52 protein-coding genes and 1 pseudogene are annotated in these 56,182 nt (G+C 38.3%); 19 read left to right on the top strand and 34 right to left on the bottom strand.

Annotated elements, in window-relative coordinates:
- From REI64_RS14590 to REI64_RS14535, 12 genes and pseudogenes are all read left to right on the top strand, one after another.
- A pseudogene (locus tag REI64_RS14590) lies at positions 1-2,855 on the top strand (hypothetical protein); the annotation flags it as partial.
- A 255-nt stretch (positions 2,856-3,110) separates the two neighbouring features.
- A complete protein-coding gene (locus REI64_RS14585; protein WP_308850874.1) occupies positions 3,111-3,611 on the top strand; it encodes an OmpH family outer membrane protein in 501 nt (166 codons plus the stop codon).
- A 56-nt stretch (positions 3,612-3,667) separates the two neighbouring features.
- Complete coding sequence (locus tag REI64_RS14580) at positions 3,668-6,028, top strand: hypothetical protein (RefSeq protein ID WP_308850873.1); 2,361 nt, start codon at positions 3,668-3,670, stop codon at positions 6,026-6,028.
- 46 nt (positions 6,029-6,074) lie between these two features.
- Positions 6,075-10,346, top strand: coding sequence for a hypothetical protein (locus tag REI64_RS14575; RefSeq protein ID WP_308850872.1), 4,272 nt, complete (start codon positions 6,075-6,077; stop codon positions 10,344-10,346).
- Positions 10,347-10,368: 22 nt separating this feature from the next.
- On the top strand, positions 10,369-12,720 hold the full coding sequence (locus REI64_RS14570) for a gliding motility-associated C-terminal domain-containing protein (protein WP_308850871.1): 2,352 nt from the start codon (positions 10,369-10,371) through the stop codon (positions 12,718-12,720).
- A gap of 28 nt (positions 12,721-12,748) precedes the next feature.
- The gene (locus REI64_RS14565) at positions 12,749-13,729 is read left to right on the top strand and encodes a type IX secretion system membrane protein PorP/SprF (protein WP_308850870.1); all 981 of its coding nucleotides are present in this window, start codon (positions 12,749-12,751) and stop codon (positions 13,727-13,729) included.
- A gap of 28 nt (positions 13,730-13,757) precedes the next feature.
- Entirely contained in the window at positions 13,758-15,719 is a 1,962-nt protein-coding gene (locus REI64_RS14560; protein WP_308850869.1) for an OmpA family protein, read from the top strand.
- A 29-nt stretch (positions 15,720-15,748) separates the two neighbouring features.
- Positions 15,749-16,456: a hypothetical protein gene (locus REI64_RS14555; RefSeq protein WP_308850868.1), complete on the top strand. Its 708-nt coding sequence runs from the start codon at positions 15,749-15,751 to the stop codon at positions 16,454-16,456.
- A 94-nt stretch (positions 16,457-16,550) separates the two neighbouring features.
- Positions 16,551-16,784 carry a VF530 family protein gene (locus REI64_RS14550; protein WP_308850867.1) on the top strand — a complete coding sequence of 78 codons (234 nt, stop codon included), beginning with the start codon at positions 16,551-16,553 and terminating at the stop codon, positions 16,782-16,784.
- Positions 16,771-17,511 carry a ThuA domain-containing protein gene (locus REI64_RS14545; RefSeq protein ID WP_308850866.1) on the top strand — a complete coding sequence of 247 codons (741 nt, stop codon included), beginning with the start codon at positions 16,771-16,773 and terminating at the stop codon, positions 17,509-17,511. Before REI64_RS14550 ends, REI64_RS14545 begins: the two co-directional genes overlap by 14 nt.
- Before the next feature lie 37 nt (positions 17,512-17,548).
- Positions 17,549-18,658: an acyloxyacyl hydrolase gene (locus REI64_RS14540; RefSeq protein WP_308850865.1), complete on the top strand. Its 1,110-nt coding sequence runs from the start codon at positions 17,549-17,551 to the stop codon at positions 18,656-18,658.
- A gap of 2 nt (positions 18,659-18,660) precedes the next feature.
- Positions 18,661-18,843, top strand: a complete 183-nt coding sequence (locus REI64_RS14535; protein WP_308850864.1) for a hypothetical protein — start codon at positions 18,661-18,663, stop codon at positions 18,841-18,843.
- A 21-nt stretch (positions 18,844-18,864) separates the two neighbouring features.
- Here the strand turns inward: REI64_RS14535 and REI64_RS14530 are convergent, their stop codons facing one another.
- The 19 genes from REI64_RS14530 to REI64_RS14440 form a co-directional block, all read right to left on the bottom strand.
- Positions 18,865-20,085, bottom strand: a complete 1,221-nt coding sequence (locus tag REI64_RS14530; protein ID WP_308850863.1) for a YARHG domain-containing protein — start codon at positions 20,083-20,085, stop codon at positions 18,865-18,867.
- A 5-nt stretch (positions 20,086-20,090) separates the two neighbouring features.
- The gene (locus tag REI64_RS14525) at positions 20,091-20,609 is read right to left on the bottom strand and encodes a hypothetical protein (protein WP_308850862.1); all 519 of its coding nucleotides are present in this window, start codon (positions 20,607-20,609) and stop codon (positions 20,091-20,093) included.
- Between the two features lie 126 nt (positions 20,610-20,735).
- Positions 20,736-22,139 (bottom strand): hypothetical protein, encoded by a 1,404-nt coding sequence (locus tag REI64_RS14520; protein ID WP_308850861.1) that lies wholly within the window; start codon positions 22,137-22,139, stop codon positions 20,736-20,738.
- Positions 22,140-22,160: 21 nt separating this feature from the next.
- A complete protein-coding gene (locus REI64_RS14515) occupies positions 22,161-23,168 on the bottom strand; it encodes a hypothetical protein (RefSeq protein WP_308850860.1) in 1,008 nt (335 codons plus the stop codon).
- A gap of 258 nt (positions 23,169-23,426) precedes the next feature.
- On the bottom strand, positions 23,427-23,915 hold the full coding sequence (locus REI64_RS14510; protein WP_308850859.1) for a hypothetical protein: 489 nt from the start codon (positions 23,913-23,915) through the stop codon (positions 23,427-23,429).
- A gap of 6 nt (positions 23,916-23,921) precedes the next feature.
- Entirely contained in the window at positions 23,922-25,889 is a 1,968-nt protein-coding gene (locus tag REI64_RS14505) for a WG repeat-containing protein (protein ID WP_308850858.1), read from the bottom strand.
- 19 nt (positions 25,890-25,908) lie between these two features.
- Entirely contained in the window at positions 25,909-26,655 is a 747-nt protein-coding gene (locus REI64_RS14500) for a VanW family protein (protein ID WP_308850857.1), read from the bottom strand.
- Positions 26,656-26,732: 77 nt separating this feature from the next.
- On the bottom strand, positions 26,733-27,059 hold the full coding sequence (locus tag REI64_RS14495) for a DKNYY domain-containing protein (RefSeq protein WP_308850856.1): 327 nt from the start codon (positions 27,057-27,059) through the stop codon (positions 26,733-26,735).
- A 23-nt stretch (positions 27,060-27,082) separates the two neighbouring features.
- Complete coding sequence (locus REI64_RS14490) at positions 27,083-27,526, bottom strand: hypothetical protein (protein ID WP_308850855.1); 444 nt, start codon at positions 27,524-27,526, stop codon at positions 27,083-27,085.
- 47 nt (positions 27,527-27,573) lie between these two features.
- On the bottom strand, positions 27,574-28,119 hold the full coding sequence (locus REI64_RS14485) for a hypothetical protein (RefSeq protein ID WP_308850854.1): 546 nt from the start codon (positions 28,117-28,119) through the stop codon (positions 27,574-27,576).
- Positions 28,120-28,146: 27 nt separating this feature from the next.
- The gene (locus REI64_RS14480) at positions 28,147-28,896 is read right to left on the bottom strand and encodes an energy transducer TonB (protein ID WP_308850853.1); all 750 of its coding nucleotides are present in this window, start codon (positions 28,894-28,896) and stop codon (positions 28,147-28,149) included.
- 279 nt (positions 28,897-29,175) lie between these two features.
- Positions 29,176-29,811 (bottom strand): hypothetical protein, encoded by a 636-nt coding sequence (locus REI64_RS14475; RefSeq protein ID WP_308850852.1) that lies wholly within the window; start codon positions 29,809-29,811, stop codon positions 29,176-29,178.
- 358 nt (positions 29,812-30,169) lie between these two features.
- Positions 30,170-31,324, bottom strand: coding sequence for a hypothetical protein (locus REI64_RS14470; protein ID WP_308850851.1), 1,155 nt, complete (start codon positions 31,322-31,324; stop codon positions 30,170-30,172).
- 26 nt (positions 31,325-31,350) lie between these two features.
- A complete protein-coding gene (locus tag REI64_RS14465) occupies positions 31,351-32,169 on the bottom strand; it encodes a hypothetical protein (RefSeq protein WP_308850850.1) in 819 nt (272 codons plus the stop codon).
- A 24-nt stretch (positions 32,170-32,193) separates the two neighbouring features.
- Positions 32,194-32,775 carry a YcxB family protein gene (locus REI64_RS14460; protein WP_308850849.1) on the bottom strand — a complete coding sequence of 194 codons (582 nt, stop codon included), beginning with the start codon at positions 32,773-32,775 and terminating at the stop codon, positions 32,194-32,196.
- A gap of 135 nt (positions 32,776-32,910) precedes the next feature.
- A complete protein-coding gene (locus REI64_RS14455) occupies positions 32,911-33,549 on the bottom strand; it encodes a hypothetical protein (RefSeq protein ID WP_308850848.1) in 639 nt (212 codons plus the stop codon).
- Positions 33,550-33,638: 89 nt separating this feature from the next.
- Positions 33,639-34,709 carry a DUF6688 family protein gene (locus REI64_RS14450; protein ID WP_308850847.1) on the bottom strand — a complete coding sequence of 357 codons (1,071 nt, stop codon included), beginning with the start codon at positions 34,707-34,709 and terminating at the stop codon, positions 33,639-33,641.
- A 30-nt stretch (positions 34,710-34,739) separates the two neighbouring features.
- A complete protein-coding gene (locus REI64_RS14445; RefSeq protein WP_308850846.1) occupies positions 34,740-35,759 on the bottom strand; it encodes a hypothetical protein in 1,020 nt (339 codons plus the stop codon).
- A gap of 86 nt (positions 35,760-35,845) precedes the next feature.
- On the bottom strand, positions 35,846-36,208 hold the full coding sequence (locus tag REI64_RS14440; RefSeq protein ID WP_308850845.1) for a hypothetical protein: 363 nt from the start codon (positions 36,206-36,208) through the stop codon (positions 35,846-35,848).
- Between the two features lie 479 nt (positions 36,209-36,687).
- Between REI64_RS14440 and REI64_RS14435 the strand changes: the two genes are divergently transcribed.
- Entirely contained in the window at positions 36,688-39,282 is a 2,595-nt protein-coding gene (locus tag REI64_RS14435; RefSeq protein ID WP_308850844.1) for an AsmA-like C-terminal region-containing protein, read from the top strand.
- Positions 39,283-39,416: 134 nt separating this feature from the next.
- Here REI64_RS14435 and REI64_RS14430 read toward each other — a convergent pair whose 3' ends face one another.
- The 6 genes from REI64_RS14430 to REI64_RS14405 all read right to left on the bottom strand — a co-directional run bounded on the left by REI64_RS14430 (position 39,417) and on the right by REI64_RS14405 (position 43,532).
- Positions 39,417-39,833 (bottom strand): arsenate reductase ArsC, encoded by a 417-nt coding sequence (locus REI64_RS14430; protein WP_308850843.1) that lies wholly within the window; start codon positions 39,831-39,833, stop codon positions 39,417-39,419.
- Between the two features lie 131 nt (positions 39,834-39,964).
- A complete protein-coding gene (locus REI64_RS14425) occupies positions 39,965-40,435 on the bottom strand; it encodes a DUF6428 family protein (protein ID WP_308850842.1) in 471 nt (156 codons plus the stop codon).
- 56 nt (positions 40,436-40,491) lie between these two features.
- Positions 40,492-40,818 carry a metalloregulator ArsR/SmtB family transcription factor gene (locus REI64_RS14420; protein ID WP_308850841.1) on the bottom strand — a complete coding sequence of 109 codons (327 nt, stop codon included), beginning with the start codon at positions 40,816-40,818 and terminating at the stop codon, positions 40,492-40,494.
- Positions 40,819-41,147: 329 nt separating this feature from the next.
- Positions 41,148-41,600: a hypothetical protein gene (locus REI64_RS14415; protein WP_308850840.1), complete on the bottom strand. Its 453-nt coding sequence runs from the start codon at positions 41,598-41,600 to the stop codon at positions 41,148-41,150.
- Between the two features lie 235 nt (positions 41,601-41,835).
- Complete coding sequence (locus REI64_RS14410; RefSeq protein ID WP_308850839.1) at positions 41,836-42,522, bottom strand: hypothetical protein; 687 nt, start codon at positions 42,520-42,522, stop codon at positions 41,836-41,838.
- Between the two features lie 137 nt (positions 42,523-42,659).
- Entirely contained in the window at positions 42,660-43,532 is an 873-nt protein-coding gene (locus tag REI64_RS14405; protein WP_308850838.1) for an NAD(P)H-binding protein, read from the bottom strand.
- 385 nt (positions 43,533-43,917) lie between these two features.
- Here REI64_RS14405 and REI64_RS14400 point away from each other — a divergent pair, with 385 nt between their 5' ends.
- Positions 43,918-44,946, top strand: coding sequence for a quinone-dependent dihydroorotate dehydrogenase (locus tag REI64_RS14400; protein WP_308850837.1), 1,029 nt, complete (start codon positions 43,918-43,920; stop codon positions 44,944-44,946).
- Here the strand turns inward: REI64_RS14400 and REI64_RS14395 are convergent.
- Positions 44,943-45,380: an SRPBCC domain-containing protein gene (locus REI64_RS14395; RefSeq protein ID WP_308850836.1), complete on the bottom strand. Its 438-nt coding sequence runs from the start codon at positions 45,378-45,380 to the stop codon at positions 44,943-44,945. The two genes, REI64_RS14400 and REI64_RS14395, sit on opposite strands and share 4 nt — an antisense overlap.
- Before the next feature lie 252 nt (positions 45,381-45,632).
- Between REI64_RS14395 and REI64_RS14390 the strand changes: the two genes are divergently transcribed.
- Positions 45,633-45,953 carry a hypothetical protein gene (locus REI64_RS14390; RefSeq protein ID WP_308850835.1) on the top strand — a complete coding sequence of 107 codons (321 nt, stop codon included), beginning with the start codon at positions 45,633-45,635 and terminating at the stop codon, positions 45,951-45,953.
- 89 nt (positions 45,954-46,042) lie between these two features.
- On the opposite strand, the gene REI64_RS14385 is transcribed toward REI64_RS14390, so the two are convergent.
- A complete protein-coding gene (locus REI64_RS14385; protein WP_308850834.1) occupies positions 46,043-46,597 on the bottom strand; it encodes a hypothetical protein in 555 nt (184 codons plus the stop codon).
- Positions 46,598-46,876: 279 nt separating this feature from the next.
- On the opposite strand from REI64_RS14385, the gene REI64_RS14380 reads away from it, so the two are divergent.
- A complete protein-coding gene (locus REI64_RS14380; protein ID WP_308850833.1) occupies positions 46,877-48,358 on the top strand; it encodes a hypothetical protein in 1,482 nt (493 codons plus the stop codon).
- Positions 48,359-48,428: 70 nt separating this feature from the next.
- Here REI64_RS14380 and REI64_RS14375 read toward each other — a convergent pair whose 3' ends face one another.
- Positions 48,429-49,103 (bottom strand): DUF4397 domain-containing protein, encoded by a 675-nt coding sequence (locus REI64_RS14375; protein ID WP_308850832.1) that lies wholly within the window; start codon positions 49,101-49,103, stop codon positions 48,429-48,431.
- A 575-nt stretch (positions 49,104-49,678) separates the two neighbouring features.
- Here REI64_RS14375 and REI64_RS14370 point away from each other — a divergent pair.
- A complete protein-coding gene (locus tag REI64_RS14370; protein WP_308850831.1) occupies positions 49,679-51,064 on the top strand; it encodes an exonuclease domain-containing protein in 1,386 nt (461 codons plus the stop codon).
- Between the two features lie 480 nt (positions 51,065-51,544).
- Here the strand turns inward: REI64_RS14370 and REI64_RS14365 are convergent, their stop codons facing one another.
- The 6 genes from REI64_RS14365 to REI64_RS14340 all read right to left on the bottom strand — a co-directional run bounded on the left by REI64_RS14365 (position 51,545) and on the right by REI64_RS14340 (position 54,920).
- Positions 51,545-51,754 (bottom strand): hypothetical protein, encoded by a 210-nt coding sequence (locus tag REI64_RS14365; RefSeq protein WP_308850830.1) that lies wholly within the window; start codon positions 51,752-51,754, stop codon positions 51,545-51,547.
- A 32-nt stretch (positions 51,755-51,786) separates the two neighbouring features.
- On the bottom strand, positions 51,787-51,972 hold the full coding sequence (locus REI64_RS14360; protein WP_308850829.1) for a YtxH domain-containing protein: 186 nt from the start codon (positions 51,970-51,972) through the stop codon (positions 51,787-51,789).
- Between the two features lie 237 nt (positions 51,973-52,209).
- On the bottom strand, positions 52,210-52,551 hold the full coding sequence (locus REI64_RS14355) for a hypothetical protein (RefSeq protein ID WP_308850828.1): 342 nt from the start codon (positions 52,549-52,551) through the stop codon (positions 52,210-52,212).
- Positions 52,552-52,652: 101 nt separating this feature from the next.
- Positions 52,653-53,510 (bottom strand): AraC family transcriptional regulator, encoded by an 858-nt coding sequence (locus REI64_RS14350; RefSeq protein ID WP_308850827.1) that lies wholly within the window; start codon positions 53,508-53,510, stop codon positions 52,653-52,655.
- Positions 53,497-54,501, bottom strand: a complete 1,005-nt coding sequence (locus REI64_RS14345; protein WP_308850826.1) for an SDR family NAD(P)-dependent oxidoreductase — start codon at positions 54,499-54,501, stop codon at positions 53,497-53,499. Before REI64_RS14345 ends, REI64_RS14350 begins: the two co-directional genes overlap by 14 nt.
- A 230-nt stretch (positions 54,502-54,731) precedes the next feature.
- Positions 54,732-54,920 carry a hypothetical protein gene (locus tag REI64_RS14340; protein ID WP_308850825.1) on the bottom strand — a complete coding sequence of 63 codons (189 nt, stop codon included), beginning with the start codon at positions 54,918-54,920 and terminating at the stop codon, positions 54,732-54,734.
- A 403-nt stretch (positions 54,921-55,323) separates the two neighbouring features.
- Here REI64_RS14340 and rpsL point away from each other — a divergent pair, with 403 nt between their 5' ends.
- Both rpsL and rpsG read left to right on the top strand, forming a co-directional pair.
- Positions 55,324-55,737: a 30S ribosomal protein S12 gene (gene rpsL, locus REI64_RS14335; RefSeq protein WP_010599925.1), complete on the top strand. Its 414-nt coding sequence runs from the start codon at positions 55,324-55,326 to the stop codon at positions 55,735-55,737.
- Positions 55,738-55,754: 17 nt separating this feature from the next.
- On the top strand, positions 55,755-56,182 hold a 428-nt coding region (gene rpsG, locus REI64_RS14330; protein ID WP_308850824.1), incomplete at its 3' end, for a 30S ribosomal protein S7.

Below are 56,182 nucleotides of genomic sequence, written 5' to 3'. Positions count from 1 at the left end.
GGGCTACGGGTGCCACTGGCCCACAGGGCGCCACAGGTGCACAAGGTGAAATAGGCCTAACCGGAGCTACAGGAGCCACTGGTCCGCAGGGTATCCAAGGTATTCAGGGTGCAACGGGAGCTGATGGTGCGGTTGGGGCTACGGGTGCCACTGGCCCACAGGGCGCCACAGGTGCACAAGGTGAAATAGGCCTAACCGGAGCTACAGGAGCCACTGGTCCGCAGGGTATCCAAGGTATTCAGGGTGCAACGGGAGCTGATGGTGCGGTTGGTGCGACGGGTGCCACTGGCCCACAGGGCGCAACCGGTGTACAAGGTGAAACAGGCTTAGCCGGAGCTACAGGAGCCACTGGTCCACAGGGTATCCAAGGAATTCAGGGTGCAGTTGGAGCTACTGGTGCCACTGGCCCGCAGGGTATCCAAGGAATTCAGGGTGCAACAGGTGCTGATGGTGCAACGGGTGCCACTGGCCCACAGGGCGCCACAGGTGCGCAAGGTGAAATGGGTCTAACCGGAGCTACAGGAGCCGAAGGGCCTCAGGGAGCTACTGGTGCAACCGGCGCAACAGGAACAACTGACCCAGTTACGGCAAATAACGGTTTAACTAAAACTGGAGATAATATTCAGTTAGGTGGGCCATTAACTAAACCAACAACTATTACGGCAGATGTCACAAATACATTAGCCATTGCAGGCTTACAAACAGGGGCTGCTACTGATGTTTTAGTGGTGGCAGATCCAACGACGGGATTATTGAAATCGGTAGATCCAGCGATATTGACGATGGAGCCTTGGAATGTGAGATTAACTACGGATAAGGCAACACTAAATACACAGAATATTTACCAACATGGAAATGTAGCTATAGGTACACAAAATGGAATTGGTGTTTTCAATGTAGATGCTACTAAAAACAATGCAACAACCGGTACTCCTACATCAACACAGGTTTTAGACGATATCATTGTAACTCCAGCAGGTAGAGTAGGTTTTGGTTACAATCCATCTGATGGTAATTTATTAGGTCGTCAGAATGACGATAAGGTAACTTTTCAAGCTAATGAAGATTTGGATGTAAACTACAGCTTAGCAACCACAAGTGCAGCACAGGCAATTGTACACCGTAATATTATTTCTGGTGGAGCAATAGGTGCTAGAACGGCAAGAGGTATGGGGCAATCTATAGCGGCCTTTGAAGGGCACACAAGTACATCGTCAGCAAATTACGGATGGGGAAGTCTATCAACCCAACAACGTGCAGGCATGGTACTTAGAACAGGTAAATTAAATGATTTTGGTGGAGAGATTTGGTTTGGTGTATCTGGAGCTTCGGAAGGCGATGGAGGTAAAACATTGGTAAATACCGCAGGTGTTAAATATCGTGCTGTAATAGATCAAAAAGGAAACTGGGCCTTTGGTTCAGATCCAAACTTTGATGCTTTTTGGAGAACCCCAACTGAGCGTCTAGATTTAATTTTAGGTGGCGTACGAATTGGAGCATTAGGTTACGGTCCATTGGCCGCTTGGAGAACTGTAGAAGCCGCTGAAAGACCAAACTATATCAGTACCGATGCGAATGATAGGTTGGTAGTTGCTGATGTGAACGGTGTGTTAAAGGTAAAAGAGGTTTCTACAATTTTGCCTGCAACAGTAACAGCAGATAATGGTTTAACAAAAACAGTAAATAACATTCAATTAGGGGGTGCATTAACTAAGCCTACTACTATTACGACAGATGTCACAAATACATTAGCCATTGCAGGCTTACAAACAGGTGCTGCTACTGATGTTTTAGTGGTGGCAGATCCAACAACGGGATTATTGAAATCAGTAAATCCGTCTACGTTAGCTATTGAACCTTGGTTTAACGTAGCCACTAATGCAGGTGCAACTGCAAATACACAAAATATTTACCAAATGGGAAGTGTGGCCATAGGTAAAAACGCATTGCAAACAGGTGCGGCACTTGATGTAGAAGGTGCAGTGCGTGGTGGAACTAGCCATATAGGTACTGCAGGGGTAAATTCTGCTGCGTTTGGACAACAGAATGAAGCTTCAGATATAAATGCTTTTGCTGCAGGACAAGGTAACAAGGCAAATGGAAATAATTCAGCTACTTTCGGTGCCTTTAATACAATTCCTACTGGAACAACAGAAGCCTTTGCTACAGGTACGATGAATAAAGCAGTGGGAGTTAACTCATTTACTTCTGGTGCTGAAAATGAAGCGAATGGACGTAATTCTGCAGTCTTTGGAAATGGAAGCATTTCTTCAGGAACAAATGAGCTTGTATTAGGTAGATATAATGCTATTACAACGGCAAGTACAGCACTTTTACAAGTAGGTAATGGAGGTATTGGTGTACGTAGAAATGCGTTAACTATTTTAAATAATGGCAATATTGGTACAGATATAGCAATTGCCCCAACAGAACGTTTGGATATTGGTTCTGGTAACGTTCGCATTCGTGATATAAATACTATTGCAGGCCTTGCTACAGACAACCTTGTAGTAGCAGATGCAAATGGAGTTTTGAAAACCATTGCAGCAAGTACAAGTACAGCCATTGAAACCAAATCAGCAGATTACACAATGCTAGCAACAGACGAAACCATATTGGTTCAAACTGGTGTAGCTACAACGGTTAAAATTACACTGCCAGCTGCTGCGGCTACTAATAAAGGTAAACGATATACAGTTAAGATGATTGAAGGAACAGGTGCAGTCAATGTAGTTTCTGCTGGCGGTACCATAGATGGAAATGCTGCAGCTACTGGAATAACCGGTGCATCAATATGGCAAGGTTGGGTAATACAGTCTGACGGCACAAACTGGTTCGTTGTAAGTCGTATTTAAAATAAAAGGTTGAGTGGAGAAAGGTTAAGAAAACTTCCTCAATCTAAAAAAATACATATAACAACTCCCTCTCCTTTGGAGAGGGAGGGCTGAGGTAAAAGAGTAGAGGGAAGTAGCATGTTTAGGGATGATGATTGCACATAATGGAGATTTCTATAATCTCGCCCTCTATTTTAAACTCAAATACACATCAAGTAATAATTTATATCAAAATATTAAAGCCTTAATTAATTCGCTTTCTCAATAAATAAACAAATGAAAAAAAATATCCCAATTCTTGTTACGCTATTATTTTTTGCCTTTCAAAGTAAGGCTCAACTGGCCATTGTTAATGGGCAAAAAGTGATAGCAAGTATGAGTGAATTTGCAAAAATTGACACCTTAGTAGCTAAAGAAACGGCTGGTTATGCTGCCGAATACAATAAGAAACAAGCCGCTCTAAATAAATTGGTAACGCAAGCAGATAGCTTGTATAAACTAGATGCTAAAGCACCTAATGCTATTAAGGCCATAGGCGATGCCCAAACTGCAGATAAAGATTTGAAAGCATACGGCGAAATGGCAAATAAAAAAATTGCTGAATATAAAGAGCTACTAACAAAGCCTTATACAGAAAAAGTAATGGCAGCCATAAAAACTGTGGCTTTAAGGGGGAAATACATGCAGGTTTTAGATAGCTCAACAACCAGCGTGTTGTATCTAAATCCGTTGGCAGATATCACTGATCAAGTAATTAAAGAAATCAAACAGAAATAAGACAGAAACGCATGATAGGCTTTGCCTAATTGAAGCGTAAACGAAATATCCTACCTATGAAAAACTATACTAATTTAAGCCTGTCACTTATTGTACTTGTAGCATTAGCAGGTTCTGCAAATGCACAACAAGGTTTTGGAACCAGCAACCCAGCACCATCATCTGTAATAGATATGGTTGCTACCAACAAAGGTGCTTTGCTACCACGAGTAGCATTGACAAGCACTACAGTTGCTGCACCGATAAACGCCCCTGCAAACTCCTTAACAGTTTTCAATACAGCCACTGATGGTGTTGCGCCTAATAATGTAACTCCGGGTTATTATTATTGGAGTGTTCCACAGGCAAAATGGATCAGGTTAATTGACGCAAATACACCCCTAGGCGGTAATAACTGGAGGGTAGAATTAACAACAAACCCTGCTACGCTTAACACTCAAAATATCTACCAGAGTGGAAATGTAGGTATAGACCCACTAGGTATTTTCGCAACAAAAGCTCCAGTCGCTCCTCTAGATGTTCGCGGAGCAGTAAGAGGTGGTGAAGTAGCCGATTTTGGAAGTGGCCCTCTGCCTGTAGGGATAAATTCTGTAGCTTTTGGATACATGAATAGAGCAATAGGCGAAAATTCAACCTCGCTTGGAAGTAGCAGCAGGTCTGAAGCTAAAAATGCATTTTCAGTAGGTAATAGTACATCTGCATTAGGAGAAAACTCAGCAGCTTTTGGTAATTCAACCCATGCAAGAGGCGAACGCTCTGTAGCCTTTGGTAATAGTACAAGTGCTGATGGTCGCATGTCGGCATCATTTGGTAACGCTACACACGCTATTGGAGAAGAGAGTTTTGCTTCGGGAGATGGAAGTTATGCTACTGGAGAACATTCTTTTGCTGCCGTTAGATCGAATGCTGTAGGTAAAAATACCTTCACAGCAGGAACAAATACTTACGCTCCTTCGTTCACAGAAACTGTTTTTGGTATAAAGAATGCCATCCGTCAAACTGGAGATCCATTAAATATGGTTCCTACAGATGCCCTATTTCAAATAGGTAATGGTAGTGTAGAAGATGAAAAAAGTCAAAATGCCTTAACTATTCTTAAAAATGGAAAGACAGGTATTGGTATACCAGGATATTTCTTTGAAGATCCTGCTTCATTAATCACTAATGAAAATAGTGTAAAACCAACGGAACTGTTAGATCTAGGTGGTGCAGCAACAGCTGGCAATGGCGGCTTAAAAATAAGAAACATTAATAGTGCTGCTTACGCAGGTAATGCCGCTACAGATAAAGTGGTTGTTGCAGATGCGACAGGAGTTTTAAAAACCATAACTGCTGGGGCATTGACTGCTCCAGAGCCTTGGAGAATACAAACCACAACCAACAGTGCAACTGCTAATACCGATGCTATTTACCAAATTGGAAATGTAGCTGTAGGCGATTTTAGCGGTGCTACGCCTTCAGGTAAAAGATTAGAGGTAAAAGGAAATTTTAAAGCTGAAGTAATTAGCGGGAATGCTCTTTATGGAACAGAAATAGACAACCCGCTGAACCCAAATGCAGCTATGCACTACTGGTACGACGGCGCAACAAGCAATTATCGTGCAGCTTCTGCAAGCCCTATCTCTGCAGCATTGGAGGCTGTGACAGGAACCACAAAAAATACTGTTAGTGTAAACAATACTCAAGCGGCAATGGCTTCACAAAATGGAACTAATTCTGTATCTACCATTAGAAATACCAATACTGGCGAGTTCTTTATGGAAAGCTACAATGTAACAGATAATTTTGGTTCTACCATTTCTTTGCAAAACAATGGTCTTCGTTTGGTGCATACCACAACAAATGGTTCGGGCCCTGGCGGTTCTTTCCCTAACAACCATAGGACCGAATTGTTAGTGCAAAAAACAAATGGTATTGGGGTTGATTTACGTGACGGCTCAGGTGTAGTGAAAGCCAATTACTTTTTGCCTATCACTAGCGGTACTGCAGGGCAGGTGCTAACTAAGAGTAGCGGAAATAGCACTGTTTGGGCAAACCCAGTAGCTGCACCCAAATTTTTCTACGCTCCGTCTATGGTGATGCCAACTACCAACACAGATTTGCCTGCCCACGTAACCTACGATGCCGGAACACAAACCTTCACAGTAGATATGTATGCCATTTATAGCGCACAATTTGGTATGACGGGTGCAACAGGTCCTGTTGCTGGCCGCACAGCTATAAAAAGTACAGGAGCAGGTAATTTAGATGTTTTAGCAGCAAACGCATTAGGCTATTTTGTAACCTATTTCGATAATACAGTTTTCGATCCTGCAAGTGTTTCGCTAACTCCTGATGGCAAATTAAGCTATAGAATTTTAGCCACTGCTACCGTAACTGCAAAAACTTACATGAACGTAGTTTTTAAACAGTTGTAAGCTTTAGCTTATTCAATTTGATATCAAAAGAATAAAAAAGCATTACATGAAAAACATTTATAAGATATTAGCCGTATTAATAATGGTTGCGCTATTTGGCAGTAAAACCTATGCAGTAGATTTTTACTGGAAAAGTACTGGCCGTGCCGACCAAAACTATACCAATGCCGCCAATTGGGAAAGTGCACCGGGTTCTGGTATACCCGCCAATGGTTCTTTGGCACCGCAATCTACAGATGATGTGTATTTTCCAGCGGGAAATGGAACGCAAACAATTGTGGTAGCTAGCGGTGCTGCTGCTGCAAATTTTAATGTGCTCTCTACTGGAGTAATTACTTTTTCTGGTGGAACGATAAATATCTATGGAAGCTTCTCTTCAAACGGAAAGCACATGTTGTCTAGTTTTACAGCTTCTTTTTTAGGTACGGGTAATCATACTGTAAATATGGGTGATAATTCTGTTCATAGTGCAGGTGGAACTATTGCATTTGCAGGAACAGGTACTTATACTTTATTAAGTGATTTAAATTTGCCTGGTGTAGAAATTGGTATTAGCAACACTACATTTATTGCCAACGGTAATTGGATACAAGTTGGCAGGTTTATAATTGCTCCAACTATTATAGGAACTAAAACGGTTAATCTAGCTAACAGTAAATTAAGTGTAAATAGGGGGGCAGCAAATAGTGGTGCGCTTAATTTTGGTGCTAGTCCGTCAACAACCAATTACGATTGGACTAATGCAGAAATTTACATTAACCAAAGTACTGGAAATACATTTATCAACACAGGTAACTCAGTTACAAATGGTACAGTAATTAACGGTATAAAATCCATCACTTTTACAGAAACTACGCCAGGTATTTGTTCAGAGCACATTAGAAACAATTCAAATTTTATTTTTGGGGTTACAGATTTTAATATCAATACTTCGGCATTTAATACAAGCGGCAATGGGGTAAGTCTTAACGTTACAAATTTAAATCTGCTAAAACCAGTAGATATTACTTCAACTGGAGCTTTAAAGTTAACCGTAAATACCATTAACGAAACTGCTAGTTGCGTAGGACAATCGAGCATACGCTCAGAAGGTGCAACACCAATAGCATTAAATGCTACATCAGCTATAACCACCTTAAACATTGGTTTTAAATCTATTGCTTTTTCGGGCAGTACCCTTACCATGCCTGTAAATAACGATTTAGGCTTGAATACCGGAACTTATACTACAAGCACAACTACAATTTCACGTTCATTTTACTGGGTAGGTGGCACAGGTAATTGGAACGATCCAACTAAATGGTCTCTTTTAGGTAGTGGTGGATCTGCACAAGCGCCTACAGGCTGTTTGCCAAATTATAATGATGATGTATATTTTGATACCAATTCGTTTATCACAACAGGACAAACGGTTACTATTGGCACTGGTGCTAGTACTACCAACATGGCGTACGCCCGCAATGTTTATTGGACAGACCCCAATAATAGAGGTAGGCTTACGGGTGGTTTGTTAAATGTTAACGGCAGCGCCGATTTTTCGGGTAGTACCGGTGTAGCTTCTAATTTGGTATATGTAGGTAGTGGCAACCATACGGTGAAATCTGGAAGTACAAATTATACTACAGGTGCCATACAATTTTTTGGTACAGGTACTTATACTTTAACCGATGATTTAATTATTCCTTCGGCATTGTTGCAGATTAGTGCAGGTACATTTAGCAGTAACGGTAAAAATATTACGGCGGTTAGGTTTGCCAGTTCATCTATACCAGCTTTGGCTAGTAATGTTCGTCACCTTAATTTTTCAAATTCAGTATTAACGTTTACTCATGGAGATGCTAGTGGGCTTAATGCTTTTGTATTGACGACACCTTTTTTGGGTTCTTTTAATGCAGCCCTTTCTACAATTAATTTAACAGGGGTAAACGCAGAGTTTATAATCAATGGTTATGTAGGCGATGGCACAGTACTGCTCTCAGAACTATCTTTTAATGATATTAATTTCAAAGCAAATACAGGTACCGCTAAGTTAAGAAATGAAGGTGTTTTGAACTTCGAAGCTAATAATATAACATCCACTGGTAATGCAAACTTTGTAAATATAAACAGTTCAGCTGCTAGTCACAAGGTAGGTAACTATAATTTGTCGGCTGGTAAAACCTACACCTTTAATGCTACCTCCAACACTAGTATTATGGTTTATACAGTTGTAAACTCCATAAATACCAACAGTATCGGTAGTTGCTCGCCAAAGGTAACTATCCAATCTGCATCTGCTGGCGTGAGAGTAAAACTGTTTAAGGCCAGCCTACCATTTGTAGTAAACAATGCTGTATTAAAAGACATTAATTCTACAGGCGTAACCATGTCGGTTCCTGGCGGCGAAGATTTGGGTAATAACCTGAATGTAAATATCACCGCTAATCCTTCTCAAAATTTTTATTGGGTAGGTGGTACAGGTAATTGGAACGATGCCTCGCATTGGAGCATTGGTGTTTCGGGGGGTAATCCTGCTGTTACAAATGTAAATAACTGTATTCCTTCTATTACAGACGATGTGTTTTTTGATGGTAATTCATTTACAGCAAATAACCAAACCGTAACCATTGATATTGATGCCAATTGTCGTAATATGACATGGGATAATGACGTAAGCAGTCGCACACCAATTTTTGCAGGTATTTCGGGACTTAATTTAAACACCTACGGCTTAGTAAGGCTGGCACCAAGCATGACCTTTCCTTTTGCTGGAAATTGGAACATGAGAGGAAATTCGTTGGTAACTAATGCCAATGCCATTACTACCAACGGTGTGGCAGTACGTAGTTTATTAACATTTAATGGCGGTGGTAGATATGATTTCTTGGATAACTTCAGTTCTAATCATAACATCAGATTTGCATCTGGTCAATTTTACACCAACAGCAATAACATTATAGCTGCATCTTTGAACTTACAGGTTATAGGTGCAAATATTGCAGATATATCAAATTCTGTAATTACTTTAAATGGTACAGATGGTACAAATACTTATATAGCAGCACATAGTGCTAATTTAGCTAATTGGAATGCAACGGGTAGTACTATCAATGTAAATGTGAGGGGTATCCCTATTACTACCCCAGCAGGCGTTACTATTGAATATGGTACAATGAATGTAAATCAAAGTATTTCAGCTACTTTAGGTAGTGGCAGCGGTACTTTGAGATTTACAAATCTTAATTTCCTAAGGCCTACGAGTAGTATGACGGGTAGATTTATTGTTGATAATCTACGCTATACCAATTCTTCCGATAATAGTATAGGTTCAGGCAGTACAATAACAGTTACAAATAGCTTAACAGCAAATGGCACACCTTGTAACCCAATCAGATTTCGTGCAACTACTCCAGGTACACCGGCAACATTTATATCCACCCTGTGTAATTTTGATATTAAATTTGCCCGCTTAACAGACATCGCTGCAGGCGGTTCTTGTACCACTGCCCAAAACAAAGTAGTAGGTGACGATGCCGGTGGCAACAGCAACTGGACTTTTGCTACCCAAGATAGCTTTCAATACTTAGGTGAAGATAAGATACTTGGCTGTAATCAATATCCTTATACCTTAAGTACCGCAAGTTTTAATGCCGATGCTACTTCTATTTTATGGAGCAATGGGGCAACTACGCCAGATATTACGGTAACTGGTCCGGGAACTTACAGTGTAACGGTAACTTATGGTCCGGGTTGTACTTTAACAGATGCGATAACTTTAGGCTTAACGCCAAACCCGGTATTAAATGCAACTACCGTAAATGCTTGCGCAATTACATCGGGAGGTAATACTGGTAATTTTACCTTAACAGACGCCAATGCAATGTTAGTGGCTACACCTGCCAATTATACGTTTACTTACCACGCAAGTTCAGCAGATGCCATTGCGGGAATTAATTCGTTAGCAAATACTTACACTGGTGTGGGCAAAACGGTGTATGTAAGGGTGGTAGAAACAGCTACAGGTTGTTTCAGTACTAGAGATGTGGTGTTGGCGGTATTGCAAAAAGTTAGCCCAACAGCTGCTACAAACCAGAAATTTTGTGCAACAGTGCATACTTCATTAGCTCATATCACTATTACAGGTACAAACATTAAATGGTACGCAGATGCTACAAGTACCACGGTGTTGCCATCATCAACTTTGTTGGTAAGCAACACTACTTATTATGCTACCCAAACTGTAGCCGGTGGTTGCGAAAGTGATAGGATACCGGTAACGGTAGTATTAGAGAATTGTGCCATTGCAAACCCAGCGATAAGAAGTAGGGCAGGGAAATAAGGAGAGGTTAAATAAAAAGACAATGAAGAAATTAATCGTAATTATACTATTAGCCTGCGTGTCGGTGGTAGCACAAGGTCAATCATCAACTTATATCAATAATAATTTTGATATCAATGCAGGTGTACCGGTAACTTGGTACGGTGATGTGACTTTTGGACCTGATGCCGTAGTATACATTGAAGATGGTGCAACAGCTATTTTCTATGGAAAAAACATGACGATAGATCCTGCAGCAAGATTTATATCCTTACCAAGTAATGGACAAACAGGTACAGGAGTAATCATTTTTAGGGCAAATAATCCGCTGTATGCAGGTTATCCATTGCAACAAACTTTAAACGGTGGTTATACTTCGGGTATTAACCCATCATTACCAAATATCGAAATAGACAATACTGCTGGAGTTTCTTTAACGGGAAATACACGTGTAACCAATACAGTTAAGTTCACGGCTGGACATATCTTCCTCAACAATTTCAATCTAGTATTAGATGATGATGCTGTTTTCACCGGTTTTGATGTTACCAAGCATGTTGTAACTAATGGTACTGGCGTAGTAGTTAAGGAAAATTTAGCTAACAATGCTTCATTCTTATTTCCGATAAGTATTGCAGGGCTAGATTACACACCAGCAACTGTGGCTAATCAGGCTGCGGCTAGGAACATCAATGTGCAGGTAAAAGATTATAGTTCAAGTTCATCTGTCGAAACGGTCTTTGCAACCAAAGGGATGGATAGAACTTGGCAAATAAGCAGTAATGTAGCTGGTGCTGCCAATGTTTCGTTGCAGCACAATGCGGCAACCAATACCAATGGGGCAGGTACTAACGAAATTGCTTTTAATAATGCTTTGGCCTATGTTAGTCAGCAAACTGCGCTAGGCGTGTGGTCTAAAACTTGCAGTGGCACCAACGGCGGAACCCCAATTAGCATCAATATTGGTAATAATTTGATATTGCCAGCAACAGTAGATGCAACGGCCTTCTTTACCAAAACTACAGTTGATTGCGCTGATTTAATGGTGGCAAAGACAGTGAGTAATGCCGCTCCTATTGTTGGTTCTAACGTTACATTCACTATTTCAGCTAGAAATTTAGGATTGGTAGATGCTACTGGAGTAAGGGTAAATGATTTATTGCCAAGTGGCTACACGTTTGTAAGTTCAACGGTTTCAGTAGGTAATTACGATAGTGTAACTGGAGTTTGGAACATCGGTAATTTAGCTAATAACGCAACTGCAACCCTAACGGTTGTAGCAAGAATAAATGCTAGTGGTAATTACAGTAATACGGCTACCATTACTGGTATAGAAACAGATCCAGATCCTGCTAATAACACTTCAACCGTAACACCAATTCCAGGTGTATTACAAGCTAACTTAGGTATTGTAAAAACGGTAGACAACGCTAGCCCTACCATTGGTAATAATGTGGTGTTTAACATTGTAGTAACCAATGCTGGTCCAGACAATGCTACTGGTGTGGTTGTAAACGATCAATTACTTGCTGGTTATACGTTTGTTAGCTCTAATGAAACAATGGGTACACTTTCAAACCCAGCTGGTATTTGGACTATCGGCAATTTGGCGGTTGGGCAATCGGCTACACTTAGAATTACTGCAAAAGTTAATGCTACAGGTTCTTACACAAATACGGCAACGGTTAGCGGTAATGAACACGATCCGGTTTTGGCAAATAATACTTCTACGGTTACACCAGTTCCTAATGCAGCTTCGGTTGATTTGAGTATTCTTAAATCAGCTTCGTTAGCGAGCACACATATTGGGCAAGAGTTTGATTATATTTTGCAGGTTAAAAACATAGGCGCCAATTTGGCTACTGGCGTAGTGGTTACAGATATTTTGCCAGAGCAATTGTCTTTCATATCTACTACCTCGAGCTACGGAGCAGCAGATTATAGCAATGCCACCAGAACCCTTACTTGGAACGTGGGCAGTATTGCAGTTGGCGCAACAATAGAACTTGTACTAAAAGTGAAGGCTAATTTGGCTGGTATGGTAACCAATACTGCGAAAGTAACCAGTACCGAAACAGATATCGATCTAACCAACAACTCATCAACCCATATAAAACAAATTATGGGCTTGCAAATACCAAACGTAATTACACCAGATGGCGACGGTAAGAACGATACGTTCAAAATACCTGGCTTAGAAGCTTATCCAGAAAACAATTTAATTATCCATAACAGATGGGGCAACGAAGTTTGGAAAAGCACCGGTAAAACCTACAGAAATGAGTGGGACGGTAGAGGGCTAAATGGAGGTACTTATTATTATGTGCTAAAATTAAAAGACTCTACAGGCAGATGGCAGGTGTTTACCGGCTGGGTAACCTTATTGAAAGATTAGATGTAGCACGATATCAAATAAATCTACCATGAAATTAAAAGTATTAATAACAAGCATTCTTATTGGTTTGGCCTTAGTTGGCAAGTCGCAACAAGACGCACAATATAGCCAGTATATGTTTAACGGCATATACATTAATCCCGCTTACGCAGGTTATAAAGAACAACTTAACTTGCACAGCTTTTATCGTAACCAATGGACAGGCATTAAAGGTGCGCCAAAAAGTGCTTCCCTTGCGATAGATGCAATTGCTAACGATGGTAACGTGGGATTGGCTTTTCAGTTGGCCTCAGATAAGTTGGGACCGCAAAGTACCATCGCTGCGTATGGAAGTTATGCCTATCGGATAAGGATGAGCAGTAGCGACGAAAGTGCAAGATTAGCACTTGGGTTAGGTGTAGGTGTTGTACAAAATACACTCAATGGCAATATGTTGGAGGCGATAGATCCTAATGATCCTAGAGCAACAATGGGAATCGAACGAAACTTACTGCCCGATGCTAGAACCGGGGTTTTTTATTCTGATGACAGATGGTATGCTGGTGTATCTGTAGATAATTTGATAGCGCATTACTTGGATAAAAATAAGGGAAATATGGTGATGTTTCCCATGCAAAAGCCACACTATTATCTTACAGCTGGGATGTTATTGCCAATTAACGAAACCGTGCAGTTAAAACCTTCCTTTTTATTAAAGGATGATAGAGGCGGACCAACCAGTTTAGACGTGAATGCCTTTGTACTATTAGCCGATAGGATATGGTTGGGCGGAAGTTATCGTACGGCAGTTAGTCTTTATGATAAATCTTATCTGCAAAAAGATTTGGTAAAAGCAAACTCAATAGTAGCAATGACTGAATTTTTTGCTACCCCACAGCTTCGTATCGGCTATGCCTACGATTATGCTATGAGTAGTTTGAGGGGCACTACCGGCGGTACCCACGAGATCTCAGTTGGCTTTTACATCAAGCCTAAAAATATACGCATGATGTCGCAGAGATATTTTTAATCGTCATTGATTTCCTATAGTAATACCCATGAAGAAAAAATCAGTCATTTTAATAGTGCTAGCTTTTATTACTTTTCTGGCTATACCCGCCAAAGCACAATATGTATTAAAAGAAGCAGATGTACAATTCGAGCTTTTTAACTACGAAAAGGCAATCCAATTATACACCGAGGCATATCAAAAAAAGAAAACACTATATGCAGCAGAAAAATTAGCTGAATGTTATAGGTTGATGAGAGATTTTAAGCAGGCTGCAAGCTGGTACGCTATTGTTGTTGGTATGGATGGAACAAAAGCCGAATTCTTTAAACACTATGCGGATATGTTAAAGAATAATGGCAAGTATACTGAGGCCAAAGAACAATACGTGAAGTATGGAGAATTATTAAAAGGCGCAGATCCGGCACAGCTAATGCAAATAGCTAACTGGAAAAAGTCATGCGACTCTGCCATAAAATGGATGAAAAATCCGAAGATGGTGACTATTTTGAACGAAAGGCAAGTCAATAGTGCGCAGTCTGACTGGGCGCCGGTAATGTACAACAATGGTTTGGTATTTACTTCGGATAGAACGGGAGTAAGTGCACCAAGAGCCAAAACCGCAAAACCATTTTTAAAATTCGATGGAAGTAAGAAACCCGATAAAAATACTTACGGATGGACAGGTAACGACTATTTAAGGCTATATCAACACCAATCAGGTGCTGATACCGTAACTTTTTTCCCTTTAGAAAACACTTCCGATTTTCACGTTGGTTCTGCTAGCTACAGCGCAGATGAAACTGAAATGTATTTTACAATGACCCGCATTCCACGCAATTTGGCAAAAATAAAAGGCGAACCAAGTACAATCAATATCGAAATTTATAGCAGTAAAAAACGTGATGGAAAATGGTCGGAACCAGAACCTTTCCGTTATAACAACTTACAAAAGTGGTCTGTTGGCGATCCATTTTTAAGTGCCGATGGTAAAATGCTTTTCTTCGTATCTAACATGCCGGGCGGTAAAGGTGGCACCGATATTTATTTTTGCGAACGTACAGATAGCGGTACTTGGGGTAATGCTGTAAATCTGGTAGCTGTGAACACACCGGGCAATGAGCGTTCTCCCGTTATTTACGATGGTTATTTTTACTTTTCTACTGATGACGGTATTGGGATGGGAGGCTTGGATATACACAGAGCTAAGATTACCAATGGTGGTTTAGTGAGTGTAGAAAATTTAGGTTATCCAATTAATTCGGCCCAGGATGATTTCACGTTTCGTCCAACAGGTAAATTGAAGGGCTATTTTGCTTCCAATAGAGAAGGGGGGATGGGGCAAGATGATATTTACAGCTACTTAGAAAAAGAAAAGCTAAAGTTTGTTCTTCAGGGCAAAGTATTTAATAAGGAAACGAATTTGCCGTTGGCGAATACAGTAGTAACGCTTAGGGGTGAAAATGGCTCTCCAATGAAAGTGGAGACAGGTGAAGATGGCAGTTTTAAGTTTAATCTGGATGAAAATACAGACTATAGTTTACTAGCTGATAGAACTGGTTTTAGAAGTGCTACAGAAGACTTAACAACTAAAGGATATGAAGGCACTAAGCCAATTGAAAAATTTCTATATCTGGTGCCAATTGTTATAGATAAACCAATTCGTATCGAGAATATTTACTACGATTTCGATAAATCTAACATCAGGAAAGACGCCGCGGTTGAGCTAGATAAATTGGTAGCGATAATGAAAGAAAATCCGACAATTTGGATAGAATTAGGCTCGCACACAGATAGTAGAGGAAACGATCAGTACAACCAGTGGTTATCTCAAAGTAGGGCTAATTCTGCGGTGCAATATATTATTGATAGAGGTATTGAGAAAAGCCGAATTACCGCCAAAGGTTACGGTGAAAGTGTACCTGTAAATAAATGTACCAATGGCGTTAAATGTAGCGAAGCAGATCATCAGCTTAATAGAAGAACTGAGTTTAAGATTGTAAAGCAGTAAACAGATTTAGAGTTTAAATATTTGCGGATATGCAATACAGGGTAATTATTACTGGAGCCCACGGATTGGTGGGCGATGGCGTTTTGCAAGAATGTCTTGAAAGTAAAGCTATATCTGCTGTATTGTTAGTTAGCAGATGGTCTAAACAAATAAAACATCCTAAATTAAAGGAATTAATTATTCCAGATTTTTTAGAGTTAGATGCTTATGAGCGGCAGTTGAAAGGCTATGATGCGTGTTTCTATTGTACAGAGTGCCCTGCAGCCAGCTTAGATGAAAGAATTTGTTCTCATTTTGCTATAGATATGACTTTGAGCTTGGCTTGTCGTTTGCTAGAACTTAATCCGAATATTGTTTTTAGCTTTTTATCAAGTTCAACTTCAGATACTACAGAATTAGGCACAGTGATGAAGGCTAGAATAATGGGCAAAGCAGAAAATGCGTTAGCTAAATTGATTTTTAAGAAGTTATACTTTTTTAGGGTAGGTTTAGTTGCTTCTTTGTCACAACAAAAGTGTGGGCAGTTTCATGAAAAGATTATTTATAGACTTTTCCCGTTGTTGAAAATTTTTATTCCTAATAGGATAAACACCACTAAAGAGATTGGCTTAGCAATGATTAACGCACTAATAAATAAATATCCCGAGCGGATTGTAGATGTAAAAGCTATAAAATCTTTATCAACTTATCATCAAGGAGCTTCTAATATCTGTAATCCATTGGTATACATTGGCTAATTAACTATATAATACCTATCAAAAACAAGCCAGCACTGTTAAATTAGCAGTTGCTGGTTTTTTGTATTTCTACTAATCCCTGCTAACTTTGTATATGCCCGCTGCAGAACAAAAGAATAATCCATTACATGGTAAAACACTTGAAACAATAATTACCCAACTGAGCCAACATTATGGCTGGGCAGAGTTAGGTTATCTGTTGCGCTTCAATTGTTTCATTAAGGATCCCAGTATAAAATCGAGCTTAAAATTCTTAAGAAAAGAAGAATGGGCCAGAAAGCAGGTAGAACAGTTATATATCGATACTTTTTATAATGAGAAAAATTAAGCTTGTGGGAGCAATCCTTTTAGGTTTGCTACTGATTTTCAACCTAGATGTTTCTGCTCAAAAATCTAAGAAAACAAATAAAATTTTGGTTTTCTCTCTGACGAAAAGCTATAGGCACAAATCTATTAAAGATGGGATTTTGGCTATCAGAAAATTAGGCCTTGAAAATAATTTCGAAATAGATACTTCTGAAAGCGTAAGCAGTTTTACTAAGGAGAACTTAAGCAAATATCGTACACTCATTTTTCTAAATCCTACGGGTTCTAACGTTTTTAGCGACGATCAGAAACAGGCTTTGAAAACTTATATTAACAATGGAGGTGGTTTGGTTGGTATTCATGCAGCAACAGATTTTTGTTTCGAGTGGGAGTGGTATGGCAAAATGATAGGTGCATTTTTCACTAATCACCCCAAAGTGCAGCAAGCTAAGTTAGTGTCGGTTTATCCAAAACACAAACTAATGAAGGGAATGCCCGGAAGCTGGCTACACACCGACGAGTGGTATAACTTCAAATCTTTCAATAAAGATGTGACAGTATTGGTAAAAGTAGATGAAACTTCTTATCAAGGGGGAAAGATGGATAACGACCATCCAATTGTATGGTGTCATAAATTTGATGGTGGCAGGGTTTTCTACACAGGCTTAGGGCATACGCCAGAAGCTTATACCAATGAATTGTTTTTGAAGCAGCTTTTAATGGGCATTAAATGGACAATGCGTAAATAAATTTCATACTTTTGATTTATCTAATCTATTGAGATAAATGTTTAAAATATCCAAACTAACCAAGTGCTTTCTTCTTGGGGCTTTATGTTTGCCTTGGTATAGCCAAGCTCAGCAAAACGCACATACACTCGAATTGAATTTGCAAAAGGCAATCAGTAGTTTTAGTGCCAACCAGAACAAGCTACAAGGCAGTGCCTACGGTGGGGAACTTATTTTCCATTACAATATCAATCGCCAACCTAGGCGTTGGTCTAGCGATTTGGGCATCAAAAGCATCGACGTTGTTTTCAACTACAAACGGATGGATGATGTCACCCGTATTGCTGCCCCTCAAAATGGCGAGTTTGGGGATAGTTATGGCTTGTTGGGCGGATTGACCTTTCCGTTGTTAAATATCAGCAAAGCCGAATTACAATTTACACCAGGTTTTGGAATTTTATATGCAGGCGAGTCTTGGTTCAGCAACCAAAATCCGGTAGTTGGAAGTAAACTAAATTTCGGACTCAAAGCAGGATTAAAGTTAAATGTTCCCATCAATAAAAATACTGATGTTTCTGCAAATTTAGATGTATTGCATTATTCTAACGGCGGTACACGAGTACCTAATAACGGATTGAATGTGGTAAGCGTTGGTTTAAGTGTAGCTAGAGCATTAAACGATCATATCAACGTAGAGAAACCGAGTTTCGAGAAAGAAACATTTAAAAAACACAGTTTCGATTTAGGAGTTAATATGGGCAGAAGGGGCGTTTACCAAAGCAGAGATGGCTTATGGCGAACAAGTTTATATGGTGGATATAACTATCGATTAACGTCTTATTTGGCGTTGGGAGCTGGTATTGATGCGGTATACTACCATACCATTTATGACCCGAATAGAAATTTAGAAACTTATCAGTCAAAAGCTTCGTCATTGGAGAGGTGGCGTGTTGGCGCTGCGGTTGGACCAGATTTGTGGATGGGTAATTTAGCCTTCATGGCAAAGTATGGCTATTATGTTCATTACAACAGCTTATTGCCGGTAAAGACTTATTGGACAGCAGGTGCCAAATATAAATTGAATAATTGGCTAGCTTTACAGTCGAAAATTTACATACACGGAACCGAAGCTGATTATGTTGGCTTTGGACTGATGTTTACCAAGTAATTATGATCAGATTAAATGAAGATACGCCACTAGATGTGCTGAACGAAATTAAAGAAGGTGATTTAGTGACAGACACTTTTAGTAAAACTGGTTTGGTAGAAAGTATCGAAATGACTGATGACGGCTTGTATCGAATTTATGAGTTTACTTTGGTTACGGGTAGGGTGATTACTATAAAGAAATGATTTATCCTTGCGCAGGCAATATTAGTTTTTAAGCATATATTGTATTTTCGGGTATAAGTCAGTATCAGCATAAGCGCTATTCATTTTCCAAACGCCATTTATATTCTCGAAACCAAGGTTGGCGATGTTGTTCGATTTGGTGTGTATCATCTGCTCTGCAAAAGCATCAACTTTGCTAAATGCACTTTTAGAAAGCCATGACACGAGTTTGTTAGCATTGTTCATGTCATAATTTTCTTGTTGCAAAAGCATGGACCAAATTTTGAGAAACTGTTGTTGGCTAACTTTAAGTTTAGGCATTTCATCGTGCTCTCCATTCACTATAAATGGAAATTGAATTAAAGTATACAGTTTTTCTACCTCATTTTCCTGAACTGCTACCTTCAGTTTCTCCCAAAAATCTAAAAAATCGTTTTTAAATTGATTGTCATAATAATCGGCGCTTTCAAAAGCCGTAATGTACTTGATGTTTTCTTTCTCTACATGCGTTAAAAACGGCGTTACATCCTTAAAATAGTTCATGCGGTAATCTGGCTTTTTATTAAAATGCTGATACCATTTTCCGCCCTCCTTAAACTCATAATTATAGCGGGCATAAACGGTATTTCTCATTTCTGCCAGCTGTTGCTTATTGTATTTTTTTACATCTACTTGGGTAAAACTGCGCATTGAAATTTCAGGGTAATCACCCTCAATTTCCCAATATGCTTTGCGGTAATAACGTTGTCTATCTGCATCGTGAATACCAAATTCACTTTTCTTATCACATTTGTAAAGCGTAAAAAAATGACTTTTATCTACACGTAAATAGCTTTCGCCCACAAAAAAACCAGAAGCAACAAATTGTTTGTTGACGGCATTTTTAGGCTCAAAAATGTTGTTGCCAACCCAACCGCCATCGTGTACGTTTGTTGAGGTTTCGCAATTGGTAGCCTGCTTATGTATCACCCTTGCTTTACTAAAACTAAGGTGCTGATAGTACACAAAAGTACCATACGATTTCGGGTCAACTATAATTTTGATTTGGTAAACCGTGTCGCGGTCTTCGGCAATATATATGCCGTTTACGCTGTAAGCAAAATTGTTAAAGATGCTTTTTGGGTCAAATCCCTTTTTTAGTTCTGGCGCCCATGCGCTAATCTCTTTCGAGCCTGTGCAAGGGCAATTTTGGATGGCTTTTTTCTGTTGCGCAAAACCAGTAGAGGCAGTAAAAAAGAGTATAAAAATTAAAATCGTTCTCATAAAAATTACTGTTTAATCATAGGTGGAACTTTCATTTCTGCAGGTTTCAAATGTCTTTCGGTTAAGTTTTCTAACGCAATTCCCTTCATATCGTCGCTTACTTTTTTCAAGCCCCACTTATCGGTAACGTACTTCGTCGTGATGCAGAATGGACCTGTATAATCGTAAAAATTTCCTTTCACAATCAACGTGTCATTAAGCAGTTTATATTCTCCTTCTAAAATAATCTTGCCATTTTTTGTGCCATATCTTACAATTTCCAAATCACTAAATTTCCGCTTGTCTAAAGTAATTTTATATACCTGCAAGGTATCGCTTTTTTGTTGCCTGCGTATTTCATCAGGTTTTTGATAACCCAAGTAAACATTAAATTTTGTGTTTTTAATCGTAAAATCTGCCAAACGTTTATCGGTTTTTAAAATGTCTGATGTGCCTGCAAGTCTTACGGCTACAGGTGGTTTTCCTTTTTGTGCAAAGCTGTTTATGCTGATTAATGTAATGATAATGGTGAGTATTTTTTTCATAGTTTTATCTTTTTTTGAAAAGCATTTTCTGTGTCAATCGGTTCCGAAAGTCCCGCCATTCGCTTTATCCCGATAAAATCGGGATGTTCGCTTCTGTCGGGTTTAAATTTGTAAGGACAATGCAAATCACTTCGTTTTCTTCTTGTAGTATTCAAACAGCGCTTCGGTTAAATTGCTTTCGTACTCATCAGGATTGGCAATTATGGCGTAGGTTTCTACACCTCTCGAAAATTCTCTCGTCACTTTTCCATTCTCATCATATTCAGTAACTAAATACTGTTGTTTATCTTTCACGCCGATTTCCTTGAGGCTCAGCTTTCCGTTTTTGTAAATAAAATGGTCGTCATTTGTCCATTCTTCTTTATAGATTGTCTTTCCGTTGCCATCATATTCTTCCCGCAAGCCAGGTTTTTGGAATTTGGTTAGTTGCCCTTTGCTGTTGTAATGTTCTAGCACCTTTTTCTCGAAATCTTTTTTAATTACCGAAACGCCCAATCTTATGGTAATTTTTGACACAGGTTTACGATTACGAAAAAGTGTAACCACTTCTTTATCGCCATTATTTGGGTCTTTTGTAGTTGTTTTAATGGTAATTGAAAAATCATTTCCTTCTTTAATCACCGAAGGCGTAAAGGTTGTTGAGCCTAAAAGTTTGCTGTTTTTGTAAACAGTTTCTGAAGTTAAAACGCCATGGTCGTAAGTTAATTTACTTTCTTTTGAGGGCGATTTACTGTAATCTTCAGCATAATGATATTCGTAATCGCCGTGAAGCAAACTGTCTTGGTCAAGCGTAAAAACTAAACTTTCAAAAGCTGGTGCCATACTACTTGCCCGATATTTTCCTGGTGCCAACTTTTTGCGATTTTTTGTACGTATGTACGCCAATCCGTCCGTATTTGCAATGCGTTTATCCAAATCTTCAATTGCGATACTTGTGTAATTACCTTTTGGTTCTGGCGGTAGCGGTGGCGGTAAATTGGTTACGTAATTTTCGGTAACGGCAGTTTCTAGGTCTTTTCCTCTATCTTGATACAGTTTTGCACCAAGCTTTTCTTGAAAATACTTTATCATATCTTCGATACGTTCGCCAAAGTTTTTATAGCCGTCGCAATTCACAATAATCAAATAATTTTGGACAGTTAAAAAAGCCCCATCCCGCCCTTTTGGTTTTAGATTAGGAAGTATCTTGTTCAATTCGGCTATCGAAGCAAATTTTGCAACTTCATAACCGCAATCCATCCTTGTTTCTTCAATGTCTTCCCAAACTTCAAAATAAATAGCTTGCACACCAGGTATTTTGCTACTCATAAATAAGCCTTTATTTTTTGCAACATCGGTAATTAAACCTGGGTTCTTTTTAATGCCGTATTTGGTTTGGATATCTTTCGGGATTTCTGCAATCTTCATTCCTTTAAGAAGAGAAAGTGGTGAGTAAAAGCTCTCTGGAAATTTAATTTCTTGCGCTTGTACTTTTATCGCCGTGATGGCAATAAATAAAAATGTAAATATTTTGAATAATTGTTTTTTCATTTAGGTAGTCGGTTTTAATGGTTAATCAAAAGCGGTTTCCAACTTGTGATAATTAATGGTAAAGGCTAATAAATTGCAGGCTAAAATGGCAAGCCAAATGCATAAAATACGTGAGTATTCGAGTTTGATGATGTAAAAAAGGCAGATGAGCGGAAAGCTGAGGAAAAATGCGCTGAAACATGCTCCGGCAAGCACACCAAATACCACCTTTAAAAAACCTTTGTGCTTTTTAGAAAGCACTGCCAAAATAAGCGATAAAATGGCCATTCCGAAAATGGCGAAATAGGGAAAAATTTGACTTTCTTTTATGTGGATTTTAAGCGGTGCAAATAGAAAATAATTTACAGCAACGTACATCAGAATAATATAAGGCAGTAAGATTTTAAATACACGAAAAGATTTTTGTGCTTTGTCTTCAAAATCTGGTGTAGCAATAACTAAGGGTTGTCCGGCATTTTCGCTCAATTCTACCTCGACATAGTTATTTCTTCGGGCGTAGCCCATTACACTAACTAAATCGCCGTTTTTTAAAGCTCTTTCGCTGTACCTGATATCATCTACAGCGTATTTAATGCTGTGCAAAGTATCGGTTTTAGCGGGTAAAAAAGCCAGGTTTAATTTGGTTGCAATTACTTTTATTTTGCCTGTAGCATTGCTCAAATAAAAATCTTGAAACTGCTCTTCAATACGAGTTTTTCTTACATGTTCAGAACCACTTTCGCTGTCGTAGGTAATGTTGCCTTCTTCGTAAATGTAGGCAATGCATTGTTGTTTAAAATAGGGCGTTTCGAAGGTTCTTGGAGCACTAATGTTCCCCGTAATTTTCACCGTACCTTCGGTAATTTCGTAAATTGGCGTTTGCTTTTGACCAATAAGTTTCCGTTGTGTTTTAGTAACTGCCAAAACAACAACGGCTAAAATAACAGGCACAGTAGGAACTATAAATCGGTTGGAAACCAAAAAGGTGACCGCACTAAACACCACCATAATAGCGAGCCAAACGAAAATATGTGCAAAAAAGCTTTTCAATTTATATATATATTATGCTGCCCTTATAGGGCGTTTTCGGTCATTCTTCAGCCCGCCCGATGCGACGCATCGGGTTAGCAGTATTTTAGCCTTACAGGCTAATTGTCGAACTGCAAATCATATCTATGTAATTGATATGCAGTTAGTTTAATATTGTCAAAAGGCTGTAAGCCTTTTGTATTGTAACCTATGGAAACGCCATAGGTTGTTTACGGTATAAAAAACGCCCTGTAAAGGCAACATATTTAAACTACTAGTCTAATAGTTCTTTTTTATCCAAATGGATAAATAACAAACACCAAGCAAAGCGATGAAAACCCAAACAATGAAAGATAAAAACTGGCCTAAATTGCTAAATTCCCAAAGCAAGCCATCCAAATTCTTAGCTAATCGATTTATAAAAATTTCGAAATTATAAGCGCCATTTTGCGCAGTTTTTACATAAAACCTAATGTAATGAGCAATGACATCTATTAAGAAAACTTTACTGATTAAAATAACCACAAACGCACCTAAAGCTATAAGCCAAACATTGCCTCTAACTTTATCATAAACAAGCAACGCTGATACCGGAATATAAAACAATAGCATGCTGAAATCTGCATAGCCATCATAAATGGTGAAGTTCGCCAATCGGGTATTTAAGATGAAATGATTAACGATTAAGCTAGAAAAAAAGCCAACCAAAATGTGTACCGAAAAGCAGATGGCGAGTACAATCCCGAATTTTAGTAATGCCTTTTTCATCAATTTTTATTTTTTATACTTCTGTAAAAACGCTTTAAAATCCATTGCCTCTCTTTTGTCTTTCAAGCAAAATTTTAGCTTGCCATTTTTATCAAATTCTTGGGAAATATTGCAGAAGATAAACGACGTAACTTCCTTGCCTTTGTCGTCTATAATTCCGTACCAATAATTGCTTCCATCTGCAGTCCTAATCCCTGCCATATAATAGTTGTTTATGCCATAAAACGGATTGATAAACTCGTATTTAAAACCCGTCAAAAAGTGTAAATTTTTATCAACCAAAGCTTTTTTCCTATTGCTGTCTTCTGCTACAAAAATTGCCGGGAATTCAATATCAGTAGCGATAAAGTTATCTACTGTACTTATTTTTTGGATGCCTTTATTAGGCAACTTTTTCAGATTTAAATCGTAAATTTCATCTAGGTTATGCGTTTTGCTAGCAACAATGAATTTCTCATGTTTTTCGAAACGATAGTATTCAAAAGGCAAAATTGTTTTACCGCGATTTAGCACCACACCAAGTTTAGTATCATTGCCGACTGTTTTTTCAAAAACATCGTAACCTGGTTTTAAAGTCTGCACAAAACTTACAAATTGCGGTAGCACAACCATCTTTTCATTAGCAACATCTAGCCAATACAACTTTTCATCGCCCCAAAAGTATTCGTTCGAAAGCTGTTTTAGTTCATCGTACTTAGGCTTGACAATGGTTTCGCCATCCCGATTGGAGACACCAAATTTTCTGTCGGTTTTATGGCTATAAAAAACAATATTAGGTTTAGCTTCGTCAAAATATTTTGGGTTTAGGTAGTGGTTGCCGTACTTAACCATCGCTTTGTTTTGAAATGCGACAGATTTGGTAGCTACAAAAACATCAATACTTTTAATATCATCTGGAAATTCTATAAATACAAACTGCGTTTGCACACCGATTACCTTTTTGCCCGAGTTGGCAATTTCGTTGTACAAACCAATATCGCCCAACTCTTCTAACCGCTTTTTATCCTTCGAAAGTTTGTTTAAATAAATATCAAACTCAGTCATATCATTTTTAGCGTTTAAATGATTTTGACCAATTTTATCTAATTTTTCCTTTCCGCTTTTCTCATCGTTTTCTTCCAATACTTCAGCGAAAATATTACGCAGTTCTTTTAAACTTTCGCCTACTTTTTTATCAATGCCCAACATTGGCGTAGCACTTAACGCACTCGTATTCATCCTTAAATTTTTGTTATTAACGGCTTGATAACCGATAATTTCAGCATATAAACCAATCGGAATTTTTAGCTGAGCCTTGTTTTCCTTTAAACTTTCTATCTCAATCGTATCATCTTTATAATTAGCAATCTTATCAGCTTTATCAATCGAAAATTTTTCAAATTCAACCGGAAGTTTTAAGCTCAACTCTGCCTCAATACTGTCAATACGTTTCAGACCGATATCCGTTTTTGATATTTTTTTACCCCTAAAAAAGTAGGCTTTTTCGTTGGTGACCACATTGTTTTTAAAAGGCTTAAACAAGCTGTCTTTTTTCTCTAAAACGTGATTGTCGTCGGTTAGACTAAACCTGCTTTCGTACCTAAATAAACCTTGGCCGTAAAGATTAAAACGCTCTTGATTTGCGTTGTCGCTAAAGTTTTGTTCAAAGAGCAGTTTGTTGCAGTAATCGTTAAAAAGGGCTTTAATTGTAGCTTCATCATGGTTGATATCAAATTCTGGAGCAGATTTATCAACGGTACTTTTCTCTCCCGATGAAAAATGCGAGGTTAATTGCAGGCTAAAAGTTGCCGTTTTTATCAGCTTATTCAGTAGCGCTGTATCTTTTTTTAACTGCGTTTTCAGCTCGTCGTATTTCATTGCTTTTAAATCCGCAATGTACTTTTTAGCTTCGAGGGTTTGTGGCGTTTGCGTTTGACTGCAAGCGTGTAAAAAAGTAGTGGTTAGCAGTAATATTAAGATGTGTTTAAGTCTCATGTTGGTAATGGAAATGTATTTATTCTTTTGTAGTATCTAAAAACTCGGCTGGCGTGTAAGTAACCCTTGCAAAGTTTTTCATTATCAATTCTGAGGCAACAACTCTGCCACCTTCAAATTTTAAAATCTTATCTCTCCAAATCTCATTTTTGCGATAAAATTGCCCATCTACTCTTAAAAACTGATGCTCTTTTTCTACAACGTGATAAGCGTAATCCAGCTCAGTGTCTATGCGTAATTCGCCTTCCAAACATTTATCTGTAAACCAAAGATTAATTTGAAAAGTGTGTTCGGTATTGTTGGTGAATTGGTAGTCGAGGTAGTTGTAGAAAACTGTTGCGCCACTGCCAAAAGGCAACACACGCCCATCATCTGGAAATGGATCGAAAGAATGGTGGCGGCGTTCTGTAACCGTTAGCGGACTATGAATAACCAACCAATGGATAAGGTTGGAGATTTGGCAAATGCCACCGCCAATGCCTGCTTTTGCTTCGCCAAACGAAAGTTCCATACCTAACAAATAGCCTTTCTTTTTAGTAGGCAAACCTACCAATTTGCAAAACGAGAAGGTTTCGCCAGGTTTAATAATGATACCGTTAATGTTTGCTGAAGCTATTTTAAGGTTGGTTACTTTGTTAATTTGCAGTTGCTCGTTGTTATCGCCAAGCTTTTTGAGCAGAACCGATTGATGTTTTTTAATCCGAAAATCGAGTTTGTCGCTGGCTTTGGTTTTAGCATATTTTTTGCCATCGAAAATCCATTCCAACCGTCTTTTTATCCGCCTTGCGCCAACTGCCAAAAAGTATAAAAATGGGTGCCGTTGACTTAGTAATTTTCTCTTTTTCACAGGTCTTTTAATTTCTTAATGGCTTTTTTGGTGTATTCATCATCGTAATTTGCCGTATCAATTTTTTGGCCCCAATAATAGTAAGCGTTTTTATCTTTAGCATACGGGCCAATGCCTATTTTGGTACGGAATGTTTTGTAATCGGCATCTTCCATTATGCCCATTCTATCAGCATAGATATGGTTTTTATCTTTTGAGTAGGTATCGCCAATTACCTTAAATGTTTTGTAATCTACTTTGGTGTCGATGCTGAAACTACCACCACCCAACATGGCATAGTAGCTATAAATGTGCTTTTTGTCTTTGTAGTAGGAACTGCCCAAATCTTCAAAAGTGACCGTGTCTATTACCGTTTTAAAGCTTTGCCATCATTAAAGCCAAATTTTGTAATATAATCAGTTACAGGGGAAGTGCCCTCTCCTAAACTTCTATCTTCCTGAAAACCGATTTCCCCGTTTTTATTACGATATAAATTATGTCTAATGAGTTTCCAGTTCAGCTTTTTGTTTATGCTATCCATTTTCTTTTTGCGTAACGACTGTTCGTATTTGTAAATGCCATCGATACATGCTGGCTTATCAAGCCCAAAGTAATCTTCGGCATTGCCAATTTTCTCGATTTTCACTTCTTTTTTGCTAAGCGTATCGATTTTATATATGCCAAATTGGTAACGAAATAGGTGTTTATCTTTACACTCGTTTGTATAGGCAATTGGTACATAACTGTTGTACAGAAAGAATATTCCAGATGGTAGTATTGGAATGGTTAATAGTAGGAGTAGTTTTTTCATTGGTAAATGTTTTAGGAGATTGCTTCGTAAACTCGCAATGACGACTTTTAGCCACTATTTTTAAAATGCTCCGAAATCTCAAAAATCCAATCGCCTCCTTTGAAAAATAAAATAGACACAATACCTAAAATTATCAGGTAAGAAATCAACCTTTTAAAAAATAATCGGCAACGATTTTCATCTTTCAAAAACCTGGCGTTTACGATTATAAAAATTAAGCCCGCAACTATTCCTGTTACTGTACCCATGTAAAGTATTGCGAAGTTCTCGAAGAAAGATAAAATAGCTATTGTTAGCTCAAAAACTTTGGAGCTTTTTTCGGATAAATCAGTATTTGGATAAAAGGCGAACCAACAAATGATGCTAAAAATACAACTACCCAAAAGGAAAAGTAAGCCCTTGTAAGTACTCCTTCCCATGAAAGCATACATTAAAGCAAGCATAGCTATACCCAACGTAAAATAGGTGAACTTTAAATCGCTAACTAAACTAGCCTTGCTATATTCAAATGGGAAAATCATGCATAAACTAATGACTAGAATAATTACCCCAGCAATTAAGATTGGTTTGTTCGGCTTAATCTCTTGTTTCATGCTTAAATATAGATAAAGCAATAAATTTTACTGCGTTCTAAAACTTACAGGCATGGTAAAGTACGACCTCACATTTTGTCCTTTAAGCTTAGCTGGGTTCCATTTTGGCATCCGTTTTAACACTCTTATAACCTCTTCATCGCAACCATAGCCCAATTTTCTTACAATCTCGATGTTGCTAATAGAACCATCAGCTTCGATAGTAAACTTAACTTGCACCGTTCCATTCACACCATTTTCCACTGCTTCATCAGGGTATTGTATATTATTTGCCAGAAACTGCCTCGCTTTGTTAATGCCGCCTGGAAATTCTGCAGGTATATCAACATAACCAGGATAACCCGTACCATCGTGAGGCGGCAATGGCTCAATTAGAGCTTTGGTAGGTACCGCCGAAACTGCCCTTGCACCCTTGGTTAACGACAGCAAACCCTTTTCGTTTTGCGTATAAATGTTTACATAGCTAGCCCTGTTATTTTCTTTTACGAAAAAAAGAATGCGGTTATCCATCACTTCAAAACTCCCACTTTTAATTGTATCACCGGTTTTTCTGTTCACAATGTGCTTCAGTTCCTTGCCAATTCTTTTCGCATTGCCCCATCGGTACAAATTGTAAAACACCGTATCGTTTGTTGTTTTTGCACTGCCTTTGCTTAGGTTCATAATGTAGGAAGTTTCAACCACCTTAAATTGAAAATCAGGGGTTCTGCCTTGCGCCAAGACCAATGCCGAGATACCGAAAGCCAGTATAGCAGTAAGTTTAAATTTAATAATCATAGGTTTTTGTAAATGTATGTTAGTGTTTTATAGGTACTGCAGTCCTGCCATCCGCTTTACTGCGTAGAGCAAACACATAGGTTTGCCGCTACTGCGTGCTCGCTCAATGTCATTAAGTTAAGCGTTGGCGGGGACGCCAACACTGGAGTATTCTTATGTTGGCGTCCCCGCCAACGTTATAAATAATCCTTAACTTAATGACATTGCGTGCTCGCTACTGTCAGGTTTAATTAACATATTTCTGTGCTTTTATGCAAGGTTTGAAAACCCACCGTTTTACTATTTCTTCAAAAAGGCTTCTTTTTCTACTTTTTCAAATTCCTTTTTATCTTCATTCCACAAATAAGCTTTGTAATAAACGGTTTTTGCTTCTAAGTTTTCCTTACAAACGGCAGCTATAAAAAGTCTACTGTTAATGTCATAAACGGCCCTGTCTTCCGTAAATAGGCAAGAGTTTTCTTCGCCTAAAGGCAAATCGTAAATCTGGCCATCCCTTATATCAACCATAAACCCCATAATACAACCTGCGCCACAACCAAAAATCGAGGTCACATAATATCCGGCAAAGCTAACTTCGTTAGTGGAGTAAGCTTGTATAATTCGAGTTCTAAAGGTTTTAGCTTCTATATAGCTGTCCCAATCTAAATTTGCTCTTCCCTCAATTTTTTCAGCATCAACTTTGTATCGCTCAAAATCTAGACTGTCATTGTAATTAATACTCTGTTCTTCTGGTATATGTACTGATAATTGGGCAGCCGTATCCGCAACCAATGTCCCGTCCACTTTTGCCATTACAGCGGTATCGGCACTGCCAAGCTCAACAGCTTTATTGTTGTTTTTCTTCGTGTTGCTACAGGCATAACTTAACGTAATTAAGCCAATCGAAATGTATCTAGTTATATTTTTTAAGTTCATTTTTCAAATTTGGTGGCAAATTTATGCTGCCCTTTCAGGGCGTTTTGCTTTTATCTTCGCTTGTTCCCGAGGCGTTTCCACGAGTTAGCTTATGTTGCCCTTTCAGGGTATTTTTTTCTCTGCTTTTTCCAATTTGCCCGAGGCGTTGCCATCGGGTTAGGGTATGTTTCCCTTTCAGGGAAATCCTAAAATGTGTTCGTCAACTTTCGTTTATTTTATTCCTTCTCTCAAATTATATTCTTCAAATGGCTGAAAGCCTTTTGTACACTAGCCAAAGGCAAGGCCTTTGGTATAAGCATGTTGCAAATACGCCCTGAAAGGGCAATATATTTTACGTTCAAATACAAGGTTCATCATTTTATAGCAGCGTAATTCCCAATTCACCTAAATAAGCTTTTGGCAAATAAATCTCCCCAGTTTTAGGATTGTAGTAAAATCTGCTATCCTCTTTGCCTTTAATTTCAATATAAATTTTGCTGATGTGGTCCATCAATTTAACTTTTGTAGAGGCTTTAGCTTCAAAAATGCGTTTGCTAATTTCTTCGGTTTCTTGCAAGGCGAAAATGGTATTGCCATTCTCCAATTTTTTGATGTAGAAGAAAGGCTTAAAAGGTTTTTTCTCTTCGGGTTCGCTATAAGGATTTTTGCTCTTTATTCCAGAAGAAGCCATCATCGGTGGCGCACTAACATAGCCATTTTCAGCACTTGGCATGGTGCTAAGTTTAATTTTTAACAGCTTTTCAGCATAATCAAACAGCTTATCTTCATCGGGCTTTGCCAAAACAAAAGCTTTTACCAAAACCATTTTGGCATTGTACAAGCGGTGGTTACTACCCTGACTTAAAATAATGTAATCGAAAATTGGGTCGCTTTCTTTTATTGACTTAAGTGTAATCGTTTCAATTTTTACAATTCTTTCATCTTTCGTTTCTTCAGGCATTTTGTAAAGAGCAAAGTATTTATCAAAGCCCTTATCTACAACAGGTTTTAAAGTTTCATCATTAGTTAAAACTATATGATGCCTTTTCAACTCCCTAATTTTTGGAGGTAAAAATTTGCCGTTTTTATCTTTCCCGCCAGGTACGTAAGGGTCTTGGGCATAATATCTAGCAATAATGTAGTTTCCAGCGTTGTAAAATTCATCGTAATCTCTACCATAAGGAATGGTTTTGTCTGTTTCTTCGCTTAAAAGATACTTTTTACCTTTGTTGGTAATTCGAGAATATTGCACACCTTTTATTCGTACTTCGTTGCTGTAAACACTTTCGAACAGAGCTTTTGCACCAGTTTTAGTATTAAAAATAATGTCGGGTTTATCGCTAAAATCTTGCAGGTAAATCTGGTTTTTAACGGGCACAGTTGTAGAAAACTTGTAAATTGGTTTTATAGCTTCGTTACCTAAAGTATCAGTTATGCCATATTTGCCATTTACGCTAAATTCTAAATATTTTTGCTGTGCCAGCGCTAGGTTAAATGTAAGAGCCAGTGCGATTAATAAGATTATATTTTTCATTTTAGAGGTTGATGTTATTTTAGAATTTAATACCCTGTAACCAGCAAATTTCTCGATGCTTTTAAACTGCATTTTTGAAATTTGGTATACGCTAAGGCTGCCTTGCTACGGGCTTGTTCAGCTGTGCCGCCATTAACGTAGCTGTTTAGTGCATCGTGTAAAATATAGGCTTCGGGTGCCATTAGTCCGGTTGTCCAAACAACTGGGTTTGCTTTTGCGGCGGTTAAATGCGGTGCAAAATATTTCTTGCTAATACAGGCTAAAATTATCGCATCGCGTTGTTTGCCATCGGCATTGGCAAAGTTTTCGTTCAATTGGAAATCCATTAAACCATCGTGCCCTATGTAAGCCACCATCTTTGCATTGCCATTTATACCAATGGCAGTTTTGTTAATTTGGATGGTGTCTTTCAACTGTCCGGCGGCGCTGTAAAGAAAATCTGTAGTTGTTTTTTTGATGTATTGGCCATCGTAAGCATCGGCAACGAGGTAATAATTTTTGCTGACGTGCTTAAACACCAAGCGCTCCATTCGTATTTTATCCAGCTTTCGTGTTTTAAGCAACTTCCATTCCTTGCTTTTTTTGAAATAGGTTTTTACACCGTAAGCACAGCCCCAATATAAGTTGTTAGCAGGGTCTTGTCCGTTGCCAATAGCTTTTGGAACTGGTACAATGCCCTGATATTTGTTGTCGCAAAGCGCTACAAAAACGTGGATGGTTTTAGTTGCAGCATCGTAATTGGCTACATTTTTCATCTGGCTTTTGGCAATAGCCGATGGTTTTGGTTTGGCATCGCAACTGCTAGCTAGGGCGATGACCAGGATGCAGATTTTTAATAGTTTCATAGTAGGATTGTTTTGTGCAAAAAGTTAGCCCCAAATTTCTTTACCGTTAAATTTCTTGTTCATGATATGTTTCTGCGCCATTAAAAACAATCTAAAATCTTGTAAATCTGCTTCGTTATCAAAAGCTTTTTTCGGAATTATCGAATGCTTTCTACCGATAAACAAAATAATAAACTCTTCGTTTTCTGCTTTTTTAGTAAATGTTTTCCAGCTCACAAATCCGTCTGTTGCGCTGTGGTTATCTTGCTCTACAATCTGCTGTTTGTAGGCTAATCCCTCTGGTATTAAATTAACCGTGAAATTGCCTTGGTAGTAAGGACTTTTTTTAAATGCGTAAACGGGTAAGTAGAAATAATTAAGCGCAACAGCCAATAACACCAACAGCCACAATAAGCAAACTGCTATCATAATATTTTTCAGTGCTTTTAAAATGAGCGGATTAAATGAACTTGGTTCTTTTATTAACCAAACTAAAGTGCCAACACCAAAAATAAAACAGCTAAAAAAGAGCATAAAATACCTCGCCCTTGGCGTAGGGAAAACATTAAACCGATAAGCTCTTTTGAGCTGTTCTTGGGTGTAAGCGTAATTTAAGGTAATGAGCATTTTGGTTTGGTTGTTGGTTTAACAAGGTCTTCGTTATTGCGAGTTTACGAAGCAATCTATTTTACAAGAAAGATTGCTTCGTCATGCTTCTCCGATGAATCGGAACAAGCTCTCGCAATCATGGGCGATGAGGAGTTACTTAATCTCTTGCCATTTCATCCCTAATTTACCCAAATACAAAGCAAATTGCTGCTTTTCTTCTGGTGTTTTTAGTTTCTGAATTAGCGGAGCAGATTGTTCAGTCCAATTGATGTAAGCTTGGTCACTTGCTTTAATGGCTTGCTGGTCTTTTTCATTGAAAGCATTTTTACGTTGTTGTAAAAGCGTCTCAAAAGCAGCGAGTTGTTGTTCAACTTCAACATTGTCAAAATTCGGCTTCTCCATTGCTGCCATTTTCTCAATGCCTTTTGCTCTCGTTTCTTCAGACGACTGCATCAATTCTTCGGGTGTAGCCTTTTTACCAGTGAAAAATAAAATCGAGAAAAATATCGCAAACGCTGCAATTGCTACAAGAGCGAAAATGCCAGCTTTGCTTCCTGTGTTTTTCCATTTAGTGTAAGCCCAGAAAACTAAAGCTAAACCCAAAGTAAGCATCGAAATAGCTAAGCCCGTATTGCCAAATAATTCGTAAATCGGATACAAAATTCTAGGAATACGATAGCTGTACTGTTCTTGAAAATAAAATGTACCCTGACTAAAAATACCAGCACCGATAAATGTGATGGCTACGGCTTTAATTTTTTCGCCGATGTTTGCTGTGTTGTTGTTTTCCATTAGATAGATGTAAATGTTTGAGGTATGATGTTGTTTGTTAATTATTTTAACGTTCTGCCGCTTGGGTCTTTCTTCTTTAATCTTTAGTCTCAAATCGCATACTGTTTGTTAATTTTTTCTTCTGGTTTTACGCTACACAAATACAGCACTATTAAAAAGAAATACTCTAAAGGTTTCATTAAAATGTAAACTGCGTTTGATGCTTTGGTAGTCGTAATTTTTTTTGATAGGGGATAGCCATACTTATCGTAAAAATCTCTTATCACTTTGTGGAAACGAGGTGCGTTTTCTTGTATCAATTCTTCAAAAGCATTGGCAATTAACAGCTGCCTGTTCACTACAATTTCGTGCCCATGTCTTTTACCTAAGCGAAGTGGTTTTACAACCTTTGGGTCGCCACATACGGCCACAGTACACAAATAATGCCCTTCGTGCTCTAAAAATGGAGGATGCGTTTTTTGCGAAAATGTCCAAGTGGTGGTTTCTGTAAAAACCTTGGTAATGGAATTGGCATCTTGCCCGAAGAGCATTAAAATAGTAACTACAATTATGAAAACTGGAGCCAACATTAAGAAAATCCATAAAGGTTGCTGTTTGGTATTGGCAAGTTTTTGGTTTAATAGGTTTAAATATTTATTACGATAGGCTTTTAAACTTGCAGCACTTGCTTCTTGGTCTACAATTTTGACGAAAACTAGAAATGTCCCCACGAGATAGAACAAGGGCAATAATGCAAATAGAAAAGTTTCGCCACTACGCTCGGTATTGGTGCTGGTTTGCATAATTACCATGATGCTTATGGGTATGCCGATAATTAATAGCACAGCAAATAATGAAAATAGCAGCGGAGGCAACGCTCTACCTTTGTACCAGAGTTTTATTAGTGCTAACATAGATAACACAAAAAATACAATTAACGTAGGTAAATGTCTGGATGCAAATGGCGTATAGCCGCCATCTACAGGATCTATAGCTTCATAATAATCATTGGCATCAATTAGCCACGCTAGGCAAAAGAGCGCTAGAGCGGCAATGAAAAAGCTGATGAAAGCAAACTCGCCAATTACAATAATGCGTTTGGTATTTCGCCTTAACTCTTTGTAGATAAGGAAGCCAATTATTGGACAAAAAATTAGGAATATGATGATAAGGCCTATCATTATCTACGTTTTAGTTTTTTGATTTACGCATTACTTTTTCTTTTCCTTTTTAACCAGAACAGACTTTCCGTTTTCAATTTTATAATGCGTGTAGTGCGTATAAGGGTCGTTTTCATAAACACGTTCCTCTTTAATCAAATGAAATTTTCCACTTTGCCACTTGTAATATTTTGTGCCCTCGTTTCCGTTGCCATCTGCATCAATTGTTTCGGCTTGTTTTTTTACCGAATTGAAAAACATAACGCCCATTTCGTTCAGGTCTTTGTGTTGGATAAAACCACGTTTATCGGGATGGTAAATGAAATATCGATAGGAATAATCACCTTTGGCCAAACCAGGATAGTAAATTGGAAGCTTAAAGTCTAAATAACCGTCAAAGTTGAAGTCTTGCAGCTCTATTTGCGCTTCTTTGGTAAATACATCGTCAAAATCTACAAAAGCCCAACGCATACTTTTATTTACGAAGATTTTTAGCGACTGTAAGTCGAAATAATACTGGGCATCTGCTGGAATGTAATCTAGCTTAACCCTATTTCTGTTAAACTGAAAAATATAACTAGATGGATTAAATGCCTTTAAGTTTTCTCTAGCAACTAATTTTACGGTTAAAGATGGCGCGTTTTTGGTTGGTTTTTGCCAAGAGCCGTTAAGGGCAACTTGGTCTACATAAGCTAACCTAAACGTCCCAGTTTTTTCATAGTAACCTTTTTTATCGTTATAAACACTTTCCTGTAGATTTAGTACACCATATTTTAACATTCCTTCTAGTAAAATTTGCTGCAAATTGCCCGTTTTGGTATAGTAATATTCTCCGCTTACACTGTCGCTTTTTTGGTTTATTTCAAGCTTCATTTCTATTGGGTAACTGCCAACAGTGCCGCTGAAGTTGAGGATAGCAATCACTTTTGCTTCTTGAGCTTTTAATGTTGTTGTGGTGGAAATCGCTAAAAACAAAGCAATTGTTGCGAATAACAAAGAGGTTTGCTGCTTTAGGAAATTACCGTTTTGTATTGTTATTACTAAACTTGTGTTTTTTACTAATTCTATCATGCTATTTACAATTTGGTACTTTGTTTTATCAATTTCATCTGGTACAAATCCAAATCGGTAATGTTGGGTGTATGGTGGTAACTAGTTTAGAACAAGTTGTTTTTTAAGACGTTCCATGGTACGGTAGTGCTTACAAGATAGTTGTCTAGTTTTTGTTGATCTTTTACTGGGATGCTGTCTTTGAATTTTTTAGCGTCCAAGATCCAATCTGAGTAGGCAATACTGAATTGGTTTCTTCTTGCTTTATCCTTAATGTTTGCCGCGGTGCCAAGTTCATTAAAGAGTTCTTCAAATGATTTGAGGTGCTGGTTAAGGTTTTCGTTTTGGAAAGTGGGTGTAACTAGTCCCGCTTTGTCAAAATAATTGATGCCATCTGTTTTGGTGCCGTTTGAGCAGGCATAGCATAAGCTAACCAAAATAATTAGAACTATAGATTTAATCGATTTCATTGGTATGATGTGTTTTTCAGTGACCCGGATTGCAAACCCTATACCAAATTCGATAATGTTGTAAATATGGCTCTAGACTTTGTGTTATGCGCTTTTGAGACGGTTTTAACCCGACGGACCGTTGGGGAAATAAGATGTAAAACCATAAAATAAATTCTACGTTTTGATTTGTTAAAAGAAATGTTACTGCTATTGACACCCAAACCCGATTGTCGTGAAAATACTTTTTGTCTTGTTTGTCATCCAGAGCGTAGCGAAGGATATAGAGTTTCTAGCATTTCAGAAATAGATTCCTCGTTCCTCGGAATGACAGCAGAAGCCAAAAACAAAAAGATTGAAACAAAAGCGGCGCTGTAATTGCTATGGAAAGCTGAACAAAGGTTTTCAAATAACATATCAACTAATGAACCAATGAGCTATTGAACCAACACACTAAAAACCAACGAAAAAACCTATTTTTGTTTCACAAATAACACACCATGAAAAAAGTTCTAATTACCATCGCTATTGTTTTCGCTGTCTTGCTCATTTCTGCGGCGGCTGTTCCTTATCTTTTTAAAGACCAGATTGTTGCCAAAGTAAAATCTGTAATTAACGAGAAAGTAAATGCCAAAGTAGATTTCAAAGAATTTGATTTGACTTTAATCCGTTCGTTCCCAAAAATGGGCATTCGCTTAAACGATTTATCGGTAGTAGGTGTAGATAGTTTTGCTCAAGACACCCTAGCCAACATTAAACAATTACAGCTCGATTTAAATTTGATGAGCGTAATTAAAGGTGAAACCTACGAAATTAATGCTGTGAGTTTGCAAGAACCAACCATTTTGGCGAAAGTGCTAAAAAGCGGTAAAGCCAATTGGGATATCATGAAGCCAGATAGCACTGCGAAACCTGGCGATACGGCAAGCACAGCCTTTAAAGCGGCGCTAGAAAAATACTCGATTGAAAAAGGTAAAATCACTTATGATGATGCTTCTTTAAACTTCTTTTTGCAGGCCGAAAACTTGAACCATAGCGGTAAAGGAAACTTTACGCAAGATATTTTTACGCTAACCACTTTGTCTGATATTGAAAAACTGACGGTAAAATATGGTGGTATTCCGTACCTAAATGGAGTGATTTTAGACGCCAGCTTGCCTTTAGAAATGGACATGAAACAGATGAAGTTCACGTTCGGCGAAAATAAAATCAAGCTGAACGAATTGGTGCTTTCCGCAGTGGGTTATTTGGCTATGCCTAACCAAACCGATATGGTGATGGATTTGAAGTTTGATGCTCAACAGTCTGATTTGAAGAACTTCCTTTCGTTAATTCCTGCTATTTACGCTGCCAATTTTAAAGATATGGAAGCTACTGGAAAGTTTGGTGTAGATGGTGTGGTGAAAGGAACTTACAACGAAAAAACTATCCCAACTTTTAATTTGAACTTGGGCATTGTAAATGGTAAAATCAAATATCCATCGTTGCCATCGGCCATTAACAACATTCAGGTAAAGGCAAATATTGCTAATCCAGACGGAGTTTTAGACCACACGGTAGTGAATATTCCTGCTTTCCATTTAGAGTTTGGCAAAGCGCCATTGGATGGACGTTTGTTGGTAAAGAACCCGATGAGCGACCCTTTTGTAGACATGGCTTTGAAAGGAAACTTAGATTTGAAGCAACTGACCACTATTTTCCCGTTAAAGGATATGACAATTTCTGGAGTGTTGTTGGCTGATGTGCAAGCTGCAGGTAGAAAATCATCAATTGATAAAGGACAATACCAAGACTTTAAAGCTTCGGGACAAATGCAGGCGACCAACTTTGTTTACGCTGGTAAAAATGTACCGATGCCAGTAAGTATTCCATCTGCAAAAATGACTTTCAGTCCGAAGAATATTACGTTGGCTAATTTAAGTGCGAAGCTAGGTAAAAGTGACTTTGATGCGAATGGTTCTATCAATAACTATTTGAACTACGTTTTTAAGAAGAACCAGTTGTTAGAAGGTACATTTAATCTTGCTTCAAATTACATCGATGTAAATGAATTGATGGGACCGGCTGCTGCGGAAGAAACGAAATCTAAAGAAGAAGTTCCATTGACGGTTTTTGAAGTGCCTGCAAATATCAATTTCAACATGGCTTTAAAAGCTAATCAATTAAAGTATGATAAATACGACATTAAAAATGCCAGAGGTGCTTTGCAGGTAAAAGATAGAACGGTTTACTTCAAAAACTTAGGCTTAGATATGGTTGGCGGAACGGTGAGAATGAACGGTTCGTACGCGACAATCAATCCTAAAAAACCAAAGGTAGATGTAGATTTTGGAATGGAAAAAATCGACATTCAGCAGGCGTTTAATACTTTTAATACTGTGAAATTATTAGCCCCAATTGCACAATTTGCCAAAGGAACTTTCTCTACCAATTTAAAATTCAATTCTGATTTGGATGAGAAAATGATGCCAATTTATTCATCGATTAATGCAGAAGGTTTGGCAAATATCATCCAAGCAATTGTTGATGGTTTTGAGCCAGTAACCAAATTGGCAAATACCTTAGGTGTAACCGAATTGAAAAAACTAGAGGTGAACGACTTGAAAACGAAGTTCAGGATTGATAACGGTCGTTTAATTGTAGCTCCTTTTGATATCAAAGTAAAAGGTGTTGCTATGAATGTTCAAGGTTCTAACGGTATAGACCAATCTATGGATTACGATTTGATTTTAAATGTGCCAAGGGCGATGTTAGGCACCAAAGCTAATGAAGCTGCAAATTCGGCAATGGCTGCATTAAACAGTAAGCTGGGAACAAACGTAGCTATGGGCGAAACCATTAAAATTAACGCTGATTTGTTGGGTACTTTCTTAAAACCAAATATCAAGCTAAAATATGGTGCAGGAGAAGGAACTGCTGGTAGTGCTGCAAAAGCGGTGGTTAATCAGGTAGTAGCTGAGAAAAAAGCAGAGCTAGAAGCTAAAGCCAAGGAGAAAGTAGATACTTTGAAGAAAAAGGCGGTAGATAAAGCAACTACTGAAATTGGTAATAAGCTGAAAGGCTTGTTTAACAAGAAGAAAAAGGATACGTTATAGCGATATCAATTTGTAGACGAATATGTTAAACTTCGTAAGTTTTTAAATGGCTAAGCACTCACATTACCATAAAAAAAATGATAAAGAAAAGTTAAACTTACGAAGTTTTTTATATTCCTTTTTCGCACATAGAATTATAAATTTTCAGAAACAAAACTCTCGCAATAAGCTTTAATTTGCTGTCTTACTTTTCTAAATTCTTCGGTAATTTCTTCGTTTGTTCCTGTTGCTTTGGCTGGGTCTGGAAAATTGTGATGAAACTTTTTAGCTTTTGTAGAAAAGAATGGACAACGTTCCTTGGCATTATCACAAACGGTAATTACGAAATCAAAATCGATGTTTCGATATTCGTCTATGTTGTTGGAGCTGTGGTTTGAAATGTCAATTCCATCTTCCTTCATCGTTGCGATTGCTTTCGGATTTACGCCATGGGTTTCTACACCTGCACTTAAAATTTCGGCTTTTTGTCTTGCGAAATGTCTTAAATACCCTTCCGTAATCTGGCTTCTGCAACTGTTTCCGGTACAAAGCACCAATACTTTTTTTGTCATAATTTTAAACGAATAACCAAATGATATTGATGATACAAAATTTTGGGTCGAAGCCGAAAATTAGTTGCAACACAATAACAGCTATGGTGATGATGATTGGTCTTCTGTATTTTATCAATTTTTCTTTCATATTAACAGCAACCTGAATTTGGTGTGCAGCCAGATTGGGCTACTGGCAATCCCACTAAATTAGTCTTTTGTTTTTCTGGTGGAATTCCGCAAGCATCTTGTGCCAAACAAGCAGTTGTTTTGTTCTTTAACAGAAAGGTTTTTCCGTTAAATTCTAAATCATATTTGCCTATGGTTTCCGATTGATATTCCACTTCAATTTCAAAATCTTGAATGTTTAGTTTTTCTTCAGAAAGTTTAATGATGCCAAGTAGCTTTTGGGGTTTCAGCCGATGTTCAAAGTCATTTGCATTCCACAGTTGAAAGTTTACTACTTTTTCTGTGCGGATTACGCCACCACAATCGATGAAGTTTTTGGTGATCATTCCTACTTCTGTAACGTGAAAATGTTCTGGAACAAATGTTCCGTCTTCTAATTGAAATTCAACATTTTCTAATTTTGACAAAATGAGTTTTATGTCTGATAATTTCATTGCTTATTATTTATAGTTTAATTGCAATATTACGATAGTTTTGCGTAAAAGAATGCTTAGCAGCATTTGCTTTTGGAAACAGTTTCTATAATTTTCGAAAAATAAACATTTAAAATTTCGATTGTTTTTTCGTCAATGCAGTAGCAAATTGAGTTTCCTTCGATATTTCCTTTTATAATTCCAGCATTTTTCAATTCTTTCAAATGCTGAGAAACCGTTGGTTGGGCCAATGGAAGTTCATTCACAATGTCGCCACAAATACATTCATTTACTTTCATTAAATACTCGATAATTGCAATTCTTGCAGGATGTCCCAACGCTTTTGCGATGGTTGCAATTTGGTTTTGCCTTTCTGTGAAATGTTCTGTTTTTGTTGCTCCCATTTTTTGTTAATTGTATATTGCAATATTACGATAATAATTTTATCAAGCAATATTTTTTTGTCAAGTGTTGAAATTTATTACGAACGGTTGTTATGGGTTGACGTATGACGGTTGGCAGGTTCAAGTTGAACCTAATTTACCTACACAAATTACCCATCATACTAAACTAGCGTAAGTTTTGAGTGCTTTATGTTGTTTATTAATTACTTAACTTACATTAACAGATAGAACTGTTTTCATCTCGACCGAAGTTGAGAGATCTTTTTAAAATAATTGGAAAAAATATTCGCCGGAGGCTTAACTTAAAACATGTTGTCATGTGCCGTTTTTTATCGGTTCACTTTTGTCATTTTTATGGTGTCTGTCGGATTTCTTAAACCAATCAGATTGTTCTTTTCAATTTTCATTGTCGCAGAGTCGGTTTTTAATACCCATTTGCCATTTTCGTACTCACAGCGTCCGTCTAAAAAGTCCCAAGAAGAACCGGGATTTAAGCTATAACTCATACTAAATTCGTTTGTTTCTTTCCACCTTATCAACGAAAATGTGGTGTCGGCTTTTTGAAAAGTCCAACTTTCCAATCTTTTATTTTGGTATCTGTCAATTCCTTTTCCAAATAAGTAAAACATTATAGTTGACGCTATAATAGAGTTTACAAGAAATACTTTTGAATACTCTCTTTTTTTCACGAGGAAAAGTATCCCCGCTATTACTAGATTAACAACAAAAACAAAAGGAACTAAAAGAATAATTCCTATTGAAACACTTGGGTCTGGGTTCATTTGATACACCCATAGCCAAATCAGTCCAAAGTCAATAATAGCAAGGCCTAATATTTTGTATAGTGTCCTCATTCGTGGTGTCGGTCTTTAAAATGCTACATAACGTTTTGCAGGTTTACGTTGAGCCTTAATTACTTGCACAACAGAACCTGTCGTACTAATCTAAATAAATAAATCAAATTATTGTGTTTGCACTTCACCCGAGGCTTGACTTGAGCCTGTTGTTATGTGATGTTTATATTTTAGGTTTTCTTACCGTCAAGTTTATAGGGTTTTTAGAATAAACTGCGTTTGCTTTGATGTCCTCTCTTTTGGTCAACAAACTGTCGAAAAATAATTTTCCGTTTCTGATTTCATAAAAGCTAGATGGACGGTAGTACATAGAGTCGGGGTTGGGATGCATTTCCGTGAGGTCAAAACCGCCGTATTCTATAAAGCCATCTCCGTCAATGTCGGTAAAAGGCTTCGTCTTGCTTTTAGGATTGCCGTCGAAGACACTTGATGATAGATAAGTCATCTTTTTGTTCTTAATGTCGATGGAGTAAGCAGACAGGTAGTCTAGGTTTGGGTGACCGTCACATTCCATAAATAGGAGCACACTTCCCTTTTCGACAATAATCCTGCTGTATTTACTGCTGTCGACGAGGTAATTCCCAGTATCCGTAAATATCTTCTCTCCATTCAAAAAGAACGTTTGACGATAAATGCTGTAATCTTTAGGATTGTAGTAACCTCTTTTGATAGCAATTGTATTCGAGCCATCAATTTTTAAAAAAAGAGAAACATAGCTTGTATCAACATTAGTTTGTGTGGTCGGTTTTACTATTTCAACCAAAGTGTCGACCATTGACTTTTCGACAGGTTTTTGTTGATTTGTGCAACCGATTAAACTTAGTAGAATTGGAATTAGGATACGTTTCATTTCAATATCACATAACGGTTTCGGGCTTTGCGTTCGGGCGGGTTTCGGAGCACAAAACTGTCTGCCAGCACTGAACTTAAATAGAAGCACAAATCCCCAAGTTTCACGTCAGCCCGCCTGACGCAAAACCAGTCTTATCAGGCATTTTTTTTAATATATTCAATAAATTTTACCTGCGGTTTTCCTAAGTCTTGCCACGTTTTTTCAGCTTCAAATTTTTCGGGATAGTTGTTCAATGCTTCAATAATGTTTGCACCATAGTTGAACTTGTTCGTAAACTTCCCAAAGAATTTTAACAGTCCAACGGGTGCTTTCATAATCTTAACTTTTTTCTTTGTGTAATTGTCAACGTAAAACTTAGCGGCTTCGTCTGCGGTGTAACCATCTTGTCCTTGCACAACATAGTCGTAGTTTCCGTTGTCAAGTTGAAACGCTTTTATAACTTGTTTGCCGTAGTCACTACCCGAAATTAGAAACATTTTATGCTTGGAAGTTCCTGCGAGTGCAATGTTGTTACCTTGTCGGTATGCACCTTTGTCAAAACTTTCCATAAAAGTTGATGGATAGAAAATGGAGTAATTAAGTCCGCTGTTTTTGATTTTTGTAACTGCTTTTTGTTTGATGTCAAACGCCCACCAATCAAAACCGTTTTGTCCCTGATACAAGTGAACCAAAGAAGATAAGTAACCTACTCTTTTTACACTTGAATTTTTGGCGGCTTCAAGAATGTTGTCAAGTCCGTCCCTTTCTGGTTGAAAGTCTGTTTTGCCACTTTTTTGTTCAATAGACAAGTTTAAGTAAAGTCCGTCTTGTCCATCCAAAGATTGTTTTAGTTTGTTCGTGTCTTTCAGGTCGCCTTCCACAAGTCGGACGGTTGAGCCGAATATTTGTTTTGCTTTGTTAGTGTCCCGCACCAACAAGGTAACGTCAAAACCTGCGTTAATAAATTCCTTTGTAACAGGTTGTCCCAACATTCCTGTCGCACCGATTATTGCTATTTTCTTCATCATTTTCCTGTCGTTTTGAAGTGTCGCTTAAAATGGCCGCTAACTTATTTATAACCCTCATAAAATAGCGCAAATACAACCTAGCAATGTTGGCTTTACGCTATATCAGTATCTGCTAAAATTAAATATTTTTCTCAAAAATTTAAATGAAAGATGGCATTAGATAAGTTTTACCATTTGTACTTGCTTCGTAAAATAAACCTTGGCGAAGCGGTTTCCCGATGTTAACCATCTGTTTTTAGTTCCTTATGTTTTGCTTGCTTGTTGTACAGGCCTCCATCGGGATTAGCGAAAGCAAAGGACTGCTTTTGCCACCGTGCTTTGCTGGTGCTTTTCTAAAAATAAATTAAGGAAATGTTAAGATTTGCTTTTTTGCTATCTTCGCATCATGTATCGTTTGGTAAAACCTGTATTCTTTAAATTCGACCCTGAAAATGTACACCATTTTGTGGTAAAACGCCTTAAATGGTTTAATGACGTGTTTCCTTTTGGCAAATCGGTGCTGCGGGGAAGTTACGATGTAAGCTTTAAAGGTTTAGAACGTGAGGTTTTTGGACTGAAGTTTAAAAATCCGGTGGGTTTGGCCGCAGGTTTTGATAAAAATGGAGAGTACGTAGAGGCACTGAGCAATTTGGGCTTCGGGTTTATTGAGGTAGGTACGGTGACACCTTTGCCACAGCCTGGCAACGATAAACCTCGTATGTTTCGCCTGCCAGAAGATGCGGCGCTGATTAACCGCATGGGTTTCAACAACAAAGGGGTAGATACCATGGCCGAGCGTTTGCGTTTGCTGAAAGACAGACATCCGGAGATTATTGTGGGTGGCAACATTGGCAAAAACAAAAATACGCCCAACGAAGAAGCGGTGTACGATTACATCAAGTGCTTCGACCGACTGTTCGATGTAGTAGATTATTTTGTGGTAAACGTAAGTTCGCCAAATACCCCGGGTTTGCGTGCTTTGCAAGAAAAGGCGCCTTTAATGGAGCTGCTAAATACTTTGCAAAAACGTAATTGTAAGAACAGCATTTCACGACCAATTCTGCTTAAAATTGCTCCAGATTTAACCGACGAACAATTAGATGACATCATCGAAATTGTAAAGGAAACTGCAATTGCAGGTGTTATTGCAACCAACACAACCATCAGCCGCGAAGGTTTGTATGCGCCAGAAAACCTAAAAGGCGAAATGGGCGGCTTAAGTGGGAAGCCGTTAACCAATCGTTCTACAGAGGTAATTCGCTATTTGTCTGAAAAATCTGGTAAGGCTTTTCCAATTATTGGCGTAGGTGGTATTCATTCGGCTAAAGATGCAGAAGAAAAATTAGCAGCCGGAGCTTCGCTAGTACAGTTGTATACTGGGTTTATTTACGAAGGTCCGGGCTTAATTAAACGTATCTGCAAAGCGCTAGCTTAATCGCTTTCACCTTCTAAATGATTTCTCAAGCTGGTATGAAGAATGAAATTCCAGCCTTCGGTAAAGCTTTCTTTCGAGAAATCGGTTCCACCTTCGGCTAAGGTTTGTATATCCGAATGCACTAGCCTAACAATGGTTTTGTCACCTTTGTCCATCAATTGCCAGCATACTAAAGTGTTGCCAGGATAATTGTCATAACGCCATGAGTATGCTAGTTTTTCATTTTCGGCAACTTCTGTAATTTCACATAAGTGCAGGTATTTTGGTCCATCGTCTGGTCCACCCATAAAATCGAACTTAAAGCCAACTTTAGGCTCAAATTTTTCGATGTCGAAATACCATTTTTTCATTTCGTTAGTATCGGTTAAGGCAGTCCAAACCTCGGCTACGGGAGCATTAAAAGTTCTCTCTACTAAGATATTTTCTTTTTTCATCTGTCTTAAATTTATTTTATTCCCTGATGAAGCTATTGGGTTCTCATTACTTAAATTGCTTCAAAAACCACAACACTTTCATTGAAATTGGTTTAGTTTCGGCTATTGTTCTTTGTATATGCTAACAAATGAGGATTTGTTTTGATTGTATTATTTTTAAGTGACTGATTTTCATAGCTGATTAAAATAATTCAAGTCTTATTTGGAATTATTCTAAATAATTAGCTATTTGCAACATCAGCTCTAATTGATATGTGCAAGAAAACCATGATCGCAAATTCTGGCGATATACAGATTACGCAGTGCAATAATTGTAAAATGATTAATGTTTGGAAACCTGGCTTATTACTTAGTTTCTCGTTTGCTCAGTTTTACGAGTTTACCAAGGTGGCTAAGCAACTCAATTTTGATAAGTTTTTTGAATATAGTCCAGATGGTAATAGGGTAGTGATTTTATCTACACCTTTCCCTGATATTTGCTTGAAGTTTACAAGGGCAGAGCTGCACGATTTTGTGCATGCCATAGATGAGGCAATGTATATGCACCGGGTGTATGAACTGGTACATCATTGAGTTATAATATTTGGTTGTTTCTAAACAGATAAAGGGGCTTTGCGGCCCCTTCATTATTCATGTTCTTTGTGTGCAAATACTTAATGCTGTTATTTACCTTTACTGATTACGCTTGCAACCGCTTCGCTGTCTAATTCATTATCGCCATAGTTAAATATCGCTAAACTGTGCTGCATCTCAAACTCTAACACGTTACAGTTAGGGCTGTTTGGCTCAATGGCGTACATTACAAACAAGCCACCACCAGAATTTGGACAGGTAATACATCTGATTACTGTAGTACAGGTTTGGTTGGCTAGCGCTTGCCACTCTGCCATGTGGGCTGCGGCATAGGCCGATATTTCCGACCAACATCCTTTGCTAGGATCAACAGGTTTTACATCATCAAGTACGGGAACAAATACGTTGTTTTTGCTAGATACTTTTTTGATGATAACAGGTTCTCCCTTTTTACTCAATGCGGCTTTTAACTCTGCTTTGTTGCCCACTAAGATGGCATTTTCTATTGCTCCTCTTTCTGCGGCAATTTTAATGGCTACAGAAAAACGCTCTTCCTTTTGTGGTTCTTCGCCATCCTTTTTACAAGCGAAAAAAGTTACCAATGCTAATGCTAAAATTCCGATGATTTGAATACGATTTTTCATGATTTTTAGGTTTTATTAAGTGACGATAACAGCTTTACAATTTGCACTAGTAATTTCCATCACGTCACTTAAGGTTAATATTCATTGTTGTTTCAATGAGATATCAAGTACATCTAAAAGTTGTTACCCCTGTTTCCGAAAATATTTGAAATTAATTTCGATATAATCAAGTATCTCTAATGAGAATGATTAGATTGTAATTGTTTTTTAGCTTTGATTAGCAACTATTTATGTGAAATATTTAGTAATTTTGTCACTTGTTTTTTACGCTTCCTCCGTATGTTTTTAAGAATTTTTAAGCCGATCCTACCTATATTCTTTATTTTCTCTACTGCTTCTGCTCAGGTAACTAAGCAGCGTGTAGATAGTTTAAATGCTCGTGCAAAAGAGGTAACAGATTTTGATTCAAGTATTGCACTGGCAGATAAAGCGATTGAACATGCGAAAAGCATCAACTATACCAAAGGGTTAACAGCTGCGGTATTAACCAAAGGCGTGCATCTGTTTAACAGAAACCAATTTGAAGAGGCACTTCAGTTTTTGAACAATTGGGAGAAAGTGATTTTAGAATCTGGAGAGGTTGCTAAAATGTCGCATTTATATGCACTTAGAGGAAATTGCTACAGCAGATTGCTTTTTTTCGACAAAAGCAGGGAGTGCTTAAACCAAGCGTTAATTTATGCAGAACAAATTACTGAGAGACAAGCTAAAAATAATAATCTCGCTAGAATTTACTCCATTTTTGGTAATAATATAACCGGCAATACTGCTATTCCGTTAAACGTAGATTCATTGCTGTATTATCGTAAAAAGTCTTTCATGTATGGCAACAAGGTAAGTGGAAAAGGTAATCCAAAAGCTTTTGCATTAATCCAAGCCGTAGGTATTGGTAGGGCCTACTTCATGAAAAAGAACTACGATTCTGCTAAACACTATTTCAATCTTTCACTGGCACTATCTAAAGAGCATAACCTAGAAAAGTATGCCGTAGAAATTTATATGGGCTATGGCGATATCAATATAGATAAAAAAGAATTAGATAAAGCTGTAACTAACTACAAAAAGGCATTGAGTTTAGCCCTTCGTACTAAAAACGTAGGCAATATTAAGGCATGTAATAAAAAGTTGGCCTCGCTTTACGAAGAAATTGGTAACCTAGAAAAGTCGCAAGAACATTTAAAGCAATTTAGTAAACTTACCGACAGCCTTATCCCCGTAGATAGTCGTGCGGTTAAAACTGCTTCAGAAATGATTGTGAAAGACAAAGAGGTAGTTTTTAAGGGAAAGAAAGCTAATTATACATTGGTCATTGCAATCTGTACGCTAGCGGCGGCGGGTCTGACCTATTTTTGGTTAAGGTTTCGTAAACGACACAGAAGAGTAGACCAATTGCTAACAGAAAAACGACAACATCTTAATGAAAAGTTAGTCTATCTTAAAACAAAGACATTGAATGATAAGATAGATGATGATGTTTTAAAAGACATCATCAATTTAGCAGTTGACAATGATCCCGCATTTTTGATCAAGTTTCAAGAGTATCACCCAGTGTTTACACAAAGGCTAATGGAGCGTGCACCCAATTTAGTAACTACCGATTTACTGATCTGCGCCCAATTACGTTTAGGCTTTTATACGAAGGAAATAGCCAGATATACCAGAACTTCTGTTCGTTCGGTAGAGGGAAAAAAGTATCGGATTAGAAAGAAATTGGATATACCAGCTTCTGATGATATTAATGTATGGATGATGCAGGTTTAACAGTATTGGATTAAAATCGGCTGTCCCCTTTTTTATAACGAAGCACTTATTTCGGAGACAGCCAATATTGTTAATTATGTACCACAATGTGGTATTTAGCTTTGGTAGTGGTAGAACTATCAAACCAAATGGTATAAATTTTACCGGCTTGCAACTCAGATCCTGCAATGGTAGTTACTTCCAAAGAACCCGTCATCATTACATTCATACTGGTGTTGGCATCAATAGTTTGATAAGCAGAAGCGGCTTTAAACGCCAAGGCAGAGATTAAGTTTGTTCCTGCACTGGTAGTAACGTTGATAGTGCTGCTCAACATCGGGATAACGTTAATGAAGCGTACTTTCGCTTTGCCACTAGCCGAGGTATTATCGTTTGCGTACAAACTAATTCCCATGCTTCCGTTTGCCTGTTTTACCAAAAAAGCTGTATGTGAACTGTTTACATCGGTGTTAACCTCTGCTACTGCAGTTACCGTTGCCGAATTAGCATCTTTGAAAGATATGGTCTTATCACCAGCAGAGGTAGAAATTTCGTTGGAACTGCTGCCATAAGCTACTGCTGATGTTGATACTTTAGAGTCGTTAATAAAGATGTCTTGAGCTGCCGAACCTTCTACAGTGTTAACGAATGATAATTTTGCATTCATCATATTATCATTATCATCTTTTGAACACGAAGAAACGGAGAAAATCACTGCGGCTGCTACAGCCATACGAGTGATTAAATGGTTAGTTTTTATTTTCATGACATTCTTAGTTTATGAAACACCCTTTGCCAAAAAGATGCCGATACGTACTTATTTACATGCCTTTTTTGCATTTGATAGCTGAAAAAGGAGTAAAACACGTATTTATACGGTACGTGTTGCTGGTTTAATCTTGTAACAGAAATGTATAGAAAAGAAGGCGGTTAGTTTTAGGATGTCTAATCAACTCTTCTGTTATTTGTAAGAATCTGTTTAAAAATAATATCAATATTTATAGATTGAGTTTTCCGATAAAATCCTAACACAAGTCTGGTCATCTAGCGTCATTCCCGTGAAAACGGGAATCTTAAAGCGGCTAATGGACCAGCTAATTGCATTACGATTCCCGCCTACGCGGGAATGACGACCTTTTCAATGGAAGTACAAAAGATGTGTCCACACGATAGGATAAAATCGGAACAAGTTCAAGGACACCAAACTCTAGCAGTAGGCTATAGCGGGTTTCCCGCCCGCGTAAGTATTTTCGCTTGTGGAAACTTAAATAGCTAAATTTTTATTGATAAAAAGCTAAACCATTACTTGTTTTTGCTAATAAAATTAGTAATATTTGCGTTATGGCAAGAGTGGTTAAATCTAAATCTCTAAATTCTGTAGCAACTAAATATGCGGTAGTGGATATAGAAACTACTGGGGGGAGTGTGTCTAATAGTAGAATTACTGAGATAGCGATTTTATTGCACGATGGTAAAAAAGTAACTAGACGTTGGAGCAAGTTAGTTAACCCCGAAATGCCTATTCCCCTGCATATAACAGCGTTAACGGGTATAGATGAAACCATGGTGGCAAGCGCACCAACTTTCGCCGAGTTGGCAGATGAAGTTTACCATTTACTAGCTGATTGTGTTTTTGTGGCGCACAATGTGAACTTCGACTACTCTTTTTTAAGAGGTCAGCTGGCCGCTTGCGGATTGACGTGGAACGCAATTAAGCTTTGTACCGTTCGCTTGTCGCGGAAATTGATACCAGGGTTGCCATCTTATAGTTTGGGCAAACTCTGTAGTGCAGTGAAAATTGACTTAAAAGATAGGCACCGTGCCATGGGCGATGCCGAAGCTACCGCGATCTTATTTAGCATGTTGTTGGCTAACGACGAGCAGGAGCTAATTAAGGGGATGATTACGAAGGCCTCTCCAGAGCAACGTTTGCCACCTAACGTGCCCGAGGCCGATTTCAAGGCTTTGCCAGAAAGTGCAGGTGTTTATTATTTCCACAACCGTGGAGGCAAGGTAATTTATGTGGGCAAGGCCATTAACCTTAAAAAAAGGGTAGCCTCGCATTTTAGTGGAAATATTGGGAGTGCCAGAAGGCAACATTTTCTACGTGATATTTATGCTATTTCTTTCGAGCGATGCGGTTCAGAGCTGATGGCGCTTCTTTTAGAATGTGCAGAAATTCAAAGGCTGTGGCCTATATACAATAGTGCCCTTAAACGTTTCGAGGCTAAATACGGTTTGTACCACTACGTAGCTATGAGTGGTTACAGTTATTTGGCGGTTGGTCCTTTACCTAAGCAGCAGCAAGCTGTAAAAACCTTTGATAGGGAAGTGGATGGTTTGAATTATCTGGCAGAAATGTCGGAGAAGTTTCAAATAGACCAACGCTTTTGCCGCTATGGTAAAGCTTCTGTGCTGCGATCTGAGCAAGCTTTGCCATCTGTGAACGAACATAACGAAGCGGTAGAGCAACTATTAGCATATATTGCCACTGCTATGCCAAGTTTTATGATTTTGCAACAGGGCAGGGCGGTTGAGGAGCAAGGTTGTATTTATGTAGAAAAGGGCAGTTTTTGCCGTATGGGTTACTTGGATGCCCAGCAATCGCTTAACGAAGTTGATATTAAAGAAAGCTTGCAAGGCTACAAAGGCAATCATTATATGTTGCAATTGGTGATGGGCTATGCGCAAAGGTATCCCGCTAGGGTGAAGTGGTTAAGTAGTTAATGTGGATTTTTGTGGTATTTGCAATGACCGGCTCTTCATCCGTCATCTTTCCGATTGTATTGGAACAGACTGGCCTTGTGGAGAGATCTTTTTAAATTTTGTAAACCCCTAGTGCGCCAGCCCAATCAAAAAAATACAATTATTGAAAAAGCCCACAGACATCCGTCTCTGGGCTTTAAACCAAACAAACTATTTCTTTGAAGAATACCTAAATAACCGACAAGGAATAAAAAGGTTTTAAAAAAAATAAAATAATTTTCTAGAAACTGTTTCTTAAAAACTGCTTGTAAATGACATTGCTATTTTATAGGTTGAGTTTTCAAATAATAATCGGAATAAGTTCGAGGACACCAAACTCTATCGGTAATCTATAGGCGGGTGGGCACACCCGCCTAAGCATTTTGCTTCTAGAAATTTAAACAGTTTCTTAAATTGCAATTCTAGTAGCAACTCCAAAGAAATTTAAACAGTTTCTTAGACCTAATTATCATCTTGTTCTTCTTCGTCTTCCTCATCGAAAGCTTGGGCCAATTGCGTGCCTTCACCATCGGCAAATTCCTTTTCCTGCCGTGTATAACTGCTATCATCATCTGCGGAAGCATCAGTTGACTTATCTTTTGGTCTGCCTACCTGAAACTGCTCCAAATTTGGTGCTTCGTCTTCTTCTGGCCCTATATGGTGAGTGTTCATGATGTTCCCTTTCTTAAAATTGTTAGCTTTAACTACAGTGCTTGCGGTACTTTGCCTTCTTGTAAGTCTTCTTTAATAGCTTTAGCTGTGTCTATCCATTCTGGAGCTTTTTCTTTTATCTCATCAATCTTTGTTCTGCCAAATACATCTGGTTTGGTCAAGTATTCAAAGGCCTTGTAAATTGCGATGCCTATTAAGGCGTTTTTTATAAATCCCATATCTTTTTTAATTAGTATGTGAGATATAACACTTGTAAGCCCAAACCGTTTGCGGTATTAGTACGTGATTTGTAAAAGTATTTGCCAGTTTGCAGTTTTCAGATCACTATTTTAAGTGGCGTAATTTACTAGTTAACCTCCGGTAGCTTAGAGATAAGCAATAACCAATAATCAATTACCAATAACTAATAGCCAATAACCAGTTAAATAATTAAACGGCTAACCAATGAATTAAAGCTATTTGAACTTGATTACTTCTACTTTTATCGTAAAATCGTCGGTAGCGTTTCGGTTTACCTGCCTGTTGATTTCTGAAAAAACTACACCGTCGCCGCCAATTTGTTTTGCTTTCTCAATAACCTGCTTTCTGGTGTTCGCCTGGCTTGATTCGGAATGTCCGGTACGTGCGTTCATGTGGCCAATTACCTCAAATGGTCTCTCAATATCTTTGGTGGCGTAATAGGCTTTTACCGTTTCTGTAGGTGTGTACTTAGTGCCAAAATATGTGGGCGAATAAAGTGAACATGCGGCTAAGCATAGTCCAATGCCCAAGGCAATGAATGTCTTAATCGGTTTCATAACGTGGTACTTTTGTGTGTTTTTCCAAGATAGGAAACAATTACCGAATATCAAATTTGAATGGGGAATACTATGAACTAGTTTTTGTATCAATTTTGTTGTTAGCTATTTGCGGTAGATTTTGAGGCCATAGTTAAATCTTTAGGTGTGTAGCCATACTTTTTCTTGAAAGCGTGGGAGAAATGCGAGAGATTTTCGAAACCTGTTTCTAGGTAAACTTCTATCGGCTTACGATTTTTCTGGGAGAGCTGATAGTGTGCCAGCTCTAGGCGTTTTTGCGTTAGCCAACGTTGTGGGGTAAGTTGGTATAGCTGAAAAAAGTCTCTTTTAAAAGTGGTTAAGCTGCGACCGCTGAGATATCCGAATTTCTGCAAAGGCATGTTAAACATAAAGTTCTTTTCCATAAAAGCGGCCAAATCTATTTTATGTGGATCTTCGAAGTTGCCCAATACGCCATCAATATCTTTATCAATTGCATGGAGAATGGCTATAGCTTCTGTTATTTTCAGTGCAGCCAAGTTCTCTGGGAAAGTTTCCTTCAATTCGAAATATGGGTTTAGGGAAGCAAGGCAGCTTTCTAAAAGCGGGTGGTGGTTAAATGTACGAATCTTATGCGAGAGTGATGTATTTGTCTTTACTTTATTGTTGTAAAAAATACGTAGTTGATCTGCCGAGAGATGCATGGCCACTGCTTTGTGCGGCCATCCATCTTTTGGATAGTTGATAATGGTTGCTAACTGATGCCTTGGAATTAGGAAAGTGCTTCCCGGTCCAAATACAAAACTTTCATCGGCCTGCACAATTTTTGTTTCGCCAGAAAGTAGCCATACCAGCAAATGCTCGTCAAAGGCGGCCTCGGTTTTAAAAAGTTTTCCGCTGTAGCAAGAAATCTTGATCTTGGGATGTATGTAGTTTACCTGATAATCCATGTCGTAATCTTCTAATTTACGAAACTCCATCTAAGTTAAAGCTTATGCCAGTCATTTCTTCGCTTAGCTGCCACAATCTATTGGCATGTTCTGGGTGTAGCGAGTAGGGTTTAATTCCACCAATAGCGGCTATATCGGCATTCAAATCTGCCACTTCTACATTTTCGCAATAAACACCTCCCATATCTGCTAAGGCAGTGCTGGTAGCGCACCATATCGTAGTTGCCGCCCCTTGCGGAATGGTTTTTAGTGAAGCTGCCACTTCGGGTAAGATATTTCCGTGGGCATCTGTATATCCCAATTGCTGAAATAGGTCTAATGGTGCTTCTCTTGCCAGTTCTGTGCCACCTACAGCGCCTGGACATAGGGCATAACTACGCACCTGATGAACTTTGGCTCGGTCATCGAATGCTAGACTGAAAAGATTTACAGCTGTTTTAGATTGCCCATAGCCAAGCAAAGTATCGTAAGGCCTATGTATAAAGTTGGGGTCGTTAAAATCAAAATCTGAAAATTGGTGCCCGCCAGAAGACACATTTACTACTCTTGCGCCATTTGCATTCTTTAACGCAGGCCATAGGCTTGCCGTAAGCTGAAACATTGCTAAATAGTTGGTGGCTAATTGCGATTCGAAACCCCGATGATCTCTGCGCAAAGGTACCCACATGATACCGGCGTTGTTGATTAATAGATGTAGAGGTCTGTTTGTAACTAAAAATGCCTTTGCAAAGCTATTGATCTGCGACGGATCCATGAGATCTAGTGATGTAATTTCTACTCTGGCTATTCCTTCTAAGTTCTTTTTGGCTTTTTCCACATCTCTCGCCGCTACGATAACCGTAGCGCCCGCCTGTGCCAATGCTTTGGTGGTTTCTAGGCCAATGCCTGTGTGCCCGCCAGTAATAATGGCTGTTTTTCCGCTTAGGTCTATGCCCTTAATCACTTCTGTTGATGTAGAAGTTGCATTAAATCCTGAACCGATAGGTTTTTGTAATGCACCGTAATGATTGTTTTGTTCCATTTTCTTTATTTTTTAATGATTGATGGAACAAAGGTAGCCTGCTTAGTGAGGTGAAGGTTTGTTTAAACGTCCGAAGGTACTTTGTTTAAACGTCCGAAGGTACTTTGTTTAAACGTCGTTTCGGCCGTATAAGACCGATAAGTTCATTTAATAATCTAATTAATTAGCCCCGGGTTAAAACCACGGGGCTAGGCATAGTGTCTCTCAATAATTTTAGTGAACTGCTTTTTCTATATGCAGGTGCTTTGCACGAGTTCTATGTGGATGCCTGTGTACTCTGAAAATTCGGCAATGGTTACGTATTGGTCTTTTCGTTTGTTCATGGCATCTTTAATGGTCTGCAATAGTTTTTGGGCATGCCTTAAGCTTTTGTCCGTAAGGATACTCACATCTTTGGGATAAATACATACTCTTTTCATGGTTAATGTTTTTTAGTATGCCCCAACAGGTGGTGCTGGAAAGTGTAGTTATTGCTAATTTTTATGCTTGCATAGTATGGTGCTCTCTTGGTACTCTATCCCTACTTGAACCCTAGCTTTGACCTACACTAAGCCTATCTGGATTGGAGCGGCTCCCGATTAGGAACAAAAAGCGGGACTATCGAAACCAATGAAATACTGCACTTGCTTTTCTAATAAATAAACGACTTGTTTTAACTCGAAAGCAATTTTATGTTAAACTATTTTTAACTCTGAAAATAATTATCGTAACCTCTTGATAGTTAAAAGAAATTGTTCTACTTTTGCAGTCCCTTAATGTAGGCTAGTTATAAACTGCTAACAACAAGGAAATTAAATAAATAATAGAAACAAAAAGCAAGAAATGCCAACCATTCAACAATTAGTTAGAAAAGGTAGAGTAGCACTGGAGTTTAAGAGTAAATCTCCAGCGTTGGACAGCTGTCCACAGCGAAGAGGCGTATGTACACGTGTATATACTACTACCCCTAAGAAACCAAACTCTGCAATGCGTAAAGTTGCCCGTGTACGTTTAACCAATGGTAAAGAGGTGAATGCCTACATTCCAGGAGAAGGTCACAACTTACAAGAGCACTCAATCGTTTTGATCCGTGGTGGTCGTGTTAAAGATTTACCAGGTGTACGTTACCACATCATCCGTGGTGCATTAGATACATCAGGTGTAGCTGGTCGTAACCAACGTCGTAGTAAATATGGAACTAAGCGTCCTAAACCAGGACAAGCAGCTGCAGCTCCAGCAAAAGGTAAAAAGAAATAATTAGGAGGAAATAAGAAATGAGAAAGTCGAAACCAAAGAAAAGAATTATTCTTCCTGATCCTAAATTTAACGATGTTCAGGTTACAAGATTTGTAAACAACATGATGTTTGATGGTAAAAAATCAATCGCGTATTCAATTTTTTATGATGCTGTTGAATTGGCAGAGAAAAAAGCTGGCGAGAATGGTTTAGAAATCTTCAAACGTGCATTAGCTAACATCAGCCCTGCTGTAGAGGTTAAATCTCGTCGTGTGGGTGGTGCAAACTTCCAAGTGCCTACAGAAGTACGTCCAGAGCGTAAAATTGCTTTAGGTATGAAATGGTTAATTAACTACTCGCGTAAGCGTGGTGAAAAAACCATGAAAGAAAAATTAGCTGGCGAAATGGTAGCAGCAGCTAAAGGTGAAGGTGCAGCAGTTAAGAAAAAAGAGGATACGCACAAAAT

It is taken from the genome of Pedobacter sp., assembly GCF_031119335.1.
Taxonomy (GTDB): Bacteria; Bacteroidota; Bacteroidia; order Sphingobacteriales; family Sphingobacteriaceae; genus Pedobacter.
The sequence above is the reverse complement of the archived record's forward strand: the minus strand, read 5'-3'. Positions and strand labels throughout refer to the sequence as shown.

Coding starts and splice junctions, on each gene's coding strand:
- REI64_RS14565 (WP_308850870.1), top strand. CDS start 12,749: ATGAAATTAAAAGTATTAATAACAAGCATTCTTATTGGTTTGGCCTTA.
- REI64_RS14340 (WP_308850825.1), bottom strand. CDS start 54,920: ATGAAAAGAGTATGTATTTATCCCAAAGATGTGAGTATCCTTACGGAC.
- REI64_RS14585 (WP_308850874.1), top strand. CDS start 3,111: ATGAAAAAAAATATCCCAATTCTTGTTACGCTATTATTTTTTGCCTTT.
- rpsL (WP_010599925.1), top strand. CDS start 55,324: ATGCCAACCATTCAACAATTAGTTAGAAAAGGTAGAGTAGCACTGGAG.
- REI64_RS14530 (WP_308850863.1), bottom strand. CDS start 20,085: ATGAGAACGATTTTAATTTTTATACTCTTTTTTACTGCCTCTACTGGT.
- REI64_RS14415 (WP_308850840.1), bottom strand. CDS start 41,600: ATGAACCCAGACCCAAGTGTTTCAATAGGAATTATTCTTTTAGTTCCT.
- REI64_RS14405 (WP_308850838.1), bottom strand. CDS start 43,532: ATGATGAAGAAAATAGCAATAATCGGTGCGACAGGAATGTTGGGACAA.
- REI64_RS14365 (WP_308850830.1), bottom strand. CDS start 51,754: ATGAACACTCACCATATAGGGCCAGAAGAAGACGAAGCACCAAATTTG.
- REI64_RS14460 (WP_308850849.1), bottom strand. CDS start 32,775: ATGCTCATTACCTTAAATTACGCTTACACCCAAGAACAGCTCAAAAGA.
- REI64_RS14430 (WP_308850843.1), bottom strand. CDS start 39,833: ATGACAAAAAAAGTATTGGTGCTTTGTACCGGAAACAGTTGCAGAAGC.
- REI64_RS14575 (WP_308850872.1), top strand. CDS start 6,075: ATGAAAAACATTTATAAGATATTAGCCGTATTAATAATGGTTGCGCTA.
- REI64_RS14375 (WP_308850832.1), bottom strand. CDS start 49,103: ATGAAAATAAAAACTAACCATTTAATCACTCGTATGGCTGTAGCAGCC.
- REI64_RS14380 (WP_308850833.1), top strand. CDS start 46,877: ATGTTTTTAAGAATTTTTAAGCCGATCCTACCTATATTCTTTATTTTC.
- REI64_RS14360 (WP_308850829.1), bottom strand. CDS start 51,972: ATGGGATTTATAAAAAACGCCTTAATAGGCATCGCAATTTACAAGGCC.
- REI64_RS14540 (WP_308850865.1), top strand. CDS start 17,549: ATGTTTAAAATATCCAAACTAACCAAGTGCTTTCTTCTTGGGGCTTTA.
- REI64_RS14550 (WP_308850867.1), top strand. CDS start 16,551: ATGCCCGCTGCAGAACAAAAGAATAATCCATTACATGGTAAAACACTT.
- REI64_RS14490 (WP_308850855.1), bottom strand. CDS start 27,526: ATGAAAAAACTACTCCTACTATTAACCATTCCAATACTACCATCTGGA.
- REI64_RS14435 (WP_308850844.1), top strand. CDS start 36,688: ATGAAAAAAGTTCTAATTACCATCGCTATTGTTTTCGCTGTCTTGCTC.
- REI64_RS14485 (WP_308850854.1), bottom strand. CDS start 28,119: ATGAAACAAGAGATTAAGCCGAACAAACCAATCTTAATTGCTGGGGTA.
- REI64_RS14445 (WP_308850846.1), bottom strand. CDS start 35,759: ATGATAGAATTAGTAAAAAACACAAGTTTAGTAATAACAATACAAAAC.
- REI64_RS14350 (WP_308850827.1), bottom strand. CDS start 53,510: ATGGAGTTTCGTAAATTAGAAGATTACGACATGGATTATCAGGTAAAC.
- REI64_RS14440 (WP_308850845.1), bottom strand. CDS start 36,208: ATGAAATCGATTAAATCTATAGTTCTAATTATTTTGGTTAGCTTATGC.
- REI64_RS14465 (WP_308850850.1), bottom strand. CDS start 32,169: ATGAAACTATTAAAAATCTGCATCCTGGTCATCGCCCTAGCTAGCAGT.
- REI64_RS14520 (WP_308850861.1), bottom strand. CDS start 22,139: ATGAAAAAACAATTATTCAAAATATTTACATTTTTATTTATTGCCATC.
- REI64_RS14560 (WP_308850869.1), top strand. CDS start 13,758: ATGAAGAAAAAATCAGTCATTTTAATAGTGCTAGCTTTTATTACTTTT.
- REI64_RS14355 (WP_308850828.1), bottom strand. CDS start 52,551: ATGAAACCGATTAAGACATTCATTGCCTTGGGCATTGGACTATGCTTA.
- REI64_RS14535 (WP_308850864.1), top strand. CDS start 18,661: ATGATCAGATTAAATGAAGATACGCCACTAGATGTGCTGAACGAAATT.
- REI64_RS14555 (WP_308850868.1), top strand. CDS start 15,749: ATGCAATACAGGGTAATTATTACTGGAGCCCACGGATTGGTGGGCGAT.
- REI64_RS14420 (WP_308850841.1), bottom strand. CDS start 40,818: ATGGGAGCAACAAAAACAGAACATTTCACAGAAAGGCAAAACCAAATT.
- REI64_RS14480 (WP_308850853.1), bottom strand. CDS start 28,896: ATGATTATTAAATTTAAACTTACTGCTATACTGGCTTTCGGTATCTCG.
- REI64_RS14510 (WP_308850859.1), bottom strand. CDS start 23,915: ATGAAAAAGGCATTACTAAAATTCGGGATTGTACTCGCCATCTGCTTT.
- REI64_RS14475 (WP_308850852.1), bottom strand. CDS start 29,811: ATGAACTTAAAAAATATAACTAGATACATTTCGATTGGCTTAATTACG.
- REI64_RS14470 (WP_308850851.1), bottom strand. CDS start 31,324: ATGAAAAATATAATCTTATTAATCGCACTGGCTCTTACATTTAACCTA.
- REI64_RS14455 (WP_308850848.1), bottom strand. CDS start 33,549: ATGGAAAACAACAACACAGCAAACATCGGCGAAAAAATTAAAGCCGTA.
- REI64_RS14580 (WP_308850873.1), top strand. CDS start 3,668: ATGAAAAACTATACTAATTTAAGCCTGTCACTTATTGTACTTGTAGCA.
- REI64_RS14545 (WP_308850866.1), top strand. CDS start 16,771: ATGAGAAAAATTAAGCTTGTGGGAGCAATCCTTTTAGGTTTGCTACTG.
- REI64_RS14385 (WP_308850834.1), bottom strand. CDS start 46,597: ATGAAAAATCGTATTCAAATCATCGGAATTTTAGCATTAGCATTGGTA.
- REI64_RS14505 (WP_308850858.1), bottom strand. CDS start 25,889: ATGAGACTTAAACACATCTTAATATTACTGCTAACCACTACTTTTTTA.
- REI64_RS14425 (WP_308850842.1), bottom strand. CDS start 40,435: ATGAAATTATCAGACATAAAACTCATTTTGTCAAAATTAGAAAATGTT.
- REI64_RS14390 (WP_308850835.1), top strand. CDS start 45,633: ATGTGCAAGAAAACCATGATCGCAAATTCTGGCGATATACAGATTACG.
- REI64_RS14525 (WP_308850862.1), bottom strand. CDS start 20,609: ATGAAAAAAATACTCACCATTATCATTACATTAATCAGCATAAACAGC.
- REI64_RS14410 (WP_308850839.1), bottom strand. CDS start 42,522: ATGAAACGTATCCTAATTCCAATTCTACTAAGTTTAATCGGTTGCACA.
- REI64_RS14570 (WP_308850871.1), top strand. CDS start 10,369: ATGAAGAAATTAATCGTAATTATACTATTAGCCTGCGTGTCGGTGGTA.
- REI64_RS14400 (WP_308850837.1), top strand. CDS start 43,918: ATGTATCGTTTGGTAAAACCTGTATTCTTTAAATTCGACCCTGAAAAT.
- REI64_RS14370 (WP_308850831.1), top strand. CDS start 49,679: ATGGCAAGAGTGGTTAAATCTAAATCTCTAAATTCTGTAGCAACTAAA.
- REI64_RS14345 (WP_308850826.1), bottom strand. CDS start 54,501: ATGGAACAAAACAATCATTACGGTGCATTACAAAAACCTATCGGTTCA.
- REI64_RS14395 (WP_308850836.1), bottom strand. CDS start 45,380: ATGAAAAAAGAAAATATCTTAGTAGAGAGAACTTTTAATGCTCCCGTA.
- REI64_RS14450 (WP_308850847.1), bottom strand. CDS start 34,709: ATGATAGGCCTTATCATCATATTCCTAATTTTTTGTCCAATAATTGGC.